Origin of the sequence: Rhodanobacter sp. Root480 (assembly GCF_001426645.1) — a bacterium.
GTDB lineage: Bacteria > Pseudomonadota > Gammaproteobacteria > Xanthomonadales > Rhodanobacteraceae > Rhodanobacter > Rhodanobacter ginsenosidimutans.
This window is the reverse complement of the sequence record NZ_LMEX01000002.1, coordinates 1,201,617-1,259,287: the sequence shown is the minus strand read 5'-3', so window position 1 is coordinate 1,259,287 and position 57,671 is coordinate 1,201,617. Positions and strand designations below refer to the sequence as shown.

The 57,671-nt window shown below is 65.4% G+C and carries 37 protein-coding genes and 1 pseudogene (2 of these 38 cut by a window edge); 20 read left to right on the top strand and 18 right to left on the bottom strand.

Annotated features, from left to right (window positions below):
• The 7 genes from pgi to ASD22_RS12390 all read left to right on the top strand — a co-directional run.
• A protein-coding gene (gene pgi, locus ASD22_RS12420; RefSeq protein WP_056083689.1) for a glucose-6-phosphate isomerase crosses the window boundary here: on the top strand, nucleotides 1–74 show its 3' end. 1,573 nt of this gene lie to the left of the window's left edge; only the last 74 of its 1,647 coding nucleotides appear in the window; its start codon lies off the left edge, out of view; the stop codon is at nucleotides 72–74.
• Nucleotides 75–324: 250 nt separating this feature from the next.
• Nucleotides 325–663: a hypothetical protein gene (locus tag ASD22_RS12415; RefSeq protein ID WP_056083687.1), complete on the top strand. Its 339-nt coding sequence runs from the start codon at nucleotides 325–327 to the stop codon at nucleotides 661–663.
• Nucleotides 660–2,702, top strand: a complete 2,043-nt coding sequence (locus ASD22_RS12410; RefSeq protein WP_056083684.1) for a hypothetical protein — start codon at nucleotides 660–662, stop codon at nucleotides 2,700–2,702. The genes ASD22_RS12415 and ASD22_RS12410 overlap by 4 nt, the downstream gene beginning before the upstream one ends.
• Before the next feature lie 202 nt (nucleotides 2,703–2,904).
• Nucleotides 2,905–4,551 (top strand): phosphoglucomutase (alpha-D-glucose-1,6-bisphosphate-dependent), encoded by a 1,647-nt coding sequence (gene pgm / locus ASD22_RS12405; RefSeq protein ID WP_056083681.1) that lies wholly within the window; start codon nucleotides 2,905–2,907, stop codon nucleotides 4,549–4,551.
• A 134-nt stretch (nucleotides 4,552–4,685) separates the two neighbouring features.
• A complete protein-coding gene (gene tkt, locus ASD22_RS12400; protein ID WP_056083678.1) occupies nucleotides 4,686–6,734 on the top strand; it encodes a transketolase in 2,049 nt (682 codons plus the stop codon).
• Between the two features lie 66 nt (nucleotides 6,735–6,800).
• Nucleotides 6,801–7,013, top strand: a complete 213-nt coding sequence (locus ASD22_RS12395; protein WP_056083675.1) for a DUF2945 domain-containing protein — start codon at nucleotides 6,801–6,803, stop codon at nucleotides 7,011–7,013.
• Between the two features lie 2 nt (nucleotides 7,014–7,015).
• Complete coding sequence (locus tag ASD22_RS12390; RefSeq protein WP_056083672.1) at nucleotides 7,016–7,561, top strand: DUF488 domain-containing protein; 546 nt, start codon at nucleotides 7,016–7,018, stop codon at nucleotides 7,559–7,561.
• Nucleotides 7,562–7,689: 128 nt separating this feature from the next.
• Here ASD22_RS12390 and gnd read toward each other — a convergent pair whose 3' ends face one another.
• A complete protein-coding gene (gene gnd / locus ASD22_RS12385) occupies nucleotides 7,690–8,595 on the bottom strand; it encodes a phosphogluconate dehydrogenase (NAD(+)-dependent, decarboxylating) (RefSeq protein WP_056083667.1) in 906 nt (301 codons plus the stop codon).
• 62 nt (nucleotides 8,596–8,657) lie between these two features.
• Complete coding sequence (locus tag ASD22_RS12380) at nucleotides 8,658–9,992, bottom strand: glucoamylase family protein (RefSeq protein WP_056083665.1); 1,335 nt, start codon at nucleotides 9,990–9,992, stop codon at nucleotides 8,658–8,660.
• Between the two features lie 157 nt (nucleotides 9,993–10,149).
• Between ASD22_RS12380 and ASD22_RS12375 the strand changes: the two genes are divergently transcribed.
• The gene (locus ASD22_RS12375) at nucleotides 10,150–14,061 is read left to right on the top strand and encodes a glycosyl transferase family 36 (protein ID WP_056083662.1); all 3,912 of its coding nucleotides are present in this window, start codon (nucleotides 10,150–10,152) and stop codon (nucleotides 14,059–14,061) included.
• Between the two features lie 168 nt (nucleotides 14,062–14,229).
• On the opposite strand, the gene ntrC is transcribed toward ASD22_RS12375, so the two are convergent.
• Both ntrC and ASD22_RS12365 read right to left on the bottom strand, forming a co-directional pair.
• On the bottom strand, nucleotides 14,230–15,624 hold the full coding sequence (ntrC, locus tag ASD22_RS12370) for a nitrogen regulation protein NR(I) (RefSeq protein ID WP_056083659.1): 1,395 nt from the start codon (nucleotides 15,622–15,624) through the stop codon (nucleotides 14,230–14,232).
• Nucleotides 15,617–16,618, bottom strand: coding sequence for an ATP-binding protein (locus ASD22_RS12365; RefSeq protein ID WP_056083656.1), 1,002 nt, complete (start codon nucleotides 16,616–16,618; stop codon nucleotides 15,617–15,619). Before ASD22_RS12365 ends, ntrC begins: the two co-directional genes overlap by 8 nt.
• 196 nt (nucleotides 16,619–16,814) lie before the next feature.
• On the opposite strand from ASD22_RS12365, the gene ASD22_RS12360 reads away from it, so the two are divergent.
• Together ASD22_RS12360 and ASD22_RS12355 are read left to right on the top strand one after the other, a co-directional pair.
• Nucleotides 16,815–17,102 (top strand): hypothetical protein, encoded by a 288-nt coding sequence (locus tag ASD22_RS12360; protein WP_056083653.1) that lies wholly within the window; start codon nucleotides 16,815–16,817, stop codon nucleotides 17,100–17,102.
• A 118-nt stretch (nucleotides 17,103–17,220) separates the two neighbouring features.
• Nucleotides 17,221–17,532: a hypothetical protein gene (locus ASD22_RS12355; RefSeq protein ID WP_056083650.1), complete on the top strand. Its 312-nt coding sequence runs from the start codon at nucleotides 17,221–17,223 to the stop codon at nucleotides 17,530–17,532.
• Here ASD22_RS12355 and ASD22_RS12350 read toward each other — a convergent pair whose 3' ends face one another.
• The 5 genes from ASD22_RS12350 to ASD22_RS12330 all read right to left on the bottom strand — a co-directional run bounded on the left by ASD22_RS12350 (nucleotide 17,533) and on the right by ASD22_RS12330 (nucleotide 24,869).
• Nucleotides 17,533–18,420 carry an aldo/keto reductase gene (locus tag ASD22_RS12350; RefSeq protein ID WP_056083647.1) on the bottom strand — a complete coding sequence of 296 codons (888 nt, stop codon included), beginning with the start codon at nucleotides 18,418–18,420 and terminating at the stop codon, nucleotides 17,533–17,535.
• Between the two features lie 172 nt (nucleotides 18,421–18,592).
• Entirely contained in the window at nucleotides 18,593–20,002 is a 1,410-nt protein-coding gene (glnA, locus tag ASD22_RS12345) for a type I glutamate--ammonia ligase (RefSeq protein ID WP_056083644.1), read from the bottom strand.
• 217 nt (nucleotides 20,003–20,219) lie between these two features.
• Nucleotides 20,220–20,972 (bottom strand): TorF family putative porin, encoded by a 753-nt coding sequence (locus ASD22_RS12340; protein ID WP_056083641.1) that lies wholly within the window; start codon nucleotides 20,970–20,972, stop codon nucleotides 20,220–20,222.
• 138 nt (nucleotides 20,973–21,110) lie between these two features.
• Nucleotides 21,111–23,471, bottom strand: coding sequence for an NdvB protein (locus tag ASD22_RS12335; RefSeq protein ID WP_056083638.1), 2,361 nt, complete (start codon nucleotides 23,469–23,471; stop codon nucleotides 21,111–21,113).
• A 30-nt stretch (nucleotides 23,472–23,501) separates the two neighbouring features.
• Complete coding sequence (locus ASD22_RS12330) at nucleotides 23,502–24,869, bottom strand: MFS transporter (protein ID WP_056084293.1); 1,368 nt, start codon at nucleotides 24,867–24,869, stop codon at nucleotides 23,502–23,504.
• Between the two features lie 320 nt (nucleotides 24,870–25,189).
• Here ASD22_RS12330 and ASD22_RS12325 point away from each other — a divergent pair, with 320 nt between their 5' ends.
• The 4 genes from ASD22_RS12325 to ASD22_RS12310 all read left to right on the top strand — a co-directional run bounded on the left by ASD22_RS12325 (nucleotide 25,190) and on the right by ASD22_RS12310 (nucleotide 31,312).
• On the top strand, nucleotides 25,190–26,392 hold the full coding sequence (locus ASD22_RS12325; RefSeq protein WP_056083636.1) for a sterol desaturase family protein: 1,203 nt from the start codon (nucleotides 25,190–25,192) through the stop codon (nucleotides 26,390–26,392).
• A gap of 140 nt (nucleotides 26,393–26,532) precedes the next feature.
• Nucleotides 26,533–29,073: a glycoside hydrolase family 9 protein gene (locus ASD22_RS12320; protein ID WP_056083633.1), complete on the top strand. Its 2,541-nt coding sequence runs from the start codon at nucleotides 26,533–26,535 to the stop codon at nucleotides 29,071–29,073.
• Between the two features lie 155 nt (nucleotides 29,074–29,228).
• Entirely contained in the window at nucleotides 29,229–30,107 is an 879-nt protein-coding gene (locus tag ASD22_RS12315; RefSeq protein ID WP_056083630.1) for an alpha/beta hydrolase, read from the top strand.
• A 71-nt stretch (nucleotides 30,108–30,178) separates the two neighbouring features.
• On the top strand, nucleotides 30,179–31,312 hold the full coding sequence (locus tag ASD22_RS12310; protein WP_200946358.1) for an alpha/beta hydrolase-fold protein: 1,134 nt from the start codon (nucleotides 30,179–30,181) through the stop codon (nucleotides 31,310–31,312).
• Here ASD22_RS12310 and ASD22_RS12305 read toward each other — a convergent pair.
• Nucleotides 31,300–32,106 (bottom strand): helix-turn-helix transcriptional regulator, encoded by an 807-nt coding sequence (locus ASD22_RS12305; protein ID WP_056083627.1) that lies wholly within the window; start codon nucleotides 32,104–32,106, stop codon nucleotides 31,300–31,302. The genes ASD22_RS12310 and ASD22_RS12305 overlap by 13 nt on opposite strands.
• Before the next feature lie 261 nt (nucleotides 32,107–32,367).
• Between ASD22_RS12305 and ASD22_RS12300 the strand changes: the two genes are divergently transcribed.
• Both ASD22_RS12300 and ASD22_RS12295 read left to right on the top strand, forming a co-directional pair.
• A complete protein-coding gene (locus ASD22_RS12300; protein ID WP_056083624.1) occupies nucleotides 32,368–34,044 on the top strand; it encodes a 2-isopropylmalate synthase in 1,677 nt (558 codons plus the stop codon).
• A 37-nt stretch (nucleotides 34,045–34,081) separates the two neighbouring features.
• A complete protein-coding gene (locus ASD22_RS12295; protein ID WP_056083621.1) occupies nucleotides 34,082–34,579 on the top strand; it encodes a DUF1579 family protein in 498 nt (165 codons plus the stop codon).
• Between the two features lie 285 nt (nucleotides 34,580–34,864).
• Here the strand turns inward: ASD22_RS12295 and ASD22_RS12290 are convergent, their stop codons facing one another.
• Nucleotides 34,865–35,476, bottom strand: a complete 612-nt coding sequence (locus ASD22_RS12290) for an outer membrane beta-barrel protein (RefSeq protein ID WP_156459006.1) — start codon at nucleotides 35,474–35,476, stop codon at nucleotides 34,865–34,867.
• A gap of 567 nt (nucleotides 35,477–36,043) precedes the next feature.
• Here ASD22_RS12290 and ASD22_RS12285 point away from each other — a divergent pair.
• Nucleotides 36,044–36,748 carry a glycoside hydrolase family 11 protein gene (locus ASD22_RS12285; protein ID WP_056083616.1) on the top strand — a complete coding sequence of 235 codons (705 nt, stop codon included), beginning with the start codon at nucleotides 36,044–36,046 and terminating at the stop codon, nucleotides 36,746–36,748.
• A 1,499-nt stretch (nucleotides 36,749–38,247) separates the two neighbouring features.
• On the opposite strand, the gene ASD22_RS16765 is transcribed toward ASD22_RS12285, so the two are convergent.
• The 3 genes and pseudogenes from ASD22_RS16765 to ASD22_RS12275 form a co-directional block, all read right to left on the bottom strand.
• Nucleotides 38,248–38,487, bottom strand: coding sequence for a hypothetical protein (locus tag ASD22_RS16765; protein WP_156459005.1), 240 nt, complete (start codon nucleotides 38,485–38,487; stop codon nucleotides 38,248–38,250).
• Nucleotides 38,484–39,098, bottom strand: coding sequence for a hypothetical protein (locus ASD22_RS12280; RefSeq protein WP_156459004.1), 615 nt, complete (start codon nucleotides 39,096–39,098; stop codon nucleotides 38,484–38,486). Before ASD22_RS12280 ends, ASD22_RS16765 begins: the two co-directional genes overlap by 4 nt.
• Nucleotides 39,023–40,955 (bottom strand): annotated as a pseudogene (locus ASD22_RS12275) (hemagglutinin repeat-containing protein). The gene ASD22_RS12280 and the pseudogene ASD22_RS12275 overlap by 76 nt, the downstream one beginning before the upstream one ends.
• On the opposite strand from ASD22_RS12275, the gene ASD22_RS12265 reads away from it, so the two are divergent.
• Nucleotides 40,867–41,088: a hypothetical protein gene (locus ASD22_RS12265; protein WP_056083603.1), complete on the top strand. Its 222-nt coding sequence runs from the start codon at nucleotides 40,867–40,869 to the stop codon at nucleotides 41,086–41,088. The pseudogene ASD22_RS12275 and the gene ASD22_RS12265 sit on opposite strands and share 89 nt — an antisense overlap.
• 96 nt (nucleotides 41,089–41,184) lie before the next feature.
• Here ASD22_RS12265 and ASD22_RS16760 read toward each other — a convergent pair whose 3' ends face one another.
• The 3 genes from ASD22_RS16760 to ASD22_RS12255 form a co-directional block, all read right to left on the bottom strand.
• Nucleotides 41,185–41,514, bottom strand: a complete 330-nt coding sequence (locus ASD22_RS16760) for a hypothetical protein (protein ID WP_156459003.1) — start codon at nucleotides 41,512–41,514, stop codon at nucleotides 41,185–41,187.
• A complete protein-coding gene (locus ASD22_RS12260) occupies nucleotides 41,511–52,550 on the bottom strand; it encodes a hemagglutinin repeat-containing protein (protein WP_056083600.1) in 11,040 nt (3,679 codons plus the stop codon). Before ASD22_RS12260 ends, ASD22_RS16760 begins: the two co-directional genes overlap by 4 nt.
• Nucleotides 52,551–52,905: 355 nt before the next feature.
• Entirely contained in the window at nucleotides 52,906–54,558 is a 1,653-nt protein-coding gene (locus ASD22_RS12255; RefSeq protein WP_056083594.1) for a ShlB/FhaC/HecB family hemolysin secretion/activation protein, read from the bottom strand.
• A 354-nt stretch (nucleotides 54,559–54,912) separates the two neighbouring features.
• Here ASD22_RS12255 and ASD22_RS12250 point away from each other — a divergent pair, with 354 nt between their 5' ends.
• Complete coding sequence (locus tag ASD22_RS12250; RefSeq protein ID WP_056083591.1) at nucleotides 54,913–55,710, top strand: undecaprenyl-diphosphate phosphatase; 798 nt, start codon at nucleotides 54,913–54,915, stop codon at nucleotides 55,708–55,710.
• Between the two features lie 27 nt (nucleotides 55,711–55,737).
• Here the strand turns inward: ASD22_RS12250 and ASD22_RS12245 are convergent, their stop codons facing one another.
• Nucleotides 55,738–56,715 (bottom strand): LysR family transcriptional regulator, encoded by a 978-nt coding sequence (locus ASD22_RS12245; protein ID WP_056084288.1) that lies wholly within the window; start codon nucleotides 56,713–56,715, stop codon nucleotides 55,738–55,740.
• Nucleotides 56,716–56,857: 142 nt separating this feature from the next.
• On the opposite strand from ASD22_RS12245, the gene ASD22_RS12240 reads away from it, so the two are divergent.
• Nucleotides 56,858–57,671: the 5' portion of an efflux RND transporter periplasmic adaptor subunit gene (locus tag ASD22_RS12240; protein WP_156459002.1), read on the top strand. Its footprint extends 434 nt past the window's final position; 814 of the gene's 1,248 nt are visible here — the first part of the coding sequence; the start codon lies at nucleotides 56,858–56,860; the stop codon falls past the right edge of the window.

The window sequence follows — 57,671 nt, the reverse complement described above, 5'->3', positions numbered from 1 at the left end:
ACGACAGCTCCACCAATGCGTTGATACGCCGCTACCGGCAATTGCGGGACGGCACGTCCGCCAGCAGCGGCTGATACACGCGGCCAAAACGATGACCGGCATCGGCCAAGGATGGCCCGATGCTCAGCCCGGTGCCCTCGACACGGCGCGGCATGCTGATCCGCCATACGGTCACCTAAACCGGCGCAGCTGGAACGCGTCAGGCTCCGCGTACGACGGCCGCGACCAGATCCCGCATCGGAGAGGGCACCACGGCCTCGATGCCTACGCGGCGATCGCGGTATAACAACGCTTCCCTCCCAAGCTTTTCAAGGACGTTGAGCCATGGCCCAGACCATCAATCCCGTCAAGCTCAAGGCCGCCGCCGAGCATCTCGAGTGGGTGCTGCAGCAGTATCCCGAGAGCGAGGAGGTGCAAAGCCTGCTGCGTTCGCTGGTGCCGCTGATCGAGGATGCCAAGGAAGCGAAAATAACGGAGCCGAAGGATCGAGCGGATATTCCCGGTGCATACAACTTTGGGGACGGTCGCTACATTCCCTATGGGAACCCGAGTGTTGACGAGGCTTACGTCAATTTCTCAATCGAAGTGCGCGGAGGATTGACCGAGCAGGAAATTCGAATCAATGCACGCATGGATGCCATGCGTAATGGTTCCAAGCGATGAGCGGCCTTAGCCTCCTTTCCGACGCCATCAAGAAGCAATACGCAGATCAGATATTGAGGGCCAATACCTTCAAACCCCAAGGCATAAGCGAAAAGGCGGCGCTCACTTATCTCGATACCGACGACGGCGCTATTTACTGGTCCCAGATCGCCGAGGGGTTTCCTCCGGGCACTGACTCCAAGTTCATCACCGAGCGCGCAGTCAATCAGCTCAAGTCCGGCCGCGAACTTCCGCGCATGGAAACCATCGGCACCAACGAAGTGCTCGTCAAATTCGTCGCGGACGGTTTTGAACCAGGCGAATTCTCACCATATTGGGCAAGGGAATCGGCAGGCAACGCGGCTGTCGAGGCCGGCGAGAACATTTCTCAGTTCTACGGACTTCCCATTGGCAGCGAAGCACCGCGCTATGGCATGTACCGCATGACGGCACGCGAGCCCACGCAGGTGTTCATCACCACCGTCGCGCCCACCTCCGAGCTGGACGGCCTGGTCACCAAAGCTGGCGGGGCCGAGCAGGTGCTTGTGCCCAACCGCAAGTTGTTCGACAACCCGGAACTTGTCCGGTTTGTCGACAACACGCCCGCCATCGCGGCGGAAGCCGAACGCGGAGTTGCGCGGAACGCTGTTCGCGGCTTCGCTGCCGTGAGCGGCGCCGCCGTGGCCTACGACGCCACCACCACCGCGTCACGGGCAGCTGATCTGCGCGAGCACGGCAACCGCGTTGGCGCCCAATCGGAAATCATGCATTTCGGCGGCCGCAATCTCGGGGCGCTGGGCGGCGCCGTGCTGGGTGCGCAAGTGCTGGGCGCGGCCGGCATCGAATCCGGGCCGTTCGATGTGCTGGTGGCAGGCCTCGGCGGCATGGGTGGCGCGATAGGCGGCGAGAAGCTGGCCGAGGCCTACGACCAGCACCAGATCTACAGCCAGACGGACCCGCACGGCGTGGCCTGGAACTACGATCCAGACAAGCCGCAACAAGGCTGGACACGGCAGGTGCCAACGAGCGAGCTCGCGAAGGCTCCGACGCTGGGATACGGCGCCCTGCCCGTGCCGGTGATGCGCACGATCAGCGCCGATCCGGCACTCGCCGATCGCCTGACGTTTCACGCCAACAACGCCGCGGTAAACCTTGCGCTGGCCCATCCGGCCGAACCGCGCGATCCCTACACCCAGCCAGCGGCACCGCACGATACGCACAGCCACGTCGCCGCTCCCTGGAAGCGCGATGCGCAGACGCAGCAATGGTCGCGCGTGGTCACCGATCGGATGCTGGAGCATGGCATGGCCGCGACGCACATCGAGCACGCCAGCGCGGCACGTGCCGCGCAGCTCGACGAGGCCGCGCGGCAGACCATCGAAGCCAACCTGGCCGGCTCCCGTCGGGGCATCGCCGAACGGTATCAGACGGCCTATCAACAACGCGGCTGGTCGCAGTACGGTGATCTACCCGAAGCCGTCTCCCATGCCCTGCACGAACCGTCGGATACGCTGCGGGCATCGGATGGCCACACCTACACCCGCAGCATGGATGGCCAATGGAACACGCCCGGCCTGCTCTGGGGCACCAACGCGGCCGAGGGCAACCTGCGCCGCGAGCTGGATGCCACCCGACGCGTTGCGCAACCCCAGCGGGAACAAGGTCAGGCCTCCGACGGAATGCAGGCCTTGCGCCCTTTCGGCGACCCGGACCATCCGCAACATGCATTGTTCAACAAGCTGCACGACATGTTTCCTGCCGGCACGTCCAACGAACGGCTGCATCAGGCCACCGCCGCCTGTTACAAGGCGGGCATCCGGCAACCGGAGCATCTTTCGGCGATGGGGACCAACGATGGCGCCATCCACTTCGGCTCGTCCCAACTGGGCGGCGGATACGGCCGGATGGACATCGCGACCCCTCCGCCGACCATCGCCCAGACCATGCAGGACGTGCAGCAATACGATCGGCAGCAAACGCAGTGGATGGCACAGATACAGGCGCAGAATGCGCAACTGAGCCAGCAGGGGCAGCCGGGGCCCATGTCGGGCGGGCGATAGGAGCCATTCTGCTGCGGGGTCGCGCTTTTTTCGGGGGCCGGCCAGAAGTCGCAGCGCGTATGCGAATCCCCGGCGTCACCAGCCCATACCCGTCCACATTGCCTTTTCTTTCGCGCTGCAGGGATCACACTTACCGCCTTGAAGCACGAATCCCGGACATCACGTCCGACCAAGAAAGTCACCGCAAGGTTTTCGAGAGCACATGAGTCAGAAGATCAGCCCACTCGCCGGCAAGCCGGCGCCCGCATCGATACTCGTCGACATCCCCAGGCTGCTGGCCGCCTACACCGACCTGCAACCCGATCCCTCCGTACCTGCCCAACGTGTGGCGTTCGGCACCTCAGGCCATCGCGGCAGCTCGTTCGAGCGCAGCTTCAACGCCTGGCACATCCTGGCGATCAGCCAGGCGATCTGCGAATACCGGAAAGCCAAGGGCATCGACGGCCCGCTCTTCATCGGCGCCGATACCCACGCGCTGTCGCAGCCGGCGTTCGAGAATGCACTGGAGGTACTGGCCGCCAATGGCGTGGAGACGATGGTTTCCACCGGCGGCGAGTTCACCCCCACGCCGGCGGTCTCGCACGCCATCCTGGTCTACAACCGGGGCCGCACATCCGGCCTGGCGGACGGCATCGTGATCACGCCGTCGCACAACCCGCCCGACAATGGCGGCTTCAAGTACAACCCCAGCAACGGCGGCCCGGCCGACACCGACATCACCAAGTGGGTGGAGAACCGCGCCAACGCGCTGCTGGAAGGCGGCCTGCGCGAGGTGAAGCGGATGCCGCTGGCGCAGGCGCGCAAGGCCTCCACCACGCACGAGCACGACTACCTCAATCACTACGTGGCCGACCTGGCCAACGTGATCGATTTCGACGCGATCCGCGGCGCCGGCATCCGCATGGGCGTGGACCCGCTGGGCGGCGCCGGCGTGCACTACTGGGGCCCGATCTCCGAGCGCTATCGGCTGGACCTCACCGTGGTCAGCGACGTGGTCGACCCGCAGTTCGCCTTCATGAGCGTGGACTGGGACGGCAAGATCCGCATGGATCCCTCGTCGAAATACGCGATGCAGCGGCTGATCGGGCTGAAGGACCGCTACGACGTGGCGTTCGCCTGCGACACCGACCACGACCGCCACGGCATCGTCACCCGTTCCAGCGGATTATTGGAACCCAATCATTACCTGTCGGTGCTGATCGACTACCTGTTCCGGCACCGGCCACAGTGGAACGCGCAGGCCGCGGTGGGCAAGACGGTGGTCAGCACCGCGCTGATCGACCGCGTGGCGAAGCGGCTGGGTCGCCAGCTTTACGAGGTGCCGGTGGGTTTCAAATGGTTTGCGCCGGGCCTGTTCGACGGCTCGCTGGGTTTCGGCTGCGAGGAAAGCGCCGGCGCCTCGCTGCTGCGCCGCGACGGCACGGCCTGGGTCACCGACAAGGATGGCCTGGTACCCGCGCTGCTGTCGGCCGAGATCACCGCCCGCGAGGGCAGGGACCCGGGCGAGCTGTATGCGCGGCTCACCGATGAACTGGGCAAGCCGTTCGCCAACCGCGTCGAGGCGGCGGCCACGCCGGCGCAGAAGGCGAAATTGTCCAAACTGTCGCCCGAGCAGCTGAAGACCGACCAGCTCGCCGGCGAGAAGATCGAGCAGGTGCTGGATCGCGCGCCCGGCAACGGCGCGGCCATCGGCGGCATCAAGGCCGTGGCCGCCAGCGGCTGGTTCGCCGCGCGGCCATCCGGCACCGAGGCGATCTACAAGATCTATGCGGAAAGCTTCAGGGACGAGGCGCATCTGCAGGCGCTGCTGAGCGAGGCGCAAAGCATCGTGGACAGCGCATTGGCCTGAAGCCCCATTGTGTGGTGGGAGCGACTTCAGTCGCGATGCTTTTGCCTTGGAGCCCCAAAGAAAGAGCATCGCGACTGAAGTCGCTCCCACAAAAGTCGCTCCCAAGCATCCCCACCTCTTCCGGAGAAACCACCATGTCCAACGACCTCGACCAGCAATGCATCGACACGCTTCGCTTCCTGTCGGTGGACATGGTGCAGAAGGCCAACAGTGGCCATCCCGGCTTGCCGCTGGGCGCGGCGCCGATGGCCTACGTGCTGTGGACGCGGCACATGAAGTACAACCCGGCCAACCCGCAGTGGACCGACCGCGACCGTTTCGTGTTGTCGGCCGGGCACGGCTCGGCGCTGCTCTACAGCCTGCTGTTTGCCACCGGGTACGACCTGTCGCTGGATGACATCAAGCACTTCCGCCAGTGGGGCAGCAAGACGGCGGGTCATCCCGAATACGGCCACACGCCCGGCGTGGAAGTCACCACCGGCCCGCTGGGCCAGGGCCTGGCCAATGCCGTGGGCATGGCCTTGGGCGAGGCGCAACTGGCGGCCAGCACCAACCGCGACGGGCACACGGTGATCGACCACCGCACCTGGGCCATCGTCAGCGATGGCGACCTGATGGAAGGCGTGGCCAGCGAGGCGGCCTCGCTGGCCGGCCACCTGAAGCTGGGCAAGCTGGTGTGCCTGTACGACGACAACTACGTGACGCTCTCCGCCGGTACCGACATGACCTTCTCCGAAGATCGTGCCAAGCGCTTCGAGGCCTACGGCTGGCAGACCATCACCGTGCCCGACGGCAACGACGTGGCCGCCATCGACAACGCCTTGAAGGCGGCCTGCGCCGATACCGAACGCCCCACCCTGATCCTGGTGCGCACCCACATCGGCTTCGGTTCGCCCGAGCAGGACAGCTACAAGGCCCACGGTTCCCCGCTGGGTACCGAGGACGTGGCCAAGACCAAGCAGAACCTGGGCTGGCCCACCGAGCCGGATTTCCTGGTGCCCGAACCGGCGCTGGCGCACATGCGCCAGGCGCGGGATCGCGGCGCGAAGGCGGAAGCGGACTGGCTCAGCCGTATGGACGGCTATTCCAAGGCCTTCCCCGACGAAGCGAAAGCCCTGGACCGCCGCCTGCGCGCCGAGCTGGCGCCGAACTGGGACGCGGATATCCCGACCTTCCCCGCCGACGCCAAGGGCATGGCCACCCGCGTGGCCGGCGGCAAAATCATGAATGCGTTCGCGGCTGCGGTGCCGGCGCTGTGCGGCGGTTCGGCCGATCTGGATCCCTCCACACACACCGCGCTCAAGGGCCTGGGCGATTTCAATCCCGCGCCGACGCCGGGCGAAGACACCGAAGGCTCCGACGGCGGCGGCTGGAGCCGCGCCGGGCGCAACTTCCACTACGGCGTGCGCGAGCATGCGATGGCGGCGATCAGCAATGGCCTGGCGGCGCACGGCGGCTTCATTCCGTTCGACGCCACCTTCCTGATCTTCTCCGATTACATGCGCCCGGCCATCCGGCTGTCCGCGCTGATGGGCCTGCACGTGGTGCACGTGTTCACCCACGACAGCGTGGCGCTGGGCGAAGACGGCCCCACCCACCAGCCGGTGGAACAACTGGCCAGCCTGCGCGCCATCCCCAACCTCACCGTGATCCGTCCCGGCGACGCCAACGAAACCGCGGTGGCGTGGAAGGTGGCGGTGGAAACCCGCCACGCGCCGGTACTGTTGGCGCTGACGCGGCAGAACGTGCCCACCCTCGATCGCCAGCGCTGTGCCAGCGCCGACGGCCTGCGCAAGGGCGCCTACGTGCTTAGCGACGCGAAGGACGGCAAGCCCGCGCTGATCCTGATCGGCACCGGCTCCGAAGTGGGCCTGATCCTGCAGGCGGCCGAAAAACTGCAGGCCGAAGGCATCGCCGTGCGCTGCGTGTCGATGCCCAGCTGGGAGCTGTTCGACGCGCAGCCGCAGAGCTATCGCGACGAAGTACTGCCGCCGACCGTGCACGCGCGGCTGGCGGTGGAGCTGGGCTCGCCGCAAGGCTGGCACCGCTACGTGGGCGACCGCGGCGGCGTGTTGGGCATCGACCACTTCGGCGCCTCCGCTCCGGCCGACGTGCTGCTGCGCGAGTTCGGTTTTACGGTGGACAACGTGGTGGCGCGGGCGAAGGCGTTGCTGCAGGGGTAATCGCGGCTTCACGCACGCATGAAGCGGTCTCTGCTTTCATGCGTGCGGTATCCACCGGAGGCCCTCATGTCCCACGCATTCAAAGTCGGCGACCACGTGCGCTGGAATTCCGAAGCCGGCCACGTCAGTGGCACCATCACCAAGGTGCACACGCGCGACACGGAATACAAAGGCCACATGCGCCGCTGCAGCGAGGACGATCCGCAGTACGAGATCAAGAGCGACAAGACCGATCACGTGGCGATGCACAAGGGCGCCGCGCTGCACAAGATCGACTGAGCATGCTGGTCAAGCCTGCCACCGTGTGGACCATCGGCCACTCCACCCGCACGCTGGAGGAGTTCACTGGCCTGCTGCAGACCTACCGCATCGAGGCGATCGCGGACGTACGCCGCTTCCCCGGTTCGCGTCGCTACCCCTATTTCGCCAGCGAGGCACTGGCCGAGTCGCTGCCCACCCACGGCATCGCCTATCAATGGATGCCCAAACTGGGCGGGCGGCGCAAGGTGCAACCGGGCTCGCCGAATACGGCGTGGCGCAATGCCTCGTTCCAGGGCTACGCCGACTACACCGCCACCGACGAATTCGCCGAAGGGCTGGAGGCGCTGCTGGCGCTGGCCTCGCAGCGACGCACGGCGATGATGTGCGCCGAGGCGGTGTGGTGGCGCTGCCATCGCTCGCTGGTGTCCGACGTGCTGAAGCTGCGCGGCATCGAGGTCATCCACATCATGGACGCCACCCACAGCACCGAGCATCCCTACACCTCGCCCGCGCGCATCGTCGATGGCGAGCTGAGCTATGCGCCGGCGCAAGCGGATCTGCTTTAAACCGCACTATGGGAGCGCGCCTGTAGGAGCGACTTCAGTCGCGACCGCTTTTGCTCCGAAACTGCAAAGCTGAAACGGTCGCGGCTGAAGCCGCTCCTACAGGGACAGGAACCTCCCAGCGAACCCGATCATTCCTTCTTGATCGCGTGTCCGCCGAATTCGTTGCGCATCGACGACAGCAGCTTGTCGGTGAACGACTCGGTGTCGCGCGAGCGCAGGCGGGCGATCAGCGACAAGGTGATCACGGGCGCGGGCACGTTGAGCTGGATCGCCTCGTCCACCGTCCAGCGGCCTTCGCCGGAATCGGGCACGTAGGGCGCGATGCCGTCCATCTTCGGGTTCTTGGTCAGCGCGTCGGTGGTGAGGTCGAGCAGCCACGAACGCACCACGCTGCCCTGGCGCCAGATCTCGCCGATCTGCGCCAGATCCAGGCCGAACTCCTGCTTATGCTCCAGGATGGAGAAGCCTTCGGCATAGGCCTGCATCATGCCGTACTCGATGCCGTTGTGGACCATCTTGGTGAAGTGGCCGGAGCCGACCGGACCCACACGGCCCCAACCCGCATCCTTGCCCGGCGCCAGCGTCTCGAAGATCGGCTGCAGACGTTTCACCACCGCCTCGTCGCCGCCGACCATCATGCTGTAGCCCTCGGCCAGGCCCCACACGCCGCCGCTGGTGCCGCAGTCGACGTAGTCGAGCTGGTGCTCGCGGTACAGCGCGGCGCGACGCAAGGTGTCGTTGTAATTGGAGTTGCCGCCATCGATCACGGTGTCGCCGGGGGACAGCAGCGACAGCAGCGTGTTGACGGTGTCATCGGTGATCGCGCCGGCGGGCACCATCAGCCACACCACCCGCGGCGCTGGCAGCGCCTGCACCAGGGCCTGCAGCGAATCGGCGCTGGCCGCACCCTTGCCTTCCAGCGCCTTGCGCGCGTCGACGTTCGGGTCAAAGCCGGTGACCTTGTGGCCGCCACGCAGCAACCGTTCGGCCATGTTCGCGCCCATGCGCCCCAAACCCACCATGCCAAGTTCCATCGCACTACTCCGTCACAGAAAACAAAAAAAGGGCGCGCCACACGGCAGCACCCGGGAAGGCATTATCGCGTATGCCGATCGGTATCCAGCCAGCCACCGCTGAAACCGGCGCGGCGCAGGCCATCGATGATGTAGCGGCAGCCACGCATGAGCTGCCACGGCAGGCCGCTGCGGTAATTCTCCACCATCAGCAGGATCGGCCCCAGATTCAGGCCGAAAAAGTACGGCGACACCCAGCCATCCAGCGCCATGCCGGGTTTGTCGACGTAGCTCTGGTTGAAGCTGGCCTTGAAGCCGTAGGGATGATGATCGTGCAGCTGCAGCGTATGGATGAAGTGGTGCACCGCGGGCAACACGACCTCCGGCGCGAACGGCAGCGAGGCCACCACCGCCCATGGCGCCAGCGTGCCGTCGTCGATACCGAACGGTGCGCCGCGGCCCTGGTAATCGTAAAAGTGCCGCTCGATGCCGTTGACCTTCAACGTGGCCGGGCCGGGGCCGTCGCTGGCGGTGATGCCCCAGCAGTCGGCGCCGTAGCCCTTGAAACCCAGCGGGTTGTCGATGGCATAGCGTTGCTGGATCAGGGTGGCGCGGCGACTGTTCTCGAAATAATCGATGCCCTTGCCGCGCATGAACGCGTCCTGGATACCGCGGAAATCGATCCACGCATGCGACAGCTGATGGGTGAACAGCGGCCCCGCGTACAGGTAATCGAGGTCGTAGCAGTGCTTCCATTCGTAGGTGCTGGCCCAGGCCGCGTACGCGCTGGGCGGCAGCGGATGGGTGGGCGAACCCAGCGCCAGCACGTACAGCAGCAGCCCTTCGTCATAGCCCTGCCAGCGGTGCGGGATGAAGCCGCTTTCCGGATGCCAACCATGGCCGATGGTGCCATCGGCGGCTTGCGCCCAGAGCCAGTCGGCGCGTTCGTACAAGGCGTGCGCGATCTCGCGTACTTCCTTCTGCTCGGCGCTGTCGTCGTTGAAATACGCGGCCGCGGTCAGCATGCCGGCAAACAGGAAGGCGCTGTCCACCGTGGACAGCTCGCATTGCCAGGCGCGCCGGCCCGTCTGCATGTGCAGGAAGTGGTAGTAGAAGCCGCGGTAGCCGGTGGCGTCCGGTTCCGGCCCTTGCGGGCTGTCACGAAAGAAACGCAGCGTGGTCAGCACCCGCTGCAACGCCTCCGCGTGGCTTAGCAGGCCGCGTTCGACCGCCACCGGATACGCGCTGAGCGCCAGCCCGGTGGCGGCGATGCTGCACGGCCAGTCCGGCGCGGTCTTGTCCGATACCAGGCCGTTCAACGGGTTGGTTTCGTACTGGAAATACGCAAACGCCTTGCTCTGCAGCCGCTGGAACAACGGGTCGGGCCGGAGCGGCGGGCTGGACGGGGACGAACGCATGGATCGGGGAGTGGCCTGTCTCGCTGCAGGAAGTCGGCGGCGGATCGCGTGGCCGATGAGCACGGCATGGTACCCCCCACCGCGATGAAACGCAGGTTGACGCGGCCGATGCTGTTGTCGGCGCATCATCGGGGACCTGTTCATCACAGGAACCCCGATGTCGCCATCTTCCCGCACCATCGACCCGCGCCAGCACTGCCTGCTGTCCAACGGCAAGCTCAGCGTGATGCTGAGCGCGAACGGCTCCGGCTACACCCGCTGGCGCGACCTGGCCGTGACCCGCTGGCGCGAGGACCCGGTCAGCGACCCGTGGGGCAGCTACCTGTTGTTGCGCGACGAGGACAGCGGCGAGGTGTGGTCGCTGACCCAACAACCCGGCGCCAGCCGCACACCCGACGACGCGGTGGAATTCGGCATCGGCCACGCCCGCTTCAGCCGCCGCCACCACAGCGTGCACAGCGAGCTGGAGGTCGCGGTGGCATCGGACTCGGACACCGAACTGCGCCGCGTCACGCTGAGCAATCACGGTGACCGCACACGCATGCTCACGCTCACCAGCTACGCCGAACTGGTGCTGGGCACGGCGGCCACCGACGACGCGCATCCGGCGTTTTCCAAGATGTTCGTGCAGACCGAATGGGACGCGGCGCGTGGCCTGCTGCTGGCCCATCGCCGCGCGCGCGACGCCGCTCCCCCCGCGGCGTGGTGCGCGCAGGCGCTGCAGATCGAAGGCCAGCGCGCCGACGGCGTCAGCTTTGAAACCGACCGCGCACGATTCCTTGGACGCGGCCGCACACTGGCGCGGGCACAGGCGATGGCGCCCGGCGCGGCGCTGTCCGGTACGGTGGGCTGCGTGCTCGATCCGGTTTTCGCGCTGCGCCAGTCGCTCACCCTGGTGCCTCGCGGCAGCGTGACGCTGTTGTTGTGGACCACGCTTTCCGATACCCGCGAGGGTGCGCTGGCGCTGGCCGCACGGCTGACCGAAGCCGGCGCTGCCGCGGCCTTGTTTGATGGCGCCGCCCGCCAGGCCGAGGCGGAACGGGCGCGGCACGGTATCGACACCGCCTGCGCGGCCCGCTGCGCGCAGTGGTTAAGCGCGCTGCTGGTGGCCGACACCGCACAACGCGCGCCCGTCGATCAATTGCCCCGCGGCCGCGGCGGCCCACCCACCTTGTGGGCCGCCGGCATTTCCGGCGATCGACCGATCGCCCTGCTGTACGTGCGCGGCACCGACACGCTGGTGCGCGTGCGCGAGCTGCTGCAGGCGCAGGCCTGGTGGCGCAGCCAGCGACTGGCGGTGGACGTGGTGCTGCTCGATACCGCCGCCGGCGACAGCGCGCTGCAGCAGGCGTTGACGCCACTGGTCGAGGCGCAACAGGCGCGACTGGCGGTCGACGATGGTGGGCCGAAGGCGCAGCTGTTCGTGCTGCAAGACGACACTCTCGCCACCGAACTGCGGCAAGGCTTGCTGACCGTCGCACGGCTGGTGCTGGACGCCGCCGAACCGGTACCGCACATGCCCGATGCACCGGCCGCCGCCGTCGCAGCACCGCCGATCCGCGCCAGCACCCCGGCCGCACCGCCGGCCGCCGCCAGCGCCGAACGATCGGAATTCGCCAACGGCAGCGGCGCCTTCGTCGACGATGGCCGCGCCTATCGCATCGATCTCGATGACGGCCGCACCACGCCGGCGCCATGGGTGAACGTGATCGCGAACCCTGCGTTCGGCTTTCTGGTGTCGGCCGAGGGCGGCGGCTACGCGTGGTCGCTTAACAGCCAGCAGAACCCGCTGACGCCGTGGCCGAACGATCCGGTCAGCGACATGCCGCACGACGTGATCTACCTGCGCGACCAGGACACCGGCGATGTGTGGAGCGCCACGGCATTGCCGATCCGCGTGCCCGGCGCCCATTACACCGCCACTCACGGCAAGGGCTGGAGTCGCTTCCGCAGCGACGCCCACGGCATCGAAGCCGACCTCGTGCAATGCGTGCCGCTGGCCGATCCGGTCAAGCTGTCGCGACTGCGCCTGTGCAACCATTCGGCGCGCACGCGGCAATTGTCGGTGACCGGTTATGTGCAATGGGCGCTGGGCGCCAACGGCAGCACGCCGGCGCCGTTCGTGATCACCGCGCATGATGAGGCCACCGGCGCGATGCTGGCGCGCAACCCGTGGCGGCCCGATTTCGGCGAGCGCGTGGCGTTTTTCGACATGGCGGGGCAGCAGCAATCGATCAGCGGCGACCGGCGCGAATTCCTGGGTGAACTGGGCACGGTTGAACATCCCGCCGCGCTGCACGACGGCGCGCCGCTGGCCGGTCGCGTGGGCGCCGGGCTGGACCCCTGCGGCGCGCTGCAGACGCGCATCGAATTGCCGCCGCACACCCAGGTCGACCTGCTGTTCCTGCTGGGCGACGCCAGTGCCGAAGCCGAGGCGCAAACGCTGATCGACCGCTACCGGCGCATCGACATCGACGACGTGCTGGTCGCCGTGGCCGCGCAATGGAGCGACGTGCTCGACGCGGTGCAGGTGCGCACGCCCGATCGCGCCCTCGACATCCTGCTCAACGACTGGCTGCTGTACCAGGTGCTGGCCTGCCGCCTGTGGGCGCGCACGGCCTATTACCAGGCCAGCGGCGCGTACGGTTTCCGCGATCAATTGCAGGACGTGATGGCGCTGTGCGTGAGCCGCCCCGACGTGGCGCGCGAGCAGTTGCTGCGCGCCGCCGGTCGCCAGTTCGCCGAGGGCGACGTACAGCACTGGTGGCTGCCGCCGCAGGGCCAGGGTATCCGCACCCGCATCAGCGACGATCGACTCTGGCTGGTCTACGTGGCCATGCACTACGTGCGCGTCAGCGGTGACGACGCCGTACTCGACGAAGCGCTGCCATGGCTGACCGGCCCGGCGATCGAGGACGGCGCGACCGACGCGTTCTTCCTGCCCGGCCACAATGACGACGTGGCAAGCCTGTACGAACACACGGCGCGCGCGATCGACAGCAGCCTCGCCATCGGCGCACATGGCCTGCCGCTGATCGGCACCGGCGACTGGAACGACGGCATGAACGCGGTGGGCGCCGCCGGTCGCGGCGAAAGCAGCTGGCTGGCCTGGTTTCTGCTGGCCGCCATCGCGGCGCTGGCACCTATCGCCGAGCAACGCGGCGATGGTGAACGCGCCCGCCGCTGGCGCGACCATGCCGACACCTTGCGCCAGGCGTTGGCGCAGGCATGGGACGGCGCGTGGTACCGGCGCGGCTATTACGACGACGGCACGCCGCTGGGTTCGGCGCAAAACGACGAGTGCCGCATCGACACGATCGCGCAATCGTGGAGCGTGATGGCCAGCGCGGGCGACCCGGCCACGATCGACCGCGAACGCGCTACGCAGGCCATGGCGTCAGTCGATCGGCTGCTGGTCGATCACACCGATCAGGTGGCGAAACTGTTCACCCCACCGTTCGACGGCGGCCCGCAGAACCCCGGCTACATCAAGGGCTACCCGCCCGGCGTGCGCGAGAATGGCGGCCAGTACACGCACGGCGCGATCTGGTCGATCTTCGCCTGGGCCGGTTTGGGCGACGGCGACCGCGCCGGCGATTTATTCAGCCTGCTCAACCCGATCCACCACAGCGCCAGCGCCGAGGCCGTGCAGCGCTACAAGGTCGAACCCTACGTCGTCTGCGCCGATGTCTATGCGGAACCCCCGCTCGTCGGCCGCGGCGGCTGGACCTGGTACACCGGCTCCGCCGCGTGGCTGTATCGCGCCGGGCTGGAAGCATTGCTGGGGTTCCAATTACGCGGCGAGCAGTTGCGCATCGACCCGTGTATGCCGAAGCACTGGCCAGGCTTCACGCTCACCTATCGGCATCGTGGCAAGCAGCACGTCAGCTGTTACGAGGTCAGCGTGGAGAATCCGCAACGGGTTTGCCGCGGCGTGCGGGCGATGGAAATGGACGGCCAAACGCTGGATGCCGGCAAGGCCGTGGCGCTGGTGGACGATGGGCGGGTGCACCGGTTGCGGGTCACGCTGGGCGCTAAGACTCCTCTCCCCCTTGGGGGAGAGGATTGAGGAGAGGGGTCGGTGCTTGCGGGGAGGCCGGGGGGGGTTCGGCGATGCGAGCAAGCTTCGTTGAGCTTCCCCGCGGCGTGTGCCCCCTCTCCCTACCCTCTCCCCGCAGGGGAGAGGGGATTACGGTTTCTTTGTGGCGTTGAGGTGCAGCGTTTGCGGGAAGCCCCCTCAAGACGACTTGCGCGTCCGCGACGTCCCGAGTTTGCGGGTCAGCGTGTTGCGGCCCACGCCCAAGGCTTGCGCCGCGTTCTGCCGGTGGCCATCGCAGGCCTGCAATGCCGCCTGGAGCAGGGTCTGGTCGAGCGCCTCGCGGGCGCGGGCGTGGATTTCGACTTCGCCGGCGGCCAGGGCTTCGGCGGCCCAGTCGCGCAGGGCGTCGGTCCAGTCACCGCCGCTGGGCGCGCTGCGCATGCCGTCCAGGTCGGTGGGCAGGATTTCGCTGCCGGGCGCGATCACCGCCAGTCGCCGGCACAGGTTTTCCAGCTCGCGCACGTTGCCGGGGAAATCCCGTTGCGCGATCAGTTTCAGCGCGGCCTTGGAGAACCGCTTCGGCGGTAGCTTCAGATCCTGCGCCATCGCCGCCAGGAAATGCCGCGCCAGCAGCGGGATGTCGCCGCGCCGGTTGCGCAGCGCGGGCAGTTCGATGCGCACCACGTCCAGCCGGTGCATCAGGTCGGCGCGGAACAGGCCCGCGGCCACGCGCGCGGACAGGTCCTGGTGGGTGGCCGCCACGATGCGCACGTCGCCGCGGATCAGTTCGCGTCCGCCCACGCGGTAGAACTCGCCGCCGGCCAGCACACGCAGCAGCCGCGTCTGCAGCGCCAGCGGCATGTCGCCGATCTCGTCCAGGAACAGCGTGCCACCCTCGGCCTGTTCGAAGCGACCGGCCACGCGGCGCAGCGCGCCGGTGAACGCGCCGGCCTCGTGGCCGAACAGTTCGCTTTCCAGCAGCTCGCTGGGGATGGCGGCGGTGTTGAGCGCCACGAAGGGTTTCTGCCGGCGTGCGCTTTCCTCGTGCAGCGCGCGCGCCACCAGCTCCTTGCCGGTGCCGGTTTCGCCGGTGATCAGCACGTTGAGGTCGCTGGCGGCCACGCGGCCGATCAGCCGGAAGACTTCGCGCATCGGCGCGCTTTCGCCCAGCAGGGCATGGTTGGATGCCACCGGTTCGACGATCGGTTCAGCCGGTGCCGCGGCGCTGGCCAGCGCGCGCTGCACCACCGCCACGGCGTGGTCGAGGTCGAACGGCTTGGCCAGGTAGTCCACCGCGCCGGCACGGTAGGCGGCGGCGGCGGTGGCCACATCGGTGAAGGCGCTCATCACGATCACCGGCCCCACGCCCAACTCCTGCAGTTCGCGCAGCAGGCTCAGGCCATCCTCGCCGGGCATGCGCACGTCGGTCAGCAGCAGCGCGGGCCGGTCGTCGTGCAGCGCCGTGCGGACGGTCTCCACCTCGCCGAACTCGCGCACTGCCAGGCCGGCGTCGCGCAGCACTTCGGCCAGCACGAAACGCACGCCGCGGTCGTCGTCGACGATCCAGATTTCCGGTGCCGGGGTATCAGTCATGGCCAGACTCCAGTGGCAGGTACAGCGAGAACACGGTGTCGCCGGCGCGGCTGATGTAGCGCAGTTCGCCGCCATGTTCGTGGGCGATTTCGCGCGACAGCGCCAGGCCCAGGCCGGTGCCGTCGACGCGGCCGGACACCAGCGGTTCGAACAAGGTGTCGCGCAAGGCCGCGGGTACGCCGGGGCCGTCGTCGGCCACGTCCACGCGCAGCGCCATCCGCGCCACACCGTCGCCCAGGCGCAGGCCGTACTCGGCGCGGGTGCGCAGGGTGAGCGTGGTGGCGCCGGCTTCCAGCGCGTTGCGGGCCAGGTTCAACAGCGCCTGCTGCAGGCGGTCGGCGTCGCCGTGCAGGTCGGGCAGGCTGGGGTCGTAGTCGAGCCGCAGCCGCGGCGGCTGCGGCTCGGCCTGCAGCAGGTCGGCGACGCGCTGCAGCGGCTGATGGATGTTCACCGGCGCCAGCGTGGGCGCGCCGTCGTTGTGCAACAGGCGGCTGGCCAGCGCGCCCAGGCGATCGGCCTCATCGATGATCAGGCCGGCCAGCGCCTGCAGGTCCTCGCCGGTCACGCGCCGCTGCAGCAACTGCGCGGCACCGCGCAGGCCGGCCAGCGGGTTTTTCATTTCGTGCGCGAAACCACGCAACGTGGCCGACAGCGGCGACTGGCCCGACGGCGATTCGGCCAGCGCGTGCGCCTCCAGCAACAAGCCGCCATCGAGTGGTTGCAGCGCGATGTCGACCCGCGTTTGCCGACCGCTCACAGCGGTCAGCACCACTCCACGCAATTGCACCGGCCGCTGCTGCGCCAGACTCCGCTGTGCCTGCCGGGAGGCATCGCCCAGCACACCGGCCAGCGGCTGGCCAAGCGCGCTGCGCGGCCCCCATTCCAGCCATTCGGCGAGCGCGGGGTTGAGCCATTGCAGACGCAGATCGGCGTCGACGAGGGCCAGCCCCGCCGCCATCTGCTCCGCACACGCCTGCCAGTCGCGGTCGCTCATTGCACCATTGTGGGTGTTGTTTACATTTGGTGCAATAGCCCTGATGTGTATGGCGTGCGGTCTACTGCATCGCGGGGCAAATTCCGTCGTGGAACATCGGCTTGGCACCGTTTATACCGGGCATTCACCCTGCGGTGGGCACTGTGGCGGGACACGCCGCGAGCGTGTACCGACGCCACGAAAGAGGGCCTCCAACATGCACGAATCCATCCAGTTGGGCGACATGGTTTTCGTCTCCGACGGGGGCGAAGGCATCGGCTCGGTGCGGGAGATCCGGCCGGAGCCGCCGGAGTTGGTCATCTATATCGAGAATGCGGGCGACTTCGAGCTGCCGCTGTCGGCGGTGCGCGGCGTGCATTCGGGCAAGGTGGTGCTGGACTGCGCGCGGCTGGAGCCACGGCTGCGCGAGGCGACACGCCATGTGCGCGATGCGGCGGACCCCTCCTACCAGGCGCGCGGCAACGGGGTCGATGAGGAGGAATAGCGGCGTCCGGACAAGGTTCGATAGATGAACCACGGCATCTGCCACTCCCTCCGCAGCCGGTCAGCGGACAGGTCGCGACATACAATGCCTGCATGATGACCGCCGATTGCCGCGCCGCATGATCGACAAGGACGAGACACGGCTCAACCGCCATTTCCATCGCATGGAAACCCAGTTGCCCGGGTGGATTGCGCGGCCGATACGATGGCTGCGCGTGCCCTCGTCGCGCTGGGTCCGCGTGCCGGTGGGCCTGCTGCTGATTGCCGGGGGCATCTTCAGCGTTTTGCCGATACTGGGCCTGTGGATGTTGCCGCTGGGGCTGTTGCTGCTGGCCGAGGACCTGCCCTTTCTGCGCCGCCCGATGTTGCGGACCCTGCTGTGGGTGGAGCGCCGCTGGCTGCGCTGGCGACGCTCGCGCCGACGTCGCTGATCAGTCGGGCGTGGCGGAGCTGGACTCCGCCTTGCCGCCCGCGTCCAGTTCCGCGAATTCCTCGTCGGACAGCGTGATGCCGGCCGCGGCCACGTTCTGTTCCAGATGGCTGACCTTCGACGTGCCGGGGATCGGCAGCATCACCGGGCTGCGCCGCAGCAGCCAGGCCAGCGCCAATTGGCCGGGCGTGGCGTCATGCGCGGCGGCGATGCGATCGAGCAGCCCGCCCTTGCCGGCCAGGCTGCCGGCGGCCAGCGGATACCACGGGATAAAGCCGATGCCGTGTTTTTCGCAATGGTCGAGCACGTCCTCGCTGCCGCGATCGACCAGGTTGTAGCGGTTCTGCACGGTGGCTACGGGGAACACGGCGGACGCCGCAACCACGTCATCCACCGACACCTCACTCAGGCCCGCGTGGGCGATGATGCCCTCGTCCAGCAACGCCTTGATCGCGCCGAACTGCTCATCGCGCGGCACCTTGTTGTCGATGCGGTGCAACTGCCACAGACCGATCTGCTCCACACCCAGCCAGCGCAGGCTTTTCAGCGCCTGCTGACGCAGGTATTCGGGGCGACCCAGCGGCTGCCACTGGTCCGGCCCGCTGCGGGTCAGCCCGGCCTTGGTGGCCACCAGCATGCCGGGATACGGATGCAGCGCTTCGCGGATCAACCCCTCGGACACATCGGGCCCGTAGGAATCGGCGGTATCGATGAAATTGACGCCCAGCTCGGGCAGTCGCCGCAGCGTGCGCAAGCACTCGGCCTTGTCCGCCGGTAGCCCCCAGATGCCCTTGCCGGTGATGCGCATGGCGCCGAAACCGAGGCGATGGATGGCGGTATTTCCGCCGATCTTGAAAGTGCCCGATGAGGCGGCGTTTGCGTTGGCCATGGCGTTGTTCCTGCGGGGATGTGAGGGGCGGCCGCGCCACGAGATGCGGCCAACGGCGACCACCAAGGTTACGCCGACCACATGAAACGCGGGCGAAAGTGTGCCCGAATCCGCCGCCCCAAAACGACCACGGACGCCGCAGCGTCCGTGGTCTTCCCGCATGAATCGCCTGTTACAGCGAGTAGTACATCTGGAACTCCAGCGGGTGCGTGCTGGCGCGGTACTTGGTGACTTCCTTCATCTTCACTTCGATGTAGGCATCGATGAAGTCGTCGGTGAACACGCCACCGGCTTTCAGGAAGTCACGATCCTTGTCCAGCGCTTCCAGCGCGGCGTCGAGGCTGGAGCAGACCTGCGGGATGTTCTTCTCTTCTTCCGGCGGCAGGTCGTACAGGTCCTTGTCGGCCGGGGCGCCCGGGTCGATCTTGTTGATGATGCCGTCCAGGCCGGCCATCATCAGCGCGGTGAACACCAGGTAGCCCGACTGCATCGGGTCGGGGAAACGCACTTCGATGCGACGGCCCTTGGGGCTGGCCACGTACGGGATGCGGCAGCTGGCGGAGCGGTTGCGCGCCGAATAGGCCAGCATCACCGGCGCCTCGAAACCCGGCACCAGGCGCTTGTAGCTGTTGGTGGTGGAGTTGGAGAACGCGTTGATCGCCTTGGCGTGCTTGAAGATGCCGCCGATGTACCACAGCGCCATCTGCGACAGGCCGCCGTAGAGGTCGCCGGCAAACAGGTTCTCGCCATTCTTCGACAGCGACTGGTGCACGTGCATGCCGCTGCCGTTGTCGCCGACCAGCGGCTTGGGCATGAAGGTGACGGTCTTGCCGTTCTGGTGCGCCACGTTCTTGACCACGTATTTCATGGTGATCAGCTCGTCCGCCTTCTTCACCAGCGTGTTGAATTTGACGCCGATCTCGCACTGGCCCGCGTTGGCCACTTCGTGGTGATGCACTTCGACGGTCTGGCCCAGCGACTCCAGCACCTTGCACATGTCGGCGCGCAGGTCACCCAGCGAATCGACCGGGCTGACCGGGAAATAGCCGCCCTTCACGCCCGGGCGGTGGCCGGTGTTGTTGCCGTCGTACTTGTAGCGCGACGACCAGGCCGCCTCTTCGGAGCCGATCTCGTAGAAAACGCGACCCGGGTCGTTCTGGAAACGGATGGAATCGAAAATGAAGAATTCCGGCTCCGGCCCGAAGAATGCGGTGTCGGCGATGCCGGTGGATTTCAGGAACGCCTCGCCGCGCTTGGCGATCGAGCGCGGATCACGGCCGTAGGCCTGCATGGTGCTGGGCTCCAGCACGTCGCAATGCAGGATCAGCTGCACGTGCGCGCTGAACGGATCCAGATGCGCGGTTTCCGGGTCCGGCATGAGGATCATGTCCGACTCGTTGATGCCCTTCCAGCCGGTGATCGACGAACCGTCGAACATCTTGCCGTCCTCGAACGTGGACTCATCGATCTGATGCGCCGGGAACGTGACGTGGTGGTGCACGCCGAGCATGTCGGCAAAACGGAGATCGACGAACTCGACGTCGTGTTCCTGGATCAGGTCGAGCACTTTCTGAGCAGTCATGGAGCAACCTCGAATGGAATGGGCGGATGAGCTTTAGCAAACGGTGTGCCAACGGCACAGTAGCGGGAAAACCGCATGCCGTGGGGCTTCGCGCGCCATGAGGCTGACAGCAAAGTCCCTTAACGGTGCAGCATGGTGCCTCATTTCACCAGCTTGGTGCATGTGCTGCCGCCGACGCCGTTCCACGCCGAGGACGACGTGGCGCGGCGTCCCCGATTCAGAACGCCTTGCTGGCGCTGATCACCGCCGTGGCCCGGCCCAGGTAGTGGCCCATCGCGTTGGTGTAGACCGACCGCCGCGCGTTGGTGTCGTAATAACCCAGCGCCACCGCGTAACCGTGGTCGAAGTTGCGGGTGAGGCCCAGCTTCCAGTCGCTGTAGCTGGCGGCGCTGGCGCCGGCGATCCGCTGGCGGCCGGCGTGGGCGTTGACCAGCCAGCCCGGGGTGAACTCCCAGTTCCAGGAGAGATCGACGTAGCTGCTGTTGCGGCTGTCCGCCACCCCGAACGCGTTGCCCAGCGTCTGCGAATATTTCAGCGTCAGCGCGCGCCAGCCTACCGCGGCGTAGGCCTCCAACGTGTACGGCCGGGTGTAGCCGTGCGGATAGCTGCCCGGGTAGTAGTACTCGTACAGGCCGCCGTCGAGCGTCCAGTCGTCGCCAACCTTGGTGCGGTAACCGGTATAGACGTCCAGTTCCACGCTGCTGGAAACCCGCGCGCCCGGCGCGGACGTATCGGACAGCCAGCTGATGCTGCTGCCCCAGCCGCCCACGTACCAGCCGCTGGCATGGTCGTATTCCAGGCCGGCCTGCAAGGCCGGGTCGCGGTCGCTCTGCGAGAGGCCGCGGAACAGATAGTCATTGACGACGGTGACATTGCCGATGGTGGCGCTTTCGGCCGCCATGAGGGTCGGTGCGGTGCAAAGGGCCAGCGCTGCTGCACCAAGGTGGATCAGTTGCCTGGTTCGTTTCATCGTTGCGACTCCCGCTTTTCCAGCTGCCCGGCCAAGCGCCGGGTCCGCAGAATGCGATCCGGCCGCCGGGCCATGCTGCACAGCAATATGCGGGCCATCGCGCATGCGGCGATGCCACGAACCCCTTCCCGGCGTGGTTCAGCCGGGTAAACGCACCGACACCTGGTACTGCCGGCCGGCCTCCACATCGCGGACAACGGCGCCTTCCAGCACCTTGCCGTCCACGATGATGGACGTCTCCTTCCGCCCAGCCTCACGCGCCATCTCGATCACGAATTCCGCCCCGCGGAACGTGCGCACCACCCGCGCCGATGGCCAATCCGCCGGCAACTGCGGCGCGATGCGCAAGCCGTCGGCCTGCCCCTGCAAACCGAACAGGCCTTCGACCAGGCAGCGGTAGACCCACGAGACCGTGCCGGTATTGAACAGCTGGCTGGAGCGGCCGGCCGTGCGCGGAAACTGGTAATACGCGCCGCGGTAGTAGTTGGGGATGAACACCGGCAGCTGGCCGCGCCGCAGGTAGTCGTCACCATCCGGGCCGGGGATCATCTGCCGCAGCAGGCGGTAGGCGCGCTCGGATTCGGTGATGTCGTACAGGCTGTAGATGTAGAAGATCGCCGCGTGGTTGTAGACCGCGCCGTTCTCCGCCGAGCCCGGATATTTCTGCGTCACCCGGCCCACGTCGTCACGCATGGCGGTAAACGCGGGCGCGAACATCATCACGCCATACGGCGTTTCGAGCTGCTGCTCGATTGCCTGCAGCATCTTTTCGCGCTGCGCGTCGTCGGCGGTGCCGGCCAGGATCGCCCAGCTCTGCGGGTTGAGGAAGATCCGGCCCTCGGCATCCTTGCGGGTGCCGAAGATCACGCCGTCGTCGGTAATGCCGCGGGCGAACCATTCGCCATCCCACAGCTGGCCGTTCACTGCTTCATTGAGCTGCTGCGCACCCTCGCGGAACGACTGCGCCAGCTTGGGCTGCTGTCGCGCGTCGCACACGGCGGCCCACAGTTTCAGGGCGTAGCTGGTGGCCACCGACAACCAGCCGGACACCCCCTTGCCCTTGTAGCCGACCATGTTCATCGGGTCGCACCAGTCGCCCTGGGCGATCAGGCTCAAGCCGCGCTCGTCGCGCACGTCCAGCAACCAGCGCATCGCGGCGCTGATGCGCTCGAACACGCTCAGGGTACGGCCGTCGGTCACGCCGGTGACCGGCTCGTCCAGCAGCGCGTAGTCGCCGGTTTCGTCGAGGTAGGCCTGCAGGCAGACCGGCAGCCACACGCAATGGTCGGTGTGCGGGATCTGGTTGATGTACTTCAGCTCGGCGCCTTCGATCAGCAGGATGCCGTCGGGCATGGCGCCGCTCTCCTCCTGCTGGCTCAGGGCATGCAGGAAGGCCGAGCGCGTCACCGCCGGGCGGATGTAGCTCATGCCCATGTTGTCCTGCAGGTAATTGCGGGTCTGCGGATCGGTGCTGAGCCGGTTGACGTCGGCGTGATAGAACATCTGGCGCGGCAGCCAGTGGTTCACGAAATTGTTCAAGGCGGCATCGGGCGTGTCGATCTGGATGCAGCCACGCCCCTGGCTCACGTAATCCGAATACTCGCGTCGGGTATCGGCGAAACCCGCCTCGCTCAGGTACTTCTCGCGCAGTGCGCGGATTTCCGCGTCGTCGAAGGCGGGGCCGAAAATGAAGCGGTACTGCTGCGACTCGTCCGGCGCAAAGCCGTGGCGGTACTGCAGCACCGCCGCCGGGGTTTCGTAGCGCGCATCGCCACCGTCCAGCGTCTCCTGCTGCACGCCGCTGGGATGATGCAGGCCACCCTCGCCCTCGAAGGTTTCCTGCTTCGCCTCCCACGCGTCGGGCGCGCGTTCATGCAGGAAGAAGGTCTTGTCCTTGAAGTCCTTCTGCTTGAAGTAATCGGCCACCTTCTGATACGGCGCGACGCTGCTGGCCACCACGCCGCCCAAGTCGGCGCGGTACTCCGCCGACTGGTTCATCCACGACATGTAGCCGATGGGAAAGTACGGGTAGATGCTCAGCTTGCGCGCACGGCCGGACAGGTTGCGCACCGTGAGCGTCCACAGCTCCACCACGTCGTTCACCGGCAGCGACACCGCCATCTCGACCTCGATGCCCGCACAGACCACGCGCCACGCGATGTCGCCCTTGCCCGCGGAGAACGTGAAGCTTTCCGGCGTGGCCCGCACCGGCTCATGCGGCGCCGAGAAGATCTCGCCGGACTCCTCGTCCTTGATGTAGAAAAAGCGCCCCGGATGATGCGCGTAATACGGCTGCTCCGGCTGCATGAACGTCTTCGCTTCCAGGTTCGGCGCATGCGCGTACTTGGCCGGCTCCGGCTGCATGAATTGCGCCACGGCATAACCGCGGCAATTCATCTGCATCATCATGCGCCGGTTCCACAGGAAGCCGGCCGCGCGCGGCATCGCTACCGCGCTGTGCAATTCGAAACGTTCGCCATCGGCGCTGGGGTTAAGCATCTGAAACCGCTCCGCTGATCTAAAGAATGGTCAAACCGTGGATTTGCGCGCCAGCAATTCCGTCTGCACGCGCACCAGCGTTTCGTCGTCCAGCGTGTACAGACGCATGACGAATGCGGCGATGAGTGCGATGACGCCGGGGATGACGGTCAGCAGCAGCACGATGCCCAGCTGCGACGCGCCCGACTGGGCTTCGTTCGCCACGTAGCCCATCGCCGCCAGCATCCACGCAATGACCGCCGACGCGATCGCGCCGCCCAGCTTCTGCGAGAACGTGGCCGCGGCAAACGTCATCGCGGTGGCGCGACGGCCGGTTTTCCATTCGGTGTAATCAGCCGTGTCGGCAAACATCGAGAAGGCCAGCGGCGACTTGGGCCCGAGGAAGAAGCCGATCAGCGTGTTGATGCCGAACATCAGCCAGATCGCGTCCTTCGGCACGAACACCATCACGCAACTGAGCACGCCGACGGCCGCCATCAACAGCATCATCAACTTCTTCTTGTCGATGAAGCGGGTCATCAACGGCGTGCAGGCGGCGCCGATGGCCAGTGCAATGGAGTACGCGGCCAGGAAGGCGCCGGTCAGGTCGGCCTGCCCCACGTAATACTTCATGTAATAGACCGAGGCACCCGCGCGCATCACGATGGTGGTCATGATGATCAGCGCCAGCGCGAAGAGCACCAGCCATGGGCGGTTGTCCAGCAGGTCCCTGATGTCGCCCATCACCGCGGACTTCTGTTCGCGCGGCGGCGAGATGCGCTCGCGGGTGGTGAAGAACACCGTCATGAACATGATCGCCGCGGCCACGCCGTACGCCGCCATGGTCAGCTGCCAGCCGAGCTTGTCGTCGCCCTGGCCAAACCACTTCACCATGTCCAGCGTGAAGTAGTTCACCAGCGTGGTGCCGGTGAAGGCGGCGATGAAGCGGAAGCTGATCAGCGTGGTGCGATCCTGGCTGTTGGCGGTGATGACGCCGGACAGCGCCGAATAGGGCGTGCTGAGGATGGTGTACATCAGCATCATCAGCGAATAGGTGCCGTACGCCCAGATCAGTTTGCCGCCCTCACCCAGATCGGGCGTGGTGTAGGTCAGCACGCCTGCCGCCGCCATCGGTACGGCGGCAAACAGCAGGTAGGGGCGGAACTTGCCGAAGCGCGACCTGGTGCGGTCGGCAACGGCGCCCATCGCCGGGTCGGTAAAGGCGTCGATGATCTTGGTGATCAGGATCATGGTGCCGACCGCCGCGGCGGGCAGGCCCATGGTGTCGGTATAGAAGATCAGCAGGAACGCGGAGATATTGGCCCAGTAGAAGTTGAAGCCGACATCGCCGATGCCATAACCGATCTTCTCTTTCAGGCCGATCCTGACACTGGCTAACTCGTGCTCTGTTTGCGCCACGTTGACGTCTCCCGATGCTTGGTACGTTGGATGTGCGGTCGCGTATCGGCCGGTTTCGCGGCCGCAGTGCATTGCGACAAGTCCTCCCTTCAGCGCTCTCCGGGCAAAACACGACGTTGGCGCGCGCTTTCCGTGGAAAGCGCCCACGTCCTGGATCGGCGGTGAGATGGAGCGGGTGGCGCGACAGGTACCCGCCAATCGTCGCATGGAAATGGCCGTCCATGACAAATCGCGCCCTCGCCGCCGACAGCGGGAACGTGCAGGCAGCGCTTCGATTACCATGCGCCGACGCCAGCCGGCGCTTTCAGTGAAGGATCACCATGAGCAGACATTCCAGGCGCGATACCGCCCGTGACGCGTTGGAGCGCGTCGTGCAACCCGTGGCGGAGACGCGCGAACTGCTGCACCGCGACGGCGAGCTGAAGCCGGGGCTGGGCAAGATCAGCGGCGTGATCGCGCTGTCGCTGGGCTTCCTGTGCCTGCTGGCGGTGGCGGCCTTCCACTTTCCGCAATACCTGACCACGCCGGACCTGCGCCACAAATACTCGGTCGACGTCTTGCGCCAGGTGTTGCTGGTGGGCCTGCTGGTGGCCGGCGGCATGTCGCTGGGCAATGTGATCCTGGGCCGCCAGCGCAATCTCAACATCATGGCGTTCGTGCTGGTGATCGCGGCGGTGGCGCTGGGCGGTTCGCGGGTGCCGGTGGGCGAATTTCCCGACCACACACCGTACATCGGGCTGGACTGGTTCATCCTGGACCTGCTCGGCTCCACACTGATCTTCGTGGTGATCGAGAAGCTGTTTCCGCTGTACAAGGGCCAGGCGATTTTCCGCAAGGAATGGCAGACCGACCTGAAGCATTTCGCGGTGAATCATTTCATCGTGGGGCTGGCGCTGCTGACGGTGAACTTCCTGCTGCACCACATGTTCGGTTGGCTGGTCAGCAGCGATTTCCAACAGACCGTGCAGCACATTCCGTTCCTGCCGCAGTTGCTGCTGTGCGTACTGGTGGCCGACCTGGCGCAGTACTGGACGCACCGCGCGTACCACGAGGTGCCGTTCCTGTGGCGCTTCCACGCCGTGCACCACAGCGTGAAGACGATGGACTGGCTGGCCGGCTCACGCCAGCACATGCTGGAGCTGATCTTCACCCGCGTCTGCGTGCTGGCGCCGCTGTACATCCTGGGTTTTTCCGAGGCGGCGATGAACGGCTACATCCTGATCGTGGGTTTCCAGGCGGTGTTCAACCACGCCAACGTGCACCTGCCGTGGGGGCCGTTGAAGTACCTGCTGGTAACGCCGGATTTCCACCACTGGCACCATGCCTCCGACGACGAGGCGATCGACAGGAACTACGCCGCGCACTACGCGTTTCTCGACTACCTGTTCGGCACCGCGGTGAAGTCGAAGAACAAGTTTCCCGAACGCTATGGCGTGGTTGGCGATTACATGCCCGAAGGCTTCGTGAAGCAGCAGATGTTTCCGTTTCGGTCCGGAAAAAAGGATGTCGACACCGCCGGCTGATCGTCGACGCAATGCAACAATCGTTGTGCGGTGCGACGCGCCGCACGGTGCGCCGCACCATGCCATCCCCCCGGCACTTCGGCCCTTCCGAACCGCCCCTGACACTGCTACGGTTACCGCTAACATTTTGGGGGAACCGTATGCCCATCCATCGATTCAACCTGATCCATCGCGCGCGGTTGCTCCTGCTGACGGCCAGCGCCTTGACCGCCGTCGCCGCACTTCCCGCAATGGCAACGTCTGCCGAAACAGACGGCCAAACCCTGAGCTTGAACGACAAGGGTTACTTCGCGTCCCGCGGTTTCGACGTACTGGTGTACAGCAACTGGTACGACGGCCTGTTCAGCGATGCCAAGATGAGCGGCGTGGAGATCATCCACCACGATCAGCGCACGGCCACCAACGGCGACATCCGGTTGTCGGCCACGCCCGACCAGTGGGACCCGATCGGCAAACTGGTGAGCCGCAAGGTGGATCAGGCCAAGGGCACGATCGACACCCACCTGTCTTATCCGGATTACCACTTCGACTACCGCATCCACGCGCGCCAGGACGGCGACAAGGTCGTCATCAGCGTGATCCTGGACAAGCCTTTGCCGGCGGCGCTGGACGGCAAGGCCGGGTTCAACCTGGAGTTCCTGCCCGCCACGTATTTCCACCACAGCTATTTCGCCGACGGCGTGGCGCACCCGTTCCCGCTCTACCCCGCCAGCGCCATGACGCAGCCGACCGAGGGCCAGCGCGCCGAGCCATTGCCCATGGCCAGCGGCCAGCGCTTCGTGCTGGCGCCGACCGACCCGCAGCAGCGGGTGACGGTCAGTGCCGCGAACGGCACGATGAGTTTCTACGACGGACGCAACCAGGCGCAGAACGGCTGGTTCGTGTTGCGCCAGATGATTCCCGCCGGCAAGACCGGCACGGTGCTGCAGTGGACACTGTCCGGCAGCACCGACCCGAACTGGATACGCCCCACCGTGATCGGCCACTCGCAGGTGGGCTACGCGCCCGCCCAGCCGAAGGTCGCCGTGCTGGAGCACGACCCGAAGGCGCCGATGAGTGGCGAGGCGCGGTTGCTGCGCGTCACGCCCGATGGCAAGGAAACGGCCGTGTTCAGCGCCGCACCCAAGCCCTGGGGCGATTACCTGCGCTACGGCTACGCCCGCTTCGATTTCAGCAGCGTGACCCAGCCCGGCCTTTACGTCATCGACTACGACGGCCAGCGCACCGCGCCGTTCCCCATCGCCAAGGACGTTTTCTCGGCGGCCTGGCATCCCACGCTGGACGTCTATCTGCCGCAGCAGATGGACCACATGCGGGTGAATGAGGCCTATCGCGTATGGCATGGCGACCCGCACCGCGACGACGCACGGCAGGCACCGGTCAACCACGAGCATTTCGACCTCTACGCCCAGGGCCCCACGACCGACACCGCGTTCAAGCCCGGCCAGCACATTCCCGGCCTGAACGTGGGCGGCTGGCTGGATGCGGGCGATTACGACATCCGCACGCAGACGCAGTACGCGATCGTGCGCACGCTGGTGCACACCTGGGAGGATTTCCACCCCGAACGCGACACCACCAGCGTCAACTGGACCGCCCGCCGCGTCGACATGCACCGCCCCGATGGCGTGCCTGACATCCTGCAGCAGATCAAGCACGGCACCGTGCAACTGGTCGCCCAGTTCGACGCTGTCGGCCATGCCATCCACGGCATCATCGCGCCGGACCTGGTCCAGTACCGCCACCTGGGCGATGCGGTGACCAAGACGGATGGCCTGGTCTACGACCCGTCGCTGAAGGAAGGCGAGGTCAAGGACGGTCGCAGCGGCACGCCGGATGACCGCTGGGCGTTCACCAGCAAATCGAGTGCGCTCAACTACGGCTCGATCGGGGCACTGGCCGCCGCCTCGCGCGCCCTGCACGACATGGACCCGGCGCTGGCGAAGAAATCGCTGGCCATCGCGCAGAAGGTGTGGGCGCAGGAACAATCGCATGCACCGGATCTCTACCGCCACGGCAACACCACCGGCGGCCCGTTGCAGGCGGAGGAATTCAACGCCGCGGTCGAACTGCTGATCGCCACCGGCGACCAGCAATACGCCACCCGGATCACCGCCCTGTGGCCGTGGATCGCCGAGCATTTCATCTTCACCGCCACCGAAGCCGTTCGCGCGCTGCCGCACATGCCGGCCGCTTACCGCGGCCAGCTCGAAACGGCCGTCCGCGCGTATGCGAAGCAGCGGGCGTCGATCAGCCAGGCCAACCCGTACGGCGTGCCGATCACGGACGGCGGCTGGGCCGGCAATGGCGCCGTCGTGCGCCTGGCCATCACCGATTACGTGCTGCACAAGGCGTTCCCGGACATCGTCGACGACAAGGGCGTGTTCCGCGGGCTGGATTACCTCTACGGCACCCACCCCGGCTCGAACCTGTCGTTCGTTTCGGCCGTCGGCGCGCGATCGAAGGAAGTGGCCTACGGCCATAACCGCGCCGACTTCAGCTTCATCGCCGGCGGCGTGGTGCCGGGCGTGCTGATCGTGAAACCCGACTTCCCGGAGAACAAGGAAAACTGGCCCTTCTTCTGGGGCGAGAACGAATACGTCACCGACCTGGGCGCGTACTACATCTACCTGGCCAACGCCGCCGACACCCTGGTCGAGGGCAACCAGCCGGCACGGTAGACGAGCTTGGCCGCTCCGGCATAACCGTTTCCCGCGGGGAGGATGGTCAGTCCACGGACTGATCGCCCTCCCTTTTTTTCGCCTTCATTTGATCGCGAACCGACCGCCAGGCCGCCACTGCTATGCTTTTTTCCGGCCTTCAGGAGACAACGCGGATGCGCCTTCCATCGCTTTCCCTGGCTTTGCTTGCGCTGCTCTCGATGGCCACCGCCGCCCACGCGACCGGTACCGCGGTGCCGCTGTGGCCCAGCGTCGCGCTGCCCGACGGCGCAAGGCAGGGACAACTGCCAGCACTGACGGCCTATATCCCCGCCTCCAATCCCACGAAAACCGCAGTGGTGATCTGCCCGGGCGGCGCGTATCACGCGATGGCGCTGGATTGGGAGGGCGTGCTCGTCGCGCAGTGGTTCAACCAGCACCACGTGGCGGCGTTCGTGCTGCAGTACCGCCATGGCGACGGACACCATTACCCGCAGCCGATCGACGACGGCCGCCGCGCGGTGCGCTGGGTGCGCGCGCACGCGAAAACCTATCAGCTGGACCCGCAGCACATCGGCATCATGGGCTTCTCCGCCGGCGGGCATGTGGCCGCCACTGTCTCCACCCATTACGACCCGACAACAGCGCTGTTGCACGACGCCGTGGGGCAGGCGTCGGCGCGACCGGATTTCACGATACTGGCCTATCCCGTCATCACCATGGACGAGGCCTTTACCCACCTGGACTCGCGCGAGCACCTGATCGGCCTGCACCCGTCACCGGCGCTGGTGCGCGAGCTGTCCAACGAGACGCAGGTCACCACCGATACGCCGCCGGCTTTCATCTACGTCACCGACGCCGACACCCTGGTGCCGCCGGAAAACAGCATCGCGTACTACCTCGCGCTGCATCGGCAACATGTGCCGGCCGAACTGCACGTGTTCCGCACTGGCAAGCACGGCAGCGGCCTGGGCCAGCACGAACCGCTGCTGAGCATCTGGCCCGAGCTTCTGGCCCGCTGGATGGCTGGCCTGGGCTATATGGAACAAGGCTGAGTGGCAACGCCCATCGGCCGAAAGCCCCCGAATGATCCCCGTTTCCGCCGCCACGTAGCGCTGAGGAATCCATGAGAACGCCAAGCTTCGTCCGTGCCACCGCCGTCGGCGCCCTGTTCGCCATGCTCTGTCCCCTTGCCGCGAATGCCGTCGATGCCGCGCCTGCGCCGCCGCCAACCCGCCTGTACGACGCGCCCGACGCACCGCCTTTCACGGTGATCGACGGCCGCGGGGCCAATGCGCCGGTGGATGCGAACGGCAACTTCGTGATCGGCCCCGACTACGTGCCGGCACCCGAACTTGCCGTGCGCCAGGGTGTGCCGCAGGGAACGGTGCAGCAGTTCGTCATGGATTCGAAGGACAGCAGGTTCTACCCGGGCATCGGTCGCGACGTGTTCGGCACCGTCGATCCCGCGAACCCGAAGACCCTGATCGTGGCCACCCATGCCGCGCCGTACCAGCGCACCATCACCGTCTACATTCCGCAGCAGTACCGGCGCGGCACCGCGGCGCCCTTCATCGTCACGCACGACGGGCCGGCGTTCGGCGCACCCGACATGATGCTGCCCCACGTTCTCGACAACCTCATCGCCGACAAGCGCGTGCCGGTGATGATCGCCGTGATGATCCAGAACGGCGGCGGCGACGCGCAGGGCAGCGAACGCGGCCTCGAGTACGACACCTTGTCCGGCAAGTTCGCCGAGTTCATCCAGGCGGAAGTGTTGCCGCAGGTCGAGAAACGCTACGGCGTCACCTTGACGGACGATGCGGACGGCCGCGCCACGATGGGCTGCAGCTCCGGCGCCGCGGCCGCCTTCACCATGGCCTGGTATCACCCGCAGTGGTACCACCGCGTCATCAGTTACTCGGGCACGTTCGTGAACCAGCAGTGGCCGTTCAACCCGCAAACGCCCGATGGCGCATGGGGCTATCACGGCAAAGACGGCCTGATCGCGACGAGCGCCACCAAGCCCATCCGGCTGTGGATGGATGTTGGCGATCGCGACCTGTTCAATCCCAACATCATGCGCGACGGCATGCATGACTGGGTCAGCGCCAACCACCGCATGGCCACCGTGCTGAAAGACAAGGGCTACCAGTATCAATATGTGTTTGCGCGCAATTCAGGCCATTGCGACCGCAAGGTGCGCGAACAGACGCTACCTGAGGCGCTGGAGTGGGTTTGGCGAGGCTACGGACGGTAAACCGTCGAGAGAAATTTCGACGGCGGAACGCCGAAGTGTTTCTTGAACGCCGCGGCATATGCGCTGTGGCTTTCATAGCCGCTGCTCAACGCGACCTGCGTGATGGGCGCGCCACCGAGAAGCGTGGTGATCGACGACATCAAGCGCAGTTGCTGGCGCCAACGCCCGAAGGTCATGCCGGTGCCTTTGCGGAAGTGGCGGTGAAACGTCTTGGAACTCATGGCCAGCGATGCCGCCCAATCGTCGGCGGAGAAGACGTGGGCCGGGTCCCTGACCAGGCTGCCGCACACCTGCTGCATCGGGCCGTCGACCGGCCACGGCAAATGAAAAGACAGCGGGCGCTGGCCGCCCAGTTCTTCCAGGAACAGCGCCGACAACAGCGCCTCGCGCCGTGAATCGGAGCGGCCGGCTATCGGCTGCGCCAGCTCACCAATCAGCGCCTTCAGCAGCGCCGAAACGTGCAGCACGCCATCCATGAAAGGCAGGCCATCGGCCACCTCCTCGTCCACGAAAATGCCGTACACGCGCACCGGCGTGTGCATGACCAGGCGATGTTCCACATGCGGGCGCAACCACACCGCCGCGGTGGGAGGCACCAGCCATTGACCGGTGGAAGCCTGCACCAGCATGACGCCCTCGGCCGCATACAGCAGATGGGCCCGGCCGTGATGGTGCGAGGGCACCACATGATGCGCCGGATACGTTTCGACAACGCCCGTCACCGGCAAGCCCGAGGACTCGTGGACGCTCAGGTCCAGCGCCCGGCTGCCATCCTGCGGTGAGGCAAATCCCATCGGCGGCCGGTGTCCATTTCGATAGAGCGGTTGTCCATTATTTTATGGATGGCCATATCGAACAAGCCTATATTCCCATGGTCAAACCGTTCCGCGCAGCGCGGCATGTATGCTCCGATGTTTCAATGGCGACGGCTGGCGTTGAACCCCGCCGTCGATCCCGGCACATTCACCGGCGCAGCCTTTCCGATTCACCCTGATCCCGACGCTGACGTATGGTCGAAACACCGGATCGGTCATTACCCTGTTCGAGGCTTCATCATGTTGGCAAACCCCGGCACCCGCTATCGTCCATTCCCCGCCATCGACCTGGCGGATCGGCAATGGCCCTCGCGTACGCTGACCCAGCCGCCGATCTGGCTTTCCACCGATTTGCGTGACGGCAACCAGGCGCTGTTCGAGCCGATGAACCGCGAGCGCAAGTTGCGCCTGTTCCAGGAATTGGTGCGCATCGGGTTCAAGGAGATCGAGATCGGCTTTCCGTCCGCCTCGACCACCGACTTCGAGATCGTGCGCCACCTGATCGATGACGGCCTGATTCCGGACGACGTCACGCCAATGGTCATCACCCAGCTGCGCGAGGACCTGATTGAAACCACCGTGCGCAGCGTGCAGGGCGCGCGCCGTGCCATCGTGCATCTGTACAACGCCATCGCGCCGGCCTGGCGCGAGATCGTGTTCGGCATGAGCCTGCCGCAGATCGTCGAGATGGTGGAGCAGCGCATCGGCTACCTCAAGATGCTCACGGCGCAGCAGCCGCAGACCGAGTGGGTGCTGCAGTATTCGCCCGAAACCTTCAGCATGGCCGAACTGGATGTCTCGCTGGCAGTCTGCAACGCGGCGATCAAGGCGTGGGACGCCGGCCCGAAGCGGCCGATGATCATCAACCTGCCCACCACCGTCGAGGTGGCCACGGCCAACGTCTTCGCCGACCAGGTCGAGTGGATGCATCGGCGGCTGGACCGGCGCGAGCACATCGTGCTTTCGGTGCACCCGCACAACGACCGCGGCACCGGCGTCGCCTGCGCCGAACTGGCCATGATGGCCGGCGCGCAGCGCGTGGAAGGCTGCCTGTTCGGCAACGGCGAGCGCAGCGGCAATGTGGACGTGGTGACCCTGGCGCTGAACCTCTACACGCAGGGTGTTTCCCCGGGGCTGGATTTCTCCGACATCACCGCCGTCGCCCGCATCGCCGAGGAAAGTACCGCCCTGCCGATCCACCCGCGCCATCCGTACGTGGGCGACCTGGTATTCACCGCGTTCTCCGGCTCGCACCAGGACGCGATTGCCAAGGGCTTCGCGGCACAGAAGGACGATGCCATCTGGCGCGTCCCCTATCTGCCCATCGATCCGAAGGACCTGGGCCGCACCTACGACAGCATCGTGCGGGTCAACAGCCAGTCGGGCAAAGGGGGCATCAGCTACCTGCTGCAGCGCGACCACGGCATCGTCATGCCGCGCCGCATGCAGGTCGAATTCAGCGCCATCGTGCAGGCCCTGGCCGACGCCAGCGAGACCGAGCTCAGCAGCGCGCAGATCTGGGCGCTGTTCGAGCAGACGTACCTGGAGCCATCACGGCAGCGGCCCGGCTTCATCTACCGCACCCACCAATGCTTCGACGCGCCCGAAGGCCAGTGCATCGAACTGCAATTGGCCGACACCGATGGGGTGCTGAAAACGTACCGGGCGGCGGGCAACGACCCCACCGCCGCCACGGTGGCCGCGCTTGGCATGCCGCTGCGCATCGACAGTTGCGAAGCACGCGGTCCCAGCGCCGAGGCGGGCAACGCGGCGCTCGCCATCGTGGAGATGGCCCGATCCGGCATCGCCGGATCGCGTTTCGGCGTGGGCCTGCACCCGGACGCCACCACCGCCTCCGTACTGGCCGTGCTGAGCGCGGCCGCCCGGCTCGCCACGGCGGACGCCCCGGCCGGGTGACGCCGCAACGCCTCGACCCGCGCCACGGACACAAGCCATGCCGGACACAAGCTCGAACCCGCTGCACAAACTCGTCGGCCACTGGCGCGGCAAGGAAACGATCCAGCCATCCCAATGGGGTGCCGGCGGCCCGGCGCAGGCGCAGGTGGCCTGTCGCGAGGCGCTTGACGGCAAAGCGTTCGTGCAGGATTACGAGGCCGAGCGCGACGGAAAAACCTGGCTCCAGGCGCACGCCATCTTCGCCCGCCGTGCCGAGGCCGCGGACTACAGCCTGTTCTGGTTCGACAGCCTCGGCTTCGCCCCGCAGGAACCGGCGCAGGGAACGTGGGACGGCCACGACCTTGCCTTCATCCGCACCTCGCCGCGCGGGCAAAGCCGCCACACGTACACCTTCATCGACGACGACACCTACGGGATGCGGCTCGAAAGCTCGTTCGACGGCGGCGCGACGTACGTCCTCGTCATGGAGGGTGTCTATACGCGAATCCATGACGAGCAACCCGGGCGGGAGCCGGCTTCGATGCCGCAGGCATAGGTCATTCCCGAGCGCCGCCGCGCGGCGGCCGCGGAAGCCATGCGTGCGGGCGACCGACGGACACCACCACAACCTCCATGGTTGCACCTCCTCGGGAGACACGACCTGCGAACGTGCAGGCTGTCCCCGATTCATGAATGGTGGAGATCCAACCCGGTGCTTCACCGACCACCAGGCGGATTATTTCTACCCGCACAAACAAACGAAGCGCCGCCGAAGCCGTCGACTTGAAAGCCTCGGCTTCGACGGCGCTACCGTCTTGCTACTCGCTCGGATCAGCAGCGATCAGAAGCGGTATTCCGCCGACAGGGCGAACATCGCCGTGTTGAAGGTCACGGATTCGTCGATACCCGCCTTGCTGCGGTAATTGTCGTAGCTCAACCCCAGGCTGAATTCGGGCGTCAGCTCGTAGCCGACGCCCGCACCTGCATACCAGCTGCCGTTCGTGCTGCTGGCCCGGTAGTTGCCGCCCTCGGGCGAACTGTCGTGGTCGCGCAACTTGACGTGCGACTGAAACGCACCCGCGCGCGCGGAGACGTACCAGACGTCGGCAAAGTGATACTTCACCTCGGCGCCGGCAAACAGGCCCGACGTCTCGACCGACATGTTCGACGAATAGCCGCCATTGTTGTTGGTGTAATCATCCGTGAGCTTGCCCAGGTTCACGTAGCCGCCTTCCACGCCGAAATCGACCGCCCAATGCCACACGTAACCGAAGCGCACGGCTGCCGCCGTGTCCTTCGCGTCCAAGTGTTCGCCAGGGGCGACGCCCAGCCGATATTGCGCCTGACCCACTTCGGCACCGACGTAGAAGTTGCCCGTGTCAGCAGCCAACGAAGCCGTCGATACGCTTGCCAATACCACGGCCAGGCTGGCGGCCAGAATGTGTTTCTTCATGATCAATCCTTGTGAAAAGAGCGATGCCGCCCCTGCGCCATGCGCGGAGTCCGGCAGTTGTACATACGTGCGGAAATACCGGGACCATCATCCTGATGCCATGCCACTCCTTTGCCCTGGGGGCGCTCGCGGGAATCGGCGGCGTGAGGACAGTGCGCCCTGACGCTTCCCAACGACAATGACGGATCACCCGCCGGGCACGCATGGCCCGATGGAATCCGTTTGGACGTCTATTCTAAAGCGCCGCCCGCATGCATAACAGGCGCTGGTTCACACAAAGAACTCGCACACGTCTTCCGCACCCGCATGGCTTGCCGGCTGTAGCAATTCGTTGAGGTCGCGTCGACGATGTCAGTAATCCGCGCCGGATCGTTGCAGCTGGTACGGTCGTTGCCGGTGTACCTGCTGGCGATCGGCTCATTCACCGGGTGCATCAAGTACGATCCGGGCAGAGGTTGCCGCCGCGGCCGCCGAGCAACATCCGAACCTCCTGGTTGCACCACCTCAGGTGACACGGCTTGCGAAAGTGCACGCCGCCCCTGTTTCATGAATTGCGGAGATCCAACAATGAAATGGCACAACATCGGCAGGGCCGTTCTAACCGGGCTGGTCGGGGTTGGCCTGGCACTGGGTGCCAGCGCGCAAACCCTCACATCGAATGCGACGGGAACCCACGACGGGTTCTACTACTCGTTCTGGAAGGATTCCGGCGACGCTTCGTTCGGCCTGAAGGCCGGTGGCCGCTACACCTCCCACTGGACGAAAAGCACCAATAACTGGGTCGGCGGCAAGGGCTGGAAAACCGGCCGCACCGACCGGGTCGTCCATTACTCGGGCACCTTCGGGGTGGATGACAGCCAGAACTCGTACCTGGCGCTCTACGGCTGGACCAGGAACCCGCTGATCGAGTACTACGTGATCGAAAGTTACGGCTCGTACAACCCGGCCAACTGCGAAGGCGGCACCGACTACGGCAGCTTCCAGAGCGATGGCGCCACCTACAACGTGCGCCGCTGCCAGCGCGTCCAGCAGCCGTCCATCGACGGCACCCAGACCTTCTACCAGTATTTCAGCGTGCGCACGCCCAAGAAAGGCTTCGGCGCCATTTCCGGCACCATCACCTTCGCCAACCACGTCAAGTTCTTGGCGAGCAAAGGCCTGACCCTGGGCACCCCCGATTACCAGGTGCTGGCGACCGAGGGCTATCAAAGCCGTGGCAGTTCCGACATCACGGTCAGTGAGGGTTCGGCGAGCACAAAGACGGGTAAATAGGGACCAACGTTTGGCCAAGTTTAAGGGGACGGAGGTAATTAAATGGCGCATGCCGGAGAAGACGCTGGGAAGGCTCGTTGCCTGCCTTCCACGCAGGCGGACAAGATTAAAGATTGGGATTTAATTACCTCCGTCCCTTTGGTTGGACTTTCAAAGCAACGCTATCGTATCGGCAAAGGGTGGCGCAGCGTGCTGTCGTCTAGCGTCTCGTTCACGGCAGGCGGCTGCGCTGGCGCTTAATTCCAGCGTTAGGTATAAAGGGGAGCGTGTGAAAATATCTCGATTACTAATAATCCTATTATTAATCTACTCAATTATATATGGAGTTCTATTTTGGCTAGCATATCAAGAAAAAATAGGGGAAAACGTAGATAATATAGCCGTAATAGGATTTAGTATTTTAGCTTTATTATGGTTAATTTTTGATGCTAAAGAGCGCGGGATTAGATTGCCGCCATGGATGTCTATTATCACATTGGCTCTACCCATGATTGGAGTTCCAATTTATTTAATTAAAACAAAGTTGAAATCGGAAAATAGTCGTATTGGTAAGTACTTAGGTTTTATTGCAATAATGTTTATTTTTTATATGGTTGGAACATATTTAGTCTAATTACAATGCCCAACAAAAGAAACAAAAAGGGGCCAGGTTCATTTATCGCCAAAATGATCGCGAATAAATGAACTCGGCCCCTTTTCTGGTTACCTCCGTCCCCTTTTTTGATCTGACCCCTTTTGTTTGCGGCTTCTTCTGTTTGCGGCTTCTTCAATATGGGTCGAACTTTATGCAAGTAATGCGCGTCTGATGCACGTGGAGCCTATTGATCACGACTGGCATTGCGGATCCAATTCGCTTGACGGTCACTTCACATTGAGGCCCACCCATCCCCGATGCATTCCCATTCTTCCCTACCAGCTGATACTTCTCACCGCTCTCTGGAATGAAGGAAATTATCGACCTGCAATAAGAATCCCTGAACAGCGGCGATGGCGAACCATAGGCATATGTTAGGTAAATCGTCTTGCCAGCATGCAATCTGACGCTCTTGGAAACGCCTGTCATGCCTACATAGCACCCTTGATCATTAACCGAATTGATAACCAGACTACCGCCACCGTTATCAACATACAGCTCCGACGAATCCTCCGATGCCGCTGGCTGCTTATATTGCACCCCAGAACAGGCTGACAAGAAAAGTAGCGAGATAAGTAAATAGCATTTCATAAAAAATCCTATCATTTGACAATGATTCGAGAAAAGGGGACGAGAAAATGGGGCGGAGAAAGTTAAGCGAAAGACGATTTAACTTCCTCCGTCCCCTTTTTGTCCTGTTTCAGCGCATGGTGGAGAAGACGCCGGAAAGGCCTGTTGCCTACCGCCCACGCGGGCGGCCAAGGTCAAAAATCGAGGTTTAATTACCTCCGTCCCCCTTGATTGTCTGTCCCCTTTGATAGGCCTGCCGGTCGTTTCGTGGGACCACCACTCCTACTTCGGCCAGTCAGTGCGGCGGGCGAAACCTTGGACCACCAATGAGTGATAGAAGAAAGATTGCCGCCCCCGGAACAAGAGCAATTATCCACCCCCTACCCAGAAAGGTGGACCTATAAAAATTTGATACGATTTCATGAAACCCATGACCTTCCACAAGAAGTCTCAAAGTTACCACCACAAAGCCGAGCGCAATAATAAGTAGCATTGCGATCAAGCCAAGGAGAAAAGCTACAATAAACTTTTTCATTTAATACCTTTTCCCGTATCTTTCTTGGCGTTGTTATTGTGGCTTTCTGTCTGTTCGATCGTGTAGTTGATGAATTCACTGGCCACACTACTAATGAAGTTCCCCCAAATAACCGGCCCCAGCGCTCCGGGCTGTCCTTGCGATAGCCGATTCGTCGCCAAGCCGCCCACACCATAGCCGGCCCCTGTCGTCATACCCCCCGTGGCCCCGCCGAGCCACACGTTGTCGTCCGTACCATTCGCTAGATTGCCGTATTCCGTATTCACCACCCCCGCGCCAGCGCCCAGAGCGGTGTTCCACCAAAAGCCACGCCCCAAGCCGAGATAGCCGGAGGCTGCTGAGGTGCCCACTTCGACGAGGTTGATGTGGCCATCGTTCTTTGCCGCCTGCGCTCCCGCGTTGACCACCGCGCCGGTTGCCGCCGTACCCGTGCGCGTGGTGAGTGCGTATTCCAGTACGTTACCTATCCGTGTACCTGCGGTTGCCTCGACGGCGACATTACCCAAGCCCCCCGTCAATCCCGCCACCATGCCGTTTAGCGTGAGTTTGCCCTGGAACGCCAAAAAGTCCTTACCGCTTTGCTGTTTCGCTTGATAGATGGCCTCGTCCATGGCCTGTGACTGTGGTTCCCCGGAGTTGTAGTTGTTTCGTCCAGCACGTAGTACTGCTCCAAGCTGTAGCCCGCGGCTGGCAGCAGCGCACCCAAACCGCCGTTGTCGTCGCTGTTCAGCCGCTGGTATAGCGCATATCCATTGATGTTCGGGTCGGCACGTTGTTCGGCGTTGGCATACGACATGTCGTAATACGTCCCCCCGATCCATTCGCCGAACGAGTCATTCTGGATGAACGCCTCAGCCGCCGCGTCCAACGGCGCGCCGTCGAACTTGGCGTTAAACGTGTCGTCTTGCAACCGCTGCGCAGTAACCAGCAAGGTCTGTCTGGCGTTGTCGATCCACTGGTCCTGTTGATCCTGCGGCAGCTGGCTCAAAGTGCAGCCACATTGCTGCTCGGCGAAAGCCTCGGCCTGTGATTGCAGGTGTTGCACATAGTCCGGATGCAACTGCCGGTTGTACTTCTCCCCATCGAGTGCCGTTGTCACACCCGCACCACCACCCACGGCACCACCCACAGCCGCACTGGCCAGCTCCATCAACGTCCTGCCTTCGGCGCTGTTGGGGTCGATGTGGTGATCGGCGAGGTAGTTGGCCATCGCCCCACTGGCTGCTTCACTCGCCGCCGCACCCAGCGCACCCTGTGCGGTGTCGCCGCCGCCCAACGCGGCGGTCGCTGCGCCGACCAGGCCATGCAGCAGGATCTTGTTGGTGCCACCATCGCGCCACGCTTTTTGCTCTTCGTCCGTGGTCGCGTGGTCGGCCATGTAGTCGGCCAGATCACCCGCGGCCCGCATCCCCACATACCCCGCAGCCTGTCCCAACGCCTGCTTCTCCTTGATCTTGTCCACATCAAAATCGTTGCTGACGCCGTTGCCGTTGAGCGTGGTGGCGCTGCGGTCGATACCGCTGAGGTCCTGGTTGGAGTTGTCGCGCACCACGATCGTGCCCTGCGCAATGCTGCTGGCCGTGTCGCTGCTGTCGTGGCTATTCTGCGGCACCGCCATGTTCAATGCCGCACCCATGGCGTTGCTGGCCGCATTGCTGGCAGCCGAGCTACTGCTGCTGTACGAGAACCGCACCTGGCTCGCGCTGCTGTGCGCGCTGTTGTGCAGGTCGTTGACAACGAGACTGCCTGTATCCAGCAAGTTCTTTGAGGCATCCGCCGTACTGGCGAGTGCCGCGCCGGTGAGCGTGGTGGTGTCGCCCACATGGATGTCGAAGCCACCATCTCCGGCGGCTAGTCCCGTCTGATCCGTCACACTCTGGTAGTTGTTGCTGATGTTGGACTGGCTGTAGCTGGCGCCGCCGCTGCTGGCGCCGTAGCAGATGGGCGGGATGCACAGGCTCAGGCCCGCGCTGGCGCTCTGGTAGGTCTCCTTGTAGTGGTCGGTGTCCTGCGTGCTGGTGAGGCTGAGGCTGCGGCCGATATCGGCCAGGATGGTGTTGCCATAGGCTTGGGCGCCTTCCAGCGTGGTGTCCCTTCCGCTGGTCAGGCTGAGCATGTCACCGGCGTTGATGGTGGTGGCGTGGTTCGTGGCGCTGTCGCCATTGCCTTTGSCCCAGCGCGAAGCCCACGCCGATGCTGGCGCTGCCGCTGTGGTTGGCGCTGTCTCTCTTGGTGGTGTCCTGACCGGCGGTGAGGGTGATGTCGCGGGTCGCCGCCAGCGTGGCATCGCGGCCGGCCTGGATTTGCGCACCTTGCAGCTTGATGTCGCCGGTGGCGGCGTAACCATCGCTGTCCTTGGTGCCGTCGCCGGTAGCGACGATGGTCACGTCGCGGCTGGCGGTGACGGTGCTGCCCTGCTGCGTCTGCTGCTGGTACGACGTTTTGCTGGACTGGTGGCTGCTGCCGATGCTGACGGTGACCTTGACCAGGCCGGTGCTGCCGTTGGGATCGTTGGGATTGGCGGCGGCGGCCGCTTTCGCGGTGCCGCTGGCCGATTGGGCCGCCCAACAAAGGGGGTTAGTTCATTTACCGCCAAAATGATCGGGAATAAATGAATCCGTACCCTTTTTTGCGCGAGGCTTTAGACACCTTGGACGGGACAATACATTCGTCGGGAAGCTCAAGCTGACCCTTGTTTTAGTACTTAAATTCGATTTTTATCTTCATGCTGCGCAGGGAGAGCTCGACAACGCAACACTTCCATGGCTTGCCCGCGGCATAAAGGCCATTTAACTCAAAAAAACTTCTTAGTCGTACAAAAAGATCCAACAAGTCACTATCTACCTCAGCGCTGTTTGGCAAAAACCACTGCTTGGCCCCGGATGGGGAAATATAATCAAATAGAAATTTACAGTGATCATCCTCTGAAGAAAGCTCGGCCTCTACCAGTACCACATCAGCATCAGGAGGAGCGATAGCAGCTAAAATCTCACCAATACCTTGATAAATATCATCATCTAAACTCATATTCCACCCGGAGAATTGACAAAAGTTTCTCTTATCGGACGTCCCGAACCTATCTGGTAGGTCACGGTAAATTTCTCAGGCCTTATAGACCCTCCTGTATACACTGGTTCAATTTTCACATTAACTGCCTTGCCCTCTTTTAGTGCAACTGACCATTTATTTTCCATGGACTTCCATGCACCCTTATTCAAATTACCGTTCATGGGGAGCAAATTCAACTTCTCCCCGGGCCCTTCGAAAATGCTTGCAATCAAGTGGCCGCCCTCATCTCCAGAAGCCCCGCACTTACCGGCAACACATTGCTGATAGGTATTTCGGTCCCTTTTGCTCAAGGATAGATCGGACTCAACCTTCTCAACTCGTCCCAAACTATCTGTTTGATACGTCTTGTTTCCATCCACCTTGTACAGAGTATTAGGCTCAGGATTGTTGAGCTCTTTGCTCCAAGAGCCTTTACCGCCAGAATTGACTTCGACTTCTCGTAGAGCTTGGCCGGCCCCCTTCGCCCCATCCTCGACCAAGTGGTCCGCCGCATCGACCTTCTTGCTGAACCCCTCCGCGCCCTCGACGATACTTTTGACGCCCTTGTTTACCCCTATGGCGCCTATCGTCGACAGTACGGTGTCTACGGCGACCGATGAAATCACATGGCTGGCCGGGTAAACTCCCTGCTGCTCAGCGTCGGTCTGCGCATCGAACCCGTAGGTGCCGACCAAGCCCGCCAACGGCCGCACCAGCAGCCCCTCCTTCTGCTGATACAACCACTGGCCCTGCGGTGAACTGTCAAACAGATAACTGCCCGCCGTCTTGACCGGTCCGCCCATCGCCGCCATGGCCACGTACGCGAGAGCCGTGGCCGTGTCCTTGCCCATCCAATTCACGGCTTTCTCGACACCCTGCTCGCCGCTGACGACCAGCATCGTGGCGGCCGATCCGACCCGCGACCGAACGCTCTCCGTATCCGACGTCAGCTGGGGTGCTGCATCCGGCACCGCTGTGTCGCCGGAAAGAGGTGCGCCCGTGGCCACACTGGTCATCGCTCCCACTGTCACCGAACCACCCAGCCGTTCCATGACCGCCAGCTTCTGGTCATCACTCAGATCATCGAAGGAAGTGCCGTCGTACAGGCTTCGTGACGTCGATTCGGCCAACGCCATGCCCATCAGGCTTTCGGCCACCTCGGGGTTGGCCAGCGCCGCCGCCAAGTCCGCCGGATCGGCACCGGACTTCATGGCCTTGTCGATCAAATACGTCATGGCGGCGCGAACGTTCTCGTCGCCACCAGCGGCATTTTTCAGTGCCTGTGCCTGCCATCCCAGCGCCTGCTGACGACCATCGCGATAGTCGAAATAGCCATATTTCTGGGCGGTGGACGCGACACCTGCACCGGAACCTGGTGAGCCGGTCACGCTGCCGGCGAGCCACCCCAGACCCGCGCTGGCCATCCCCATGGCGGTTTCATGCGCACCACTGTCCGCATCCACGCCATGGTTGTTCAGCATGGCGCCCAGGCGCGTCAGGAACGCTTCGTCCGCTACGACGCCTGCCGCGCCCGAAAGCGCATCGCCTCCTCCCATTTTGGCTTGAAAGGCACCGGCCAGCGCTTGCAGGGCCACCTTGTTGACACCGCCATCACCCCACGCCTTGAGATCCGCTTGCGCTTGCGCGGCTTGCGCCTTGTAGATGGCGCGATCTTCGTCCGTCGTGGCGGCAGCATAGTTTTCGCTAGCGGCTGCCAGTGATTGCTGCGCCTTGTCGCGGCGGGATTCCACGACAACCTTGACGGTTCGGAAGGCGACATACCCCGCTGCCTGCCCCAGCGCCTGGTTCTCCTTGATCTTGTCCACATCAAAGGCGTTGCTGACGCCGTTGCCATTGAGCGTCGTCGCGCTGCGGTCGATGCCGCTGAGGTCTTGATCGGGGTTGTCGCGTACGATGATCGTGCCTTGCGCGATGCTGCTTTGCGTATCACTGCTGTCACTGCCTCCCTGCGGGATGGCCATGTTCAATGCCGCGCCCATGGCGTTGCCGGCCAGGTTGCCCGCCGCCGAACTACTACTGCTGTAAGAGAAGCCCATCTGGCTGGCGCTGCTGTGCGCGCTGTTGTGCAGGTCATTGACGACTAGGCTGCCGGTATCCAACCGGTTCTTTGAGGCATCGGCGGTGCTGGCGATGGCGGCGCCGGTCAGCGTGGTGGTATCGCCGACGTGGATATCGAAGCCACCGCTCCCCGCCGCCAACCCCGTCTGATCCGTCACGCTCTGGTAGTTGTTGCTGATGTTGGACTGGCTGTAGCTGGCGCCGCCGCTGGTGGCGCCGTAGCAGATCGGCGGGATGCAGAGGCTCAAGCCCGCACTGGCACTTTGGTAAGTCTCCTTGTAGTGGTCGGTGTCCTGCGTGCTGGTGAGGCTGAGGCTGCGGCCGATGTCGGCCAGGATGGTGTTGCCGTAGGCCTGGGCGCCTTCCAGCGTGGTGTCTCTTCCGCTGGTCAGGCTCAGCATGTCGCCCGCATTGATGGTGGTGGCGTGGTTCGTGGTGCTGTCGCCGTTGCCTTTGCCCCGGGCCGCGGCAGCGGCGAGGCCCAGCGCGAAGCCCACGCCGATGCTGGCGCTGCCGCTGTGGTTGGCGCTGTCTCTCTTGGTGGTGTCCTGACCGGCGGTGAGGGTGATGTCGCGGGCCGCCGCCAGCGTGGCATCGCGACCGGCCTGCACCTGGGCGCCTTGCAGCACCACGTCGCCGGTGGCGGCGTAGCCGTCGGCGCCCTTCGTGCCGTCACCGGTGGCCACGATGGTGACGTCGCGGCTGGCGTTTACCGTGCTTCCCTGCTGCGTCTGCTGCTGGTACGACGTGTTGCTGGACTGGTGGCTACTGCCGATGCTGACGGTGACCTTGACCAAACCGGTGCTGCCGTTGGGGTCCTCGGCATTGCCGCCGGGCGGGGCGGCGGTGGCGGCATTGCCGGTGGCCGACTGGGCCACCCGGTCGTAGTCGATGCCGCCGGCCACCTCGCCTGCGTCCTTCGCGCCGTAGTACGCCTCGGCCGCATACAACGCCGCCAGCCGGTTGTCGCCGCGGTCGTGTGCATCCACGGCGGCGTCCACCGCCTGCGCGGCCTGCACTGCCACGCCAGACAGCGCCACGGTCACGCCTGCCTGCTTCATCTTGTCGCGCTGCTGCTGCTCGGCGGTGTCCGCGCTGGGCGTGAGGGTGACGTTGCGGCCCACCAGCGTGACGTCGCGGCCGGCGATGTCCACACCCTGGCCGGTGAGGTCGTCGTGGGCGACCACGGTGACGTCGCCCTGCGTGCTGGTCAGCCCGGTGCGCAGCGTGCTTTGCCAGGTCTGGTTGCCGCTCTGGTCGTGCAGCTCCTGCCGCTCGCCGATGGTGCCGGCGTAGCCGTTGCCGCCCAGGTCGCCGACCTGATGGCTGCGTTGATAGGTTTGCTGCTGCTGGCTGGACTCGGCGGTGCCCAGGTCGATCTTGCCCTGCGCGGCCAGCACGTTGATGTCGTGCTGCGCGGTCAGTTGCGCGCCCTCGGCGGTAATGTCGCCCTGGCGGCTGATCACGCTGATCTGCCCGGCGTCCACCGTGGTGCCGGTTTCGTTGACGACCTGCTGCGCGTTCTGCGTGATGCCCGACTGGCTGTTGTAGGGCGACATGCTGACGCCGCTGCTGTTGGCACCGCCCTGCAGGCTGCGCGCCGCGTCGCCCCAGCCGACCGCCGCGGCGGTGAAGCTCTTGCTGTGGTGGGTGCTCTGGCTGCTTTGCGACTGGGTGTCGGCACTGGTCAGCAGGGCCACGTTGCGCTGCGCGGCCAGCGTGGCTGTGCCGCCGGCGCTCAAGGCGCTGCCTATCACGGTGAGGTCGCCGCCGGTGGCGTTGAGCGTGAGGTCGCCGGCCGCACGCAGGGTGCTGCCCCGCTCACTGCGGGTGTCGAGCTGGCTCGACTGGTTGCTGCGCTGGCTGCCGTAGCTGATGGCGACGCTGGGCATGTCGGCGCCTGCCGCACCGATGGCGTCCATCGTGTCTTTGGTCTTCTTGCCGGAGCCGGCCTCCTCCCGCCGCGTCTGCTTTACGTTGCGCACCCCGTCCAGCGCCGTGCCCACCAGCGCCATCGACAGGCCGTGGCTGCTGGCCTGCTGCGTGCCGGTTTCGTGGTCGGTCTGGGTGGCCGAGGTGATGGTGATGTTGTTGCCCTGCAGGGCGACGTTGCCGCCGGTGGTGGAACCGGCGGCGCGGGCGGCGATCAGGTCGCTGCCGATCACCGCGAGGTCGCCGCCGGCGGCGACCGTCAGGTTGCCCTGGGTGCTGCCGATCAGGCTGCCGACGGTGATGTGCTGCTCCACGGTGCTGGTGGCGCTGGCTTTCTGGCTGCCGGCGGTAAAGCCGATACCACCCAGGCCGCTGGCGCCGCCACCGCCGAACACGCCGCTCTTTTTCTTGCTGATGCTGTACGCGTCGGTGGAAACCTCCTCGGCCGTGCCGAGGGTGACGTCATGGCCGGCAACCAGCGTGACGTCGTGCGTGCCGGCCATCTGGGCGGCCCGGGTCGTCAGGTCGTGGCCCGCCGCGATGGTCACCGCGTCGCCGGACAGCGTGCTGCCAATGGCATAGGTGTCGTGGGTTTCGTCGTGGGTGGTGGTGGTTTTGCTGGAGAACAGGCCGCTCTTTTTATACTTGGTGTCGCGCGTGGTGTCGTGGTTTTCCACGCCGGCATCAAGCGTGATGTCATGGCCGGCGCCCAGGGCGATGGTGCCGTCGCTGCTGGCGAGGTTGGCGGCGGTGGCGGTGATGTCGCGCCCGGCGCTGATGACGATGCCGTTGGCGGCGTCGAGCGCGGTGCCGCGCACGGTTTCGTCGAGGCTGCTGGTGTTGACCGCGGTGCGGCCTTCCTTGTGGTGCTCCCGGGTCGTGGTGACGTCGGTGACGGCGTTCAAGTTGACGTCGCGCCCGGCGCTGGCGGCCAGCACGTCGCCGGCCTTGAAGGCGGCGCCTTCGCTGGTGATGTCGCGGCCGGCGGACAGCGCGAGATTGCCACCGGCGGTGACGTGGCTGACGGCGTGTGTAGTGGTGTGGGAAATCGAGGTGCCGCCGCCGGTGACGGCGGTTTGCGCGGTGGCCGCAAAATCCAGGTCGCGGCCGGCCACCAGTGCAGCATCGCCACCCGCTGTGATCGGCGTGGCGATGGCGGTCAAATCGCGGCCGGCGACCAGGCTGAGGTCGCGGCCGGCGCTGACTGGCGCCTGGCTGAGCAACAGGTCGCGGCCGGCCTGCAAGGCCAGGTTGCTGCTGGCCGTGATACTGCCGCCGGTGGCCAGGCCCAGGCGCTGCGCGTCGGCGAGAGACAGGCCCCCACCCAGGTCGACCTTGCCGATATCGGCGCCACTGAGCACGTCGCGCCCGGCCACCACGGCGACGTTGCCGCCCTGGATGCGGCCGGCGTTGAGCACATCCTGCGCGGCGCTGATGCTGAGGGTGTCGTCGGCGCGGAGGTTGCCGCTGTTGAGCAGGGTGCCGGCCTTGAGGCTGGCGTCGCGGCTGGCGAGTACGTTGCCGGTGTTGCTGAGGGTGCCGCTGGCGTCGAGGATGATGTCCTGGCCGGCCATGACGGCGCCGCGTTCGCTGGCCAGGTTTTTCGCGTGCTGCGCGGACAGGTAGACCACCGGTACCAACACTTTTTCGCCATTCACCTCCTGGCTGACCAGCCACACGATGTCGTCGGTGAGGCTGGCCATCTGCGGCGCGGTGAGCGCCACGCCCACGGCCAGGTCGAACCGGCCGGCGGCGGCCACGCCGGCATCCATCAGCTCGCGGTATTGCGCCACGGTGTCGGTGCTGTTGCTGAGGAAACGGCGGCCAGTGAGCGCGGTGATCTGGTCGAGCACCAGGCGGTTTTCGTAGAAGGCGTCGCCGAGGCGCTTCAAGGTGTCTTCGCCGTTCCACGGCAGGCGATCCATCAGGTAATCGCTGCCGTAGAAGCCGCTCATGCTGGCGAAGCGCGGGTCGGTTTCGACGAGGTAGCCCGCGCTGTTGCCGGGGTGGGTGGTGAACAGGCCGTTGGTGGGCAGCTGGATCTGGCCGCCGGGCGCACCCAGCGAGCCCACGGTTTGCGCACCGGGGGCGGCCGGTGTACCGCCCAACCCGCCCACCGTGCCCAGGTTGATGCTTCCGCCGACGGCGCTGACGCCGCCGGTGCCGCTGCCGGTGACGGCCTGGCCATTGCCGTTGCTGCCCAGTGCCGCCACGGCATTTACGGGCCGGCTATCGGCACCGACGGTGGTGTTGGCGATGGTGGTGCCGGTGATCGAAAGGGTGCCGCCAGCGGTCATGTAGGCGGGCGCATCGGGCCCCGGCGTGATGTTCATCCAGGCCGGCGGTGTTCCCGCGATGGCCAGCTCGGCCGTCGTGGAGGTCTGCCCGAAGTGCTCGACGCCGTTGTCGTCCCAGCAGGTCTTGGTGCCGAGAGCGCATTTGCTTTTTTCCTGTACCTGGATCCAGTTGTCGACGTCGGTGCGCAGCGACACCGTGGGCACCCAGCCGACGTTGACGATGCTCTCGCCGCCGAGGGTGCCGGTGCCGGCGGCCACGCTGCCCGACTGGCCGTTCACCACCAGTTGCCCGGCCGCCGCGATGGTGGATTTGTCGTTGAGCACCGAGCCGCCGAGGGCGATGTCGGTACCGGAGACGATCCGGCCCTGCGCGCTGGTGCGCAGCAGGCGCTGCTGGCTGATCACGGTGGTAGTGGTTTGCCCGGTGGCATTTTCGTCGGGATCGCAACGGTGGTTGTCGCCCAGGCCGGCGCAGTAGGCAACGGCAACGGGGTCGGTGGTCTTGTCCACCACGTGCTGTTCGACCGTGGTGTTGCTGGCCTGTTCCGCGCTGGTGAGCGTGTAGGTTTCGGTTTCGAACACGCGCCGCTGGTTGGTGATCTGGCTGGCCGCGAAGGCGATGCTCCCATCGGCTTCGATGCTGCCGGAGCGGTTGGTGATGGCGCTGGCACGGCCGCCGCTGGCGTTGGCCGCCACGGTGAGGTCGCCCATGGCGTAGATCAGCGCATCGCGGTTGAGCAACGTGCCGGTGAGGTACAGGTCGATGTTGCCGGCGGCGGCGATCACGGCCGAGTCGTAGGCGGCGTTGTCGGTGGCGCTGCCCAGGTCGCTGCCATTGGTGAGGCTGCCGGCGTGGACGGTGATGCCGTCGCCGATCAGGGTGCCGGTGTTGCCGACGCTGGCGGCGGTGAGGGCGACGGTATCGCCCTCGATGCGGCCGCTGTTGGCCAGCGTGCCGGTGGCGGTGAGCGAAGTGGCGGCGCTGTCGACGGTGCCGCTGTTGGTGATGCCGGCGGCCTTGACCGCAAGCGCGCCGACCGCGCTGAGCGTGGCGCCGCTGGCGTTGTCGAGATTGCCGCTGAAGGTGAGGCTGGCGTTGCGGTTGGCCTTGAGCGTGTTGCCGGCCACGTTGGTGTAGTTGCCGGCAAGGGTCAGGGCCAGGTCGTTGCCGGCCACCACGCGGCCGCTGCCGGCGAGGCTGCCCAGGTCCAGCGTGACGTTGCCGCTGGCGGCGGTCTCGCCACCGGTATTTTCCAGGGTGGCCAACGCAAGCACGATGTTGCCGCCGGCGCCGAGGTGGCCGCTGCGGTTGGTCAGCGTGGCGAGCCGGTTGGACCAGGCCAGGTTGCGGGCGGCGTAGAGGGTGCCGCTGGTGTTGTCGAGACTGGTGGCGGCAAGGCTCAGATCGCGCCCGGCGACCACGGTGCCACTACCGGTGTTGCCGATGGCGCCAGCGCTGACCGCCACGTCGCCCTGGCCACCCAGCGTACCGCCGGTGTTGGTAAGCGCGCCGCTGCCGAGGTTCAGCGTGGTCGCGCCCTGGGCCGCGTTGGCGATGCGGCCGGCACTGTTGTCCAGCGATGCCGCGGTGAGCGACAGCGTGGCGTTGCTGCGGCCGCGGCCAGCCTCGATGCGGCCGTTACCGTTGCTCAAGGCGCCAGCGGCAGTGGCCGCAAGCGCGCCCATGGCCTGCAGCGCACCGCTGCGGTTGTCCAGGGCGCCTCCGCTGGTTACGACCAGATCGCCAGCGGTATAGATCTGCCCGGCGTTGACGACGCTGCCCGCAAACAGATTCACCGCGCCGTTGCCGGCGATGAAGCCGCTCGCGGCATTGCTCAGCCCGTGCGTGATGTACAGCGACAACGCATCGCTGCCCAGCGCCTTGATCTGGCCGGTGCCGTTGGTCAAGGTATCGGCATGCACGGTGAGCCCACCGCTGGCCTGCAACGCACCGCCGGTGTTGAACAGTGCCTGGGTCAGGGTGATGTCGACGGTATCGGCAGCCAGCGTGCCACCACGGTTATCGAGCGATTGCGACTGAAGGCTGGTATTGCCTGCGGCGGAAACACTGCCGGCGGCATTGGTGAACGCGCCGCCAGTGATGATTTGCAATGCGCCGTTGCTGGCAATCGATCCGGCGCTGTTCTCGAACTGGCCGTCCACATCGAGGCTGAGCTGGCCGCTGCCGGCGTGGGCAATGCTGCCGCCGGCATTGAGCAGGCTGCCCGCATCGAGGGTCAAGGTGCCGGCATTGCTCGCGATGCTGCCCGCGCTGTTGTCGAACGTGCCGCTCACCGCCAACGTGGATGCGGCCGTACCGGTTTGCAGTATGTGGCCGCCGCGATTGACGATGCTGGCCGCGTTCAAGCCGACCGATCCGGCCTGCAGCGTGCCGCCGCTGTTGTCGAGTTGGCCGGCGGCCTGCAGGGCGAGGTTGTCGTGGGTGGCGAGGTCGCCGTTGCGCAGACTCAAGCCACCCAGGGTGGCGGTCAGCCCAATGGCGCCGCCGGCACGCGTGGTGGCACCGCCCAGATCGAGGCTGGCGCCGTGCAGATTCAGCGTGGTGGCGGCAAGGTTGCGGCCCTGCGCCACCAGCGCGGCGGTGGTGTCGACACTCAGGGCGCCGGTGCCGGCAAGGCTGCCGTCGGCCTGCACGCCGGCACCGAGCACGCCGCTGGAATCGAGGCTGCCAGCGCCGATGTCCAGATCGCCCTGGGCGGCCAGCGTGCCTGTATTCGCCAGTTGGCCGGTGACCATCCATTGCGCGGCGGTGCCGGCGTAGGCAGTGCCTTGATTGTCTGCATGACCGTCGACGCGGATCGTCTGCGCGGCACCGCTGCGCAAGAGGCCCGTGTTCTGCAGATCGCCGGTGAGGGTGGTCGTCAGGTCGTGGTCCGCACGCAGCGTGCCACTGCTGGAGAGGCTCCCGGCGTGTACGTTGGCGTCGGTACCGGCGTAGATCAGGCCGGTATTGGTGACCTTGCCGATGCTGGCCAGGTTCAATGCCTGGGCGGCATAGAGCCAGCCTTGCGCGCCCACGTCGACGGCGTCGCCGGCGGTCAGTTGCAGACCCTGCCCGGCTTGCAGCACACCGTCGGCACGCACCGGGCCGGTCACCGCAACGGTCAGGTGGCGGGCGGCCAGCAGGTTGCTGCCGGCGTCGGCATCCAGCCGTCCGATGGTCAGGCTGACATCACTCATGCCGTCGATCAGGCCCTGGTTGTGCAGGGCGTCCGCCGTAATCGTCAGTGCGCCACCGGACTGCCATTGACCGCTGTTTTCGACCTGGCCGCCATGCACGGTGCTGCTGCCGCCGCTGATAACGGTGCCGGCGTTGCCCAGTGACTGCGTGCCAGTGAGCTGCACGCGGCCATTCGCGCTGAGCACGCCGGCATTGTCGAGCACCAGCGCGCCGAGCGTTGCGTCGCCACCATCGGCAAGCAGATGGCCGCTGTTGGAAAGCCGGCCGTCGGCGCGGAGATCAAGGCTCGTCAGCGCCTCGACGGTGCCGGCGTTGTCCATGTCGGCCGCGTGCATGGTGATGCCCTGCCCCGCATAGACATCGCTGGCCGCGGACAAGGAAAGCGCGCCGGCGGCGTCCATGGCAACCGCGCCGCTTGCGGCATACAGCTTGCCGCTGTTGCGGATGTCACCGGTGCTGGTGAGGTTGGCGCCCTGGCCCGCGTAGAGCGTGCCGCCGTTGCCCACATTTCCATTGCCGCGGACGTCCAGACGTCCATTTGCGGCCAGCGTGCCGCTGTTGTCGATTCCGCCCGCCTGCACGGCAAGGTTGCCGGTGGCGGTGAGCTTGCCGGTGACCACCAGCTTGCCGGCGCTGGTGAGCTGGAAGTCGCCGGCCTGCGCGGCGATCTCGCCACTGGTGCGGACGCCCACGCCGGCCTCGGTGCCCAGCAGGTGAATCTTGTCGGCGTACATGCCGCCCAGTACGGCCACATCCAGGCTCACGCCCGGCGCCACGCCCTCACCCTTGATCGCTTGCGTCGCCAGATCGGCATAGCCGACCTGGTTGGCGCCGGTCACCACGTTGAGGTTATGCGCCCACACTTTGGCATTCGCCTGTACTGCACGCGCGATCAGATCGAGCCGGTCGGGGCGCGTGGCATCGAGGCCGCCGCCATTGATGGCGATAGCGCCGCGGGTAACTCGGAACGCCTGCAAGCTGCCGTCGCCGCCGAACACTGGCGTACCGGTGGTCAGTACGCTGCGGGTGGTGTTGATGAAGCCACCACCATTGACACTGATGCCGTTGGGGTTGGCCACGATCACGTCGGCGGCCTTGCCGGCAACCTCGGTGTAGCCATTGAGCGCGCTGGGGCTGGTGCCGGTGACCTCGTTGAGGATGATCCGCGCCGATGACCCGGCGCCCAGGTTGGTGTTGCCGACGATCATGCCGGCCAGCTGGGTCTGGCTGACCGCGCCGCTGTTGTTGAGGATCAAGCCCTTGCTGTCGACATCGAACGACTGGAACTGGTTGTGCGACACGCCGCCGGCCGAGGGCGCGACGATGTTGACCACCGGCGTGCCGTTGGCCGCGGTATCGATGCGGGGGCGATGCACGCCGGCCCGCGCGTCCGGCACCGCTTGCGCCTGACCGGCCACCGGAACACCGAGCAGCGCTATGCCGATGGCGACAGCAAGCGCGTTGAGGCCCTGGCGGAACGGATGCGAGGTGTCGATGGTGGTCATGGTCTGGTTCTTCCCTGGTTCATGGCTGCCGCCCGGCGGAACGGAACGCTTCTGTCTCCTCCCCCTGCTGGCAGGTTGGGAGGGGGAAGCTCGGGCTTGCCGCAAAGATCAAGAGCGAAACCCCTCCCCAGCCCTCCCCTGCTAGCAGGGGAGGGAGCATGGCGCGTCACTTCTGTCTCCTCCCCCTGCTGGCGGGAGGAGGTTGGGAGTGGATGGCTCGGGCTTGCCGCGGAGATCAAGAGCGAACCCCTCTCCAACCTTCCCCTGCAAGCGGGGGAGGGAGCATGGTGCTGCGTGCTTTTCTGGCGACGGGTGAAGCGATCGATCTCCATGCGACAGCCCCTGTGCTGCTTGATCAGTACTGGTACACGAGCTGGAAACCGGTGGCCGGCCGGCGTGTTTCCAGCACACGGCCGCCAGTCAGTGCCCAGCCCGCGAAAACGTCCCAGCCGAGGCGGCCAAGCTGGCCGCGCAGGCCGATCACGCTGCCGCGCAGCGTGTGTTCGGTGCCGTAGATGTTCTTGCTGGGGCCGCCGATGTGGCCTACGTCCACACCGACGTAGAGCGCCGCCGGCAGAGCGCCCAGCGGCGCGGTGAGGGTGTTGCGCCAGGTCCAGCCGCGTTCGGCGGCCAGGGTCTGTTCGCCGTCGAAGCCACGTACGGTGTAGCGCCCGCCCAAGGTGATGAACTCGGATCCGTAGAGGGTGTCGCCGCTGCGTTGCGCATGCAGTTCGGACATCCATTGCAGCGGCAGCGCGCCGGCCTGGAAAGGCAGGTTCAGGGAGGCGTCGAGTATCCACAGCCGGTAGTCGAAGCTGGGGTCCGAGGGCTGGTGCCCGGGAGCATCACGCTGGCCACCGAACCAGCTCACGCCGCGGCGTTGCGCCAGGCGCAGATCGAGCTGAGCCGCACCCAGATACTGGCGTTGCACCAGCGCCAGTTCCGCCGAGGTGACGTCACGCCGCTGGGAGGTCACTTCGGTGTCCTCGACGAAGCTGTGCGCCTTGCGTTTGCCCAGGCGCAGCTCCAGCGAGGTCTTGCCCGACCCGGTGCGGTGGAGCATGCGCTGCACGGTCAGATCGGTGGTGCGCGACTTGCCACGGCTGACGAACGTGGTCTGGTAGCCAGCCAGAGTCTGGTGATAGGCGTAGTCGTATGCCGACAGGGTGAACAGCCAGCGACCGAACGGCACCGAGTAACTGGCATTGACGCCGCGCGTGCCGTGGCCGGTGCTTTGCCACACGTCGTGGTTGTAGCCCAGCGAGAGGATGTCGTTGATGCCCAGCGGGTTGTCGAATCCCGCGCTGATGCCGGCTTGCCCACGCCCGGTGGCGCGCGAGCCGGCGTCGTCCAGCGTGGCCACCAGATGCCAGGGCCGGCTGCGCTTGACCGCGATCACGAGGTCGGAGGCACCGGGCGTGTCGCCGGGCGCGATGTCGATACTCACGTCCTGCGAGGGCACCCGCTTCATCTGCTCCAGCCCCTGCTCCACGTCACGCAGGTTGAGCAGGTCGCCCGGGCGCATCGGCAGTGCGGTCTGCCAGGCACCGGACAGCGTGGCGTCGGCATAGCGGATGCGGCGGATGACACCCGGCACGAGGGTAAGGCGCAACACACCGCCGGACAGGTCCTGCGCGGCCACGCCGACGCGGGTGGTGACGTAGCCGCGATCGATGATCAGGTCCGACGTGCGTCGCACGATCAGCTCGATGCCCCGGCGGCCCGCACATTTGCCGGCATAGCGATCGAGATAGCGTTGCACCCAGGTGAAATCGGCCAGGCGCGGGCCTTCAAGACGCACGCTGTCCAGCGGAAAGCAGGGCTGCTCGGCCGGCAGGTCGGTGCGATGAAAGTCGGTGCCGCGCGCGGTGGTCAACCGCACATCCGGCGTTGCGCGTTGCTGCTGCCGCGCCTGCGCCTCGCGCTGCGCGCGTTCGCGCTGCTCCTGCTGGTCCGGCGTGGTTTGCGCCAGGCCAATGCATGGCAGCAGTGCGATGCATGCGAACAACCATTTTGCGGTCGCAACACTGCGACGAGACGTGGAGATCCCTTCCGTATCCAATCCTTTCCCCTGTTACCGATGCCGCACCGGCTGAGCGGGCGAGTACGCCTCGCCCCCCGAAAGCCTCGGCGGCGGCGGAAGACGCCCGATGCACGACCGGAAAACCTTACACGCGACCTGACAAAAACCGAATGCACCCCAACCAAAAAGTGTCGAATGCGTCACTTTTTTCGGAAGACCTCGCCAAGCCCCGTCGGTCCGCATCAGCAAGGCATCGGGTCGAACGGATGCGCAATCCACGTAAGCTATGCGCTCCCAAGCCGGCGCAGGCCGGCCTTACTTGCTGCGGAGTATCTGTTCTTGAGCGACCTGATCCGCGTCACCTTGCTCGGCATCATCGAGGGCGTTACCGAATTCCTGCCCATTTCCAGCACGGGCCACTTGCTTATCGCCGAGAAGTTCGGGCTGGGGGCGCGCTCGGATCTGTTCAATATCGGCATCCAGGCGGGCGCGATCCTGGCGGTGACGTTGATCTACTGGAAGCGCATCTGGCAGTTGCTGACGCAATGGCGTGATGCGGCGAACCGCGACTACCTGTTCAAGCTGGCGGTGGCGTTCCTGATCACGGCGGTGCTGGGCTTTATCGCGGTGAAGATGGGTTTCAAGTTGCCGGAGACGGTGACGCCGGTGGCGTGGGCGCTGGTGATCGGTGGCGTGTGGATGATCGCTGCGGAGCGGCTGGCCGCGCGCCAGCCCGACCGCACCGAGGTGACGTGGCGGGTGGCCATCCTGGTGGGTATCGCGCAGATGGTTGCGGGGATTTTCCCTGGCCTGTCGCGCTCGGCGTCGACGATTTTCGCGGCGATGCTGTTCGGTACCAGCAACCGCGCGGCGGCGACCGAGTTCGCATTCCTGGTGGGCATTCCCACGATGTATGCGGCGACCGGCTACGAGTTGCTGAAGGTGGTGAAAAGCGGTGGCGCGGCGCATGAGGACTGGACCGCGCTGGGGCTGGGTTTCGTGGTCTCGGCGATCGTGGCGTTTATCGCGGTGAAGTGGCTGCTCGGCTATATCCGCACGCACACGTTCACGCCGTTCGCGATCTACCGCATCGCGTTCGGCGTGGCGCTGTTGGTGCTGGTGCCGGCCGGCGGCTGAGGCCAGCGCGGCCGCTCCAGCCGCGGCTTACGCCACTTCCGCCAGCGTTTCGGTGCGTACCGGTTTTGGCCGGGCGACAGCGGGGACGGTATTGGGTGTGGCCACCGTGCATCGGTTGGTACGCTCGAACAATTCACGCACCCATTCGATGAAGGCCTGCACGCGGGCCGACAGGTGTTTTTTCTGCGGATAGACGATCCACACCGGCTTGCCGGTGGAGTTGGTATCGGCCATCACCAGTTCCAGCATGCCTTTTTCCAGCATGCAGGCGGCCAGCATGCGCGGCACCTGGGTGATGCCCAGCCCCGCCGCCACGGCCTGCAGCACCGATTCGCCGTCGTTGATCAGCATGTGCGCGTCGATATCCACGCTCACCTGGCCATCCGGCGTGTCGAACTGCCATTGCCGCGGGCGGCCGTTCGGGTACACGTAATTGATGCAGCGGTGATCCTTCAGATCCTCGATGCTGCGCGGGGCGCCGTACTTGCGCAGGTACTCGGGCGAGGCGCACACCACGTTGCGCAGGTAGCCGATCTTGCGCGCGATCAGGCTGGAATCCTCCAGTTCGCCCACGCGGATGGCGCAGTCCAGCCCTTCGCCGTTGAGATCCGACGGCGAGTCGCTCATCGACAGCTCCAGCCGGATGTCGGGGTAGCGCTGCTCGAATTCGGTGAGCCGCGGGATCACCGCGGCGCGCCCCACCGACAGCGAGATACCCACCCGCAATTTGCCGGTGGGCTTGCTGTTGGCGAAGTTCAGCGCCTCGGTGGCCTCGGCCAGATCGGCCAGGATCTCCCGGCAACGCGCATGGAACGAGGCTCCATCGTCGGTCAACCGCAGGGAGCGCGTGGAGCGGAACAGCAGCCGGGCGCCGAGCTGGGTTTCCAGCCGCGACACGGCGCGGCTGACGCCTGACGGGGTCATGCCCAACTGGCCGGCGGCAGCGGCGAAACTGCCGGCCTCGACCACGCGGACGAAGGTCGAAATTGCTGAAAAGTCTTCCATCGGTCCCATTCCTCGTCGATTCATGACTGCGGCGCATGAGTGTAATGCCTGAAAAGGGGATTTTCTATACCGCTAGGTACACCTATTCTCTCGACCCTCGCCGGTACCCCCTGTCCGGCCAACAAGGTGTTCGGAGCGAAAGATGAAGAAACAATGGATGCTGATACCCCTGATCGCGGTCACCGTGCTGGGCAGCTGGATGGTGCTGCATGGCGATGACAGCCAGGCGCAAACCCCCGTCGGCGCGCCGCCGCCGGAAGTCACCGTGGCGCAGGCGCTGAGCCGCAAGGTCAGCGACAGCGCCGAGTTCACCGGCCGGCTGGAAGCGGTCAATACGGTGCAGGTGCAGCCTCGCGTGGGCGGCTTCGTGGAGTCGGTGCATTTCCAGGAAGGCGCCGTGGTGCACAAGGGCGACGTGCTGTTCCAGCTCGATGCCCGCCCGTACCAGGCCGAGGTGGACCGGCTGGCCGCCAACCAGGCGCAGGCCCGCGCCGAGCTGAGCCTGGCCGAGACCAACCAGCAACGCGCCACGATGCTGCTGGCCCAGCACGCGATCGCCAAACAGGAAGCCGACCGCCAGCAAACCACCGCGCAAAGCGCACGTGCCCAGTTGGGCGCCGCCACCGCCGCGTTGGCCGCCGCCCGGTTGAACCTGGATTTCACCAAGGTGCGCTCGCCGATCGATGGCCGCGTCAGCAACGCCCGCGTCACCCCCGGCAACCTGGTCACCAGCAACGACGTGCTGACCAGCGTGGTCTCGGTGAACCCCGTCTATGTCTACTTCGACGTGGACGAGCACACCTGGCTGAAGCTCGATCATCTGCGTGCCGACGCCAGGCAGGCAGGCCGCAGCGCCCGCATCGAAGCGACGATGGGCCTGGCCGACGAATCGGGTTATCCGCATGAAGGCCGCCTCGATTTCGTGGACAACCAGCTGCACACCGGTTCCGGCACGA

Coding starts and splice junctions, on each gene's coding strand:
- ASD22_RS12335 (WP_056083638.1), bottom strand. CDS start 23,471: ATGCTTAACCCCAGCGCCGATGGCGAACGTTTCGAATTGCACAGCGCG.
- ASD22_RS12285 (WP_056083616.1), top strand. CDS start 36,044: ATGAAATGGCACAACATCGGCAGGGCCGTTCTAACCGGGCTGGTCGGG.
- ASD22_RS12365 (WP_056083656.1), bottom strand. CDS start 16,618: ATGAGCGACCGCGACTGGCAGGCGTGTGCGGAGCAGATGGCGGCGGGG.
- ASD22_RS12410 (WP_056083684.1), top strand. CDS start 660: ATGAGCGGCCTTAGCCTCCTTTCCGACGCCATCAAGAAGCAATACGCA.
- ASD22_RS12415 (WP_056083687.1), top strand. CDS start 325: ATGGCCCAGACCATCAATCCCGTCAAGCTCAAGGCCGCCGCCGAGCAT.
- glnA (WP_056083644.1), bottom strand. CDS start 20,002: ATGACTGCTCAGAAAGTGCTCGACCTGATCCAGGAACACGACGTCGAG.
- ASD22_RS12300 (WP_056083624.1), top strand. CDS start 32,368: ATGTTGGCAAACCCCGGCACCCGCTATCGTCCATTCCCCGCCATCGAC.
- ASD22_RS12375 (WP_056083662.1), top strand. CDS start 10,150: ATGTCGCCATCTTCCCGCACCATCGACCCGCGCCAGCACTGCCTGCTG.
- tkt (WP_056083678.1), top strand. CDS start 4,686: ATGTCCAACGACCTCGACCAGCAATGCATCGACACGCTTCGCTTCCTG.
- ASD22_RS12360 (WP_056083653.1), top strand. CDS start 16,815: ATGCACGAATCCATCCAGTTGGGCGACATGGTTTTCGTCTCCGACGGG.
- pgm (WP_056083681.1), top strand. CDS start 2,905: ATGAGTCAGAAGATCAGCCCACTCGCCGGCAAGCCGGCGCCCGCATCG.
- ASD22_RS12310 (WP_200946358.1), top strand. CDS start 30,179: ATGAGAACGCCAAGCTTCGTCCGTGCCACCGCCGTCGGCGCCCTGTTC.
- ASD22_RS12290 (WP_156459006.1), bottom strand. CDS start 35,476: ATGAAGAAACACATTCTGGCCGCCAGCCTGGCCGTGGTATTGGCAAGC.
- ASD22_RS12260 (WP_056083600.1), bottom strand. CDS start 52,550: ATGACCACCATCGACACCTCGCATCCGTTCCGCCAGGGCCTCAACGCG.
- ASD22_RS16765 (WP_156459005.1), bottom strand. CDS start 38,487: ATGAAAAAGTTTATTGTAGCTTTTCTCCTTGGCTTGATCGCAATGCTA.
- ASD22_RS12315 (WP_056083630.1), top strand. CDS start 29,229: ATGCGCCTTCCATCGCTTTCCCTGGCTTTGCTTGCGCTGCTCTCGATG.
- ASD22_RS12305 (WP_056083627.1), bottom strand. CDS start 32,106: ATGGGATTTGCCTCACCGCAGGATGGCAGCCGGGCGCTGGACCTGAGC.
- ASD22_RS12340 (WP_056083641.1), bottom strand. CDS start 20,972: ATGAAACGAACCAGGCAACTGATCCACCTTGGTGCAGCAGCGCTGGCC.
- ntrC (WP_056083659.1), bottom strand. CDS start 15,624: ATGACTGATACCCCGGCACCGGAAATCTGGATCGTCGACGACGACCGC.
- ASD22_RS16760 (WP_156459003.1), bottom strand. CDS start 41,514: ATGAGTTTAGATGATGATATTTATCAAGGTATTGGTGAGATTTTAGCT.
- ASD22_RS12295 (WP_056083621.1), top strand. CDS start 34,082: ATGCCGGACACAAGCTCGAACCCGCTGCACAAACTCGTCGGCCACTGG.
- ASD22_RS12395 (WP_056083675.1), top strand. CDS start 6,801: ATGTCCCACGCATTCAAAGTCGGCGACCACGTGCGCTGGAATTCCGAA.
- ASD22_RS12390 (WP_056083672.1), top strand. CDS start 7,016: ATGCTGGTCAAGCCTGCCACCGTGTGGACCATCGGCCACTCCACCCGC.
- ASD22_RS12380 (WP_056083665.1), bottom strand. CDS start 9,992: ATGCGTTCGTCCCCGTCCAGCCCGCCGCTCCGGCCCGACCCGTTGTTC.
- gnd (WP_056083667.1), bottom strand. CDS start 8,595: ATGGAACTTGGCATGGTGGGTTTGGGGCGCATGGGCGCGAACATGGCC.
- ASD22_RS12245 (WP_056084288.1), bottom strand. CDS start 56,715: ATGGAAGACTTTTCAGCAATTTCGACCTTCGTCCGCGTGGTCGAGGCC.
- ASD22_RS12355 (WP_056083650.1), top strand. CDS start 17,221: ATGATCGACAAGGACGAGACACGGCTCAACCGCCATTTCCATCGCATG.
- ASD22_RS12325 (WP_056083636.1), top strand. CDS start 25,190: ATGAGCAGACATTCCAGGCGCGATACCGCCCGTGACGCGTTGGAGCGC.
- ASD22_RS12265 (WP_056083603.1), top strand. CDS start 40,867: ATGGTCACGTCGCGGCTGGCGGTGACGGTGCTGCCCTGCTGCGTCTGC.
- ASD22_RS12350 (WP_056083647.1), bottom strand. CDS start 18,420: ATGGCCAACGCAAACGCCGCCTCATCGGGCACTTTCAAGATCGGCGGA.
- ASD22_RS12320 (WP_056083633.1), top strand. CDS start 26,533: ATGCCCATCCATCGATTCAACCTGATCCATCGCGCGCGGTTGCTCCTG.
- ASD22_RS12280 (WP_156459004.1), bottom strand. CDS start 39,098: ATGGACGAGGCCATCTATCAAGCGAAACAGCAAAGCGGTAAGGACTTT.